Origin of the sequence: Vibrio misgurnus, from assembly GCF_029635775.1 — a bacterium.
Classification (GTDB): Bacteria; Pseudomonadota; Gammaproteobacteria; order Enterobacterales; family Vibrionaceae; genus Vibrio; species Vibrio chanodichtyis.
On the sequence record NZ_CP113242.1, the window covers coordinates 399,891 to 457,561 of the forward strand.

General features: G+C 46.4%; 50 protein-coding genes and 1 pseudogene (2 of these 51 cut by a window edge). 23 read left to right on the forward strand and 28 right to left on the reverse strand.

Going from position 1 to position 57,671, the window contains the following annotated elements; translation table 11 throughout:
* A protein-coding gene (locus OOK74_RS13590) for an ABC transporter ATP-binding protein (protein WP_274721616.1) crosses the window boundary here: on the forward strand, positions 1 to 1,135 show its 3' portion. The gene continues 755 nt to the left of window position 1, outside the view; 1,135 of the gene's 1,890 nt are visible here — the last part of the coding sequence; its start codon lies beyond the left edge, outside the window; its stop codon occupies positions 1,133 to 1,135.
* A gap of 152 nt (positions 1,136 to 1,287) precedes the next feature.
* Entirely contained in the window at positions 1,288 to 1,992 is a 705-nt protein-coding gene (locus OOK74_RS13595) for a DUF445 family protein (RefSeq protein WP_278183299.1), read from the forward strand.
* Between the two features lie 182 nt (positions 1,993 to 2,174).
* On the opposite strand, the gene OOK74_RS13600 is transcribed toward OOK74_RS13595, so the two are convergent.
* From OOK74_RS13600 to ohrR, 3 genes are all read right to left on the reverse strand, one after another.
* Positions 2,175 to 2,813, reverse strand: a complete 639-nt coding sequence (locus tag OOK74_RS13600; protein WP_274721618.1) for a LysE family translocator — start codon at positions 2,811 to 2,813, stop codon at positions 2,175 to 2,177.
* A 114-nt stretch (positions 2,814 to 2,927) separates the two neighbouring features.
* Complete coding sequence (locus tag OOK74_RS13605; protein ID WP_278183300.1) at positions 2,928 to 3,542, reverse strand: fumarylacetoacetate hydrolase family protein; 615 nt, start codon at positions 3,540 to 3,542, stop codon at positions 2,928 to 2,930.
* A gap of 102 nt (positions 3,543 to 3,644) precedes the next feature.
* On the reverse strand, positions 3,645 to 4,103 hold the full coding sequence (ohrR, locus tag OOK74_RS13610) for a transcriptional regulator OhrR (RefSeq protein WP_278183301.1): 459 nt from the start codon (positions 4,101 to 4,103) through the stop codon (positions 3,645 to 3,647).
* A gap of 156 nt (positions 4,104 to 4,259) precedes the next feature.
* On the opposite strand from ohrR, the gene ohr reads away from it, so the two are divergent.
* Both ohr and OOK74_RS13620 read left to right on the forward strand, forming a co-directional pair.
* Entirely contained in the window at positions 4,260 to 4,682 is a 423-nt protein-coding gene (gene ohr, locus OOK74_RS13615; protein ID WP_274721621.1) for an organic hydroperoxide reductase Ohr, read from the forward strand.
* Positions 4,683 to 4,943: 261 nt separating this feature from the next.
* Positions 4,944 to 5,918 (forward strand): porin, encoded by a 975-nt coding sequence (locus OOK74_RS13620; RefSeq protein ID WP_278183302.1) that lies wholly within the window; start codon positions 4,944 to 4,946, stop codon positions 5,916 to 5,918.
* Positions 5,919 to 6,248: 330 nt separating this feature from the next.
* Here OOK74_RS13620 and OOK74_RS13625 read toward each other — a convergent pair whose 3' ends face one another.
* From OOK74_RS13625 to OOK74_RS13640, 4 genes are all read right to left on the reverse strand, one after another.
* Positions 6,249 to 6,386, reverse strand: a complete 138-nt coding sequence (locus OOK74_RS13625; RefSeq protein ID WP_274721828.1) for a hypothetical protein — start codon at positions 6,384 to 6,386, stop codon at positions 6,249 to 6,251.
* A 105-nt stretch (positions 6,387 to 6,491) separates the two neighbouring features.
* Positions 6,492 to 6,848, reverse strand: a complete 357-nt coding sequence (locus OOK74_RS13630; protein WP_274721623.1) for a hypothetical protein — start codon at positions 6,846 to 6,848, stop codon at positions 6,492 to 6,494.
* Positions 6,849 to 7,101: 253 nt separating this feature from the next.
* The gene (shyA, locus tag OOK74_RS13635; RefSeq protein WP_274721624.1) at positions 7,102 to 8,352 is read right to left on the reverse strand and encodes a peptidoglycan DD-endopeptidase ShyA; all 1,251 of its coding nucleotides are present in this window, start codon (positions 8,350 to 8,352) and stop codon (positions 7,102 to 7,104) included.
* A gap of 269 nt (positions 8,353 to 8,621) precedes the next feature.
* A complete protein-coding gene (locus tag OOK74_RS13640) occupies positions 8,622 to 8,921 on the reverse strand; it encodes an isoamylase early set domain-containing protein (protein ID WP_166015169.1) in 300 nt (99 codons plus the stop codon).
* 339 nt (positions 8,922 to 9,260) lie between these two features.
* Between OOK74_RS13640 and OOK74_RS13645 the strand changes: the two genes are divergently transcribed.
* Both OOK74_RS13645 and OOK74_RS13650 read left to right on the forward strand, forming a co-directional pair.
* Entirely contained in the window at positions 9,261 to 10,940 is a 1,680-nt protein-coding gene (locus OOK74_RS13645; protein ID WP_278183303.1) for a SulP family inorganic anion transporter, read from the forward strand.
* 391 nt (positions 10,941 to 11,331) lie between these two features.
* Positions 11,332 to 12,708 carry a YjiH family protein gene (locus OOK74_RS13650; protein ID WP_278183304.1) on the forward strand — a complete coding sequence of 459 codons (1,377 nt, stop codon included), beginning with the start codon at positions 11,332 to 11,334 and terminating at the stop codon, positions 12,706 to 12,708.
* Positions 12,709 to 12,716: 8 nt separating this feature from the next.
* Here the strand turns inward: OOK74_RS13650 and OOK74_RS13655 are convergent, their stop codons facing one another.
* The 6 genes from OOK74_RS13655 to OOK74_RS13680 form a co-directional block, all read right to left on the reverse strand.
* The gene (locus OOK74_RS13655; protein ID WP_278183305.1) at positions 12,717 to 12,881 is read right to left on the reverse strand and encodes a hypothetical protein; all 165 of its coding nucleotides are present in this window, start codon (positions 12,879 to 12,881) and stop codon (positions 12,717 to 12,719) included.
* 64 nt (positions 12,882 to 12,945) lie between these two features.
* A complete protein-coding gene (gene pstB, locus OOK74_RS13660; RefSeq protein WP_240911952.1) occupies positions 12,946 to 13,701 on the reverse strand; it encodes a phosphate ABC transporter ATP-binding protein PstB in 756 nt (251 codons plus the stop codon).
* A 28-nt stretch (positions 13,702 to 13,729) separates the two neighbouring features.
* Positions 13,730 to 14,593 (reverse strand): phosphate ABC transporter permease PstA, encoded by an 864-nt coding sequence (gene pstA, locus OOK74_RS13665; RefSeq protein ID WP_166015174.1) that lies wholly within the window; start codon positions 14,591 to 14,593, stop codon positions 13,730 to 13,732.
* Between the two features lie 5 nt (positions 14,594 to 14,598).
* On the reverse strand, positions 14,599 to 15,519 hold the full coding sequence (gene pstC, locus OOK74_RS13670; protein WP_166015175.1) for a phosphate ABC transporter permease subunit PstC: 921 nt from the start codon (positions 15,517 to 15,519) through the stop codon (positions 14,599 to 14,601).
* Positions 15,520 to 15,596: 77 nt separating this feature from the next.
* A complete protein-coding gene (locus OOK74_RS13675; protein WP_274721627.1) occupies positions 15,597 to 16,418 on the reverse strand; it encodes a phosphate ABC transporter substrate-binding protein in 822 nt (273 codons plus the stop codon).
* 399 nt (positions 16,419 to 16,817) lie between these two features.
* On the reverse strand, positions 16,818 to 18,164 hold the full coding sequence (locus tag OOK74_RS13680; protein ID WP_274721628.1) for a DEAD/DEAH box helicase: 1,347 nt from the start codon (positions 18,162 to 18,164) through the stop codon (positions 16,818 to 16,820).
* Between the two features lie 341 nt (positions 18,165 to 18,505).
* Here OOK74_RS13680 and OOK74_RS13685 point away from each other — a divergent pair, with 341 nt between their 5' ends.
* On the forward strand, positions 18,506 to 18,754 hold the full coding sequence (locus OOK74_RS13685; RefSeq protein WP_166015178.1) for an Lpp/OprI family alanine-zipper lipoprotein: 249 nt from the start codon (positions 18,506 to 18,508) through the stop codon (positions 18,752 to 18,754).
* Positions 18,755 to 18,832: 78 nt separating this feature from the next.
* On the opposite strand, the gene OOK74_RS13690 is transcribed toward OOK74_RS13685, so the two are convergent.
* From OOK74_RS13690 to OOK74_RS13700, 3 genes are read right to left on the reverse strand one after another with little or no spacing between them, the layout of a single operon-like run.
* On the reverse strand, positions 18,833 to 19,753 hold the full coding sequence (locus OOK74_RS13690) for a L,D-transpeptidase family protein (RefSeq protein WP_274721629.1): 921 nt from the start codon (positions 19,751 to 19,753) through the stop codon (positions 18,833 to 18,835).
* Between the two features lie 8 nt (positions 19,754 to 19,761).
* Entirely contained in the window at positions 19,762 to 21,171 is a 1,410-nt protein-coding gene (gene phrB, locus OOK74_RS13695) for a deoxyribodipyrimidine photo-lyase (RefSeq protein ID WP_278183306.1), read from the reverse strand.
* Positions 21,172 to 21,211: 40 nt separating this feature from the next.
* Entirely contained in the window at positions 21,212 to 22,165 is a 954-nt protein-coding gene (locus tag OOK74_RS13700; protein ID WP_274721631.1) for a YbgA family protein, read from the reverse strand.
* 233 nt (positions 22,166 to 22,398) lie between these two features.
* Here OOK74_RS13700 and OOK74_RS13705 point away from each other — a divergent pair.
* A pseudogene (locus OOK74_RS13705) lies at positions 22,399 to 23,887 on the forward strand (tetratricopeptide repeat protein).
* Positions 23,868 to 25,448 carry a GGDEF domain-containing protein gene (locus tag OOK74_RS13710; protein ID WP_278183307.1) on the forward strand — a complete coding sequence of 527 codons (1,581 nt, stop codon included), beginning with the start codon at positions 23,868 to 23,870 and terminating at the stop codon, positions 25,446 to 25,448. The pseudogene OOK74_RS13705 and the gene OOK74_RS13710 overlap by 20 nt, the downstream one beginning before the upstream one ends.
* A 134-nt stretch (positions 25,449 to 25,582) precedes the next feature.
* Here OOK74_RS13710 and OOK74_RS13715 read toward each other — a convergent pair whose 3' ends face one another.
* Positions 25,583 to 25,885 (reverse strand): GNAT family N-acetyltransferase, encoded by a 303-nt coding sequence (locus tag OOK74_RS13715; RefSeq protein ID WP_274721633.1) that lies wholly within the window; start codon positions 25,883 to 25,885, stop codon positions 25,583 to 25,585.
* 48 nt (positions 25,886 to 25,933) lie between these two features.
* Positions 25,934 to 27,160: a sodium/glutamate symporter gene (gene gltS / locus OOK74_RS13720; RefSeq protein ID WP_274721634.1), complete on the reverse strand. Its 1,227-nt coding sequence runs from the start codon at positions 27,158 to 27,160 to the stop codon at positions 25,934 to 25,936.
* A 358-nt stretch (positions 27,161 to 27,518) separates the two neighbouring features.
* Here gltS and OOK74_RS13725 point away from each other — a divergent pair, with 358 nt between their 5' ends.
* From OOK74_RS13725 to sstT, 3 genes are all read left to right on the forward strand, one after another.
* Complete coding sequence (locus OOK74_RS13725) at positions 27,519 to 28,430, forward strand: polyprenyl-phosphate transporter (RefSeq protein WP_278183308.1); 912 nt, start codon at positions 27,519 to 27,521, stop codon at positions 28,428 to 28,430.
* A gap of 317 nt (positions 28,431 to 28,747) precedes the next feature.
* Positions 28,748 to 29,167 carry a hypothetical protein gene (locus OOK74_RS13730; RefSeq protein ID WP_278183610.1) on the forward strand — a complete coding sequence of 140 codons (420 nt, stop codon included), beginning with the start codon at positions 28,748 to 28,750 and terminating at the stop codon, positions 29,165 to 29,167.
* Between the two features lie 305 nt (positions 29,168 to 29,472).
* Positions 29,473 to 30,681, forward strand: coding sequence for a serine/threonine transporter SstT (gene sstT, locus OOK74_RS13735; RefSeq protein ID WP_278183309.1), 1,209 nt, complete (start codon positions 29,473 to 29,475; stop codon positions 30,679 to 30,681).
* Between the two features lie 62 nt (positions 30,682 to 30,743).
* Here the strand turns inward: sstT and OOK74_RS13740 are convergent, their stop codons facing one another.
* The 8 genes from OOK74_RS13740 to OOK74_RS13775 all read right to left on the reverse strand — a co-directional run bounded on the left by OOK74_RS13740 (position 30,744) and on the right by OOK74_RS13775 (position 39,994).
* Entirely contained in the window at positions 30,744 to 31,496 is a 753-nt protein-coding gene (locus tag OOK74_RS13740) for a phosphatase PAP2 family protein (protein ID WP_274721636.1), read from the reverse strand.
* Between the two features lie 90 nt (positions 31,497 to 31,586).
* Complete coding sequence (locus tag OOK74_RS13745) at positions 31,587 to 32,426, reverse strand: arginase family protein (protein ID WP_274721637.1); 840 nt, start codon at positions 32,424 to 32,426, stop codon at positions 31,587 to 31,589.
* A gap of 6 nt (positions 32,427 to 32,432) precedes the next feature.
* On the reverse strand, positions 32,433 to 33,167 hold the full coding sequence (locus OOK74_RS13750; RefSeq protein ID WP_166015191.1) for an IclR family transcriptional regulator: 735 nt from the start codon (positions 33,165 to 33,167) through the stop codon (positions 32,433 to 32,435).
* Positions 33,168 to 33,489: 322 nt separating this feature from the next.
* Positions 33,490 to 35,379, reverse strand: coding sequence for a methyl-accepting chemotaxis protein (locus OOK74_RS13755; RefSeq protein ID WP_274721638.1), 1,890 nt, complete (start codon positions 35,377 to 35,379; stop codon positions 33,490 to 33,492).
* Between the two features lie 289 nt (positions 35,380 to 35,668).
* Complete coding sequence (locus OOK74_RS13760) at positions 35,669 to 35,905, reverse strand: hypothetical protein (RefSeq protein WP_166015193.1); 237 nt, start codon at positions 35,903 to 35,905, stop codon at positions 35,669 to 35,671.
* Between the two features lie 182 nt (positions 35,906 to 36,087).
* Positions 36,088 to 37,578, reverse strand: coding sequence for a sodium/proline symporter PutP (gene putP, locus OOK74_RS13765; RefSeq protein WP_278183311.1), 1,491 nt, complete (start codon positions 37,576 to 37,578; stop codon positions 36,088 to 36,090).
* A gap of 561 nt (positions 37,579 to 38,139) precedes the next feature.
* Positions 38,140 to 39,003, reverse strand: a complete 864-nt coding sequence (locus OOK74_RS13770) for an AraC family transcriptional regulator (RefSeq protein ID WP_278183312.1) — start codon at positions 39,001 to 39,003, stop codon at positions 38,140 to 38,142.
* 106 nt (positions 39,004 to 39,109) lie between these two features.
* A complete protein-coding gene (locus OOK74_RS13775; RefSeq protein ID WP_274721641.1) occupies positions 39,110 to 39,994 on the reverse strand; it encodes a LysR family transcriptional regulator in 885 nt (294 codons plus the stop codon).
* 201 nt (positions 39,995 to 40,195) lie between these two features.
* On the opposite strand from OOK74_RS13775, the gene OOK74_RS13780 reads away from it, so the two are divergent.
* From OOK74_RS13780 to OOK74_RS13790, 3 genes are all read left to right on the forward strand, one after another.
* Positions 40,196 to 41,275, forward strand: a complete 1,080-nt coding sequence (locus tag OOK74_RS13780; protein WP_278183313.1) for an alpha/beta hydrolase — start codon at positions 40,196 to 40,198, stop codon at positions 41,273 to 41,275.
* 626 nt (positions 41,276 to 41,901) lie between these two features.
* Positions 41,902 to 43,008, forward strand: coding sequence for a PEGA domain-containing protein (locus OOK74_RS13785; protein WP_278183314.1), 1,107 nt, complete (start codon positions 41,902 to 41,904; stop codon positions 43,006 to 43,008).
* A 161-nt stretch (positions 43,009 to 43,169) separates the two neighbouring features.
* The gene (locus tag OOK74_RS13790) at positions 43,170 to 44,990 is read left to right on the forward strand and encodes an SUMF1/EgtB/PvdO family nonheme iron enzyme (protein WP_274721643.1); all 1,821 of its coding nucleotides are present in this window, start codon (positions 43,170 to 43,172) and stop codon (positions 44,988 to 44,990) included.
* Positions 44,991 to 45,100: 110 nt separating this feature from the next.
* Here the strand turns inward: OOK74_RS13790 and pdxH are convergent, their stop codons facing one another.
* Positions 45,101 to 45,736, reverse strand: coding sequence for a pyridoxamine 5'-phosphate oxidase (gene pdxH / locus OOK74_RS13795; protein WP_166015199.1), 636 nt, complete (start codon positions 45,734 to 45,736; stop codon positions 45,101 to 45,103).
* A 278-nt stretch (positions 45,737 to 46,014) separates the two neighbouring features.
* Here pdxH and OOK74_RS13800 point away from each other — a divergent pair, with 278 nt between their 5' ends.
* Genes OOK74_RS13800 through OOK74_RS13815 form a run of 4 tightly spaced genes read left to right on the forward strand, consistent with a single transcriptional unit; the run spans position 46,015 to position 52,121 of the window.
* Entirely contained in the window at positions 46,015 to 47,406 is a 1,392-nt protein-coding gene (locus OOK74_RS13800; RefSeq protein ID WP_278183315.1) for an HlyD family type I secretion periplasmic adaptor subunit, read from the forward strand.
* A 7-nt stretch (positions 47,407 to 47,413) separates the two neighbouring features.
* A complete protein-coding gene (locus OOK74_RS13805) occupies positions 47,414 to 48,076 on the forward strand; it encodes a transglutaminase-like cysteine peptidase (RefSeq protein WP_278183316.1) in 663 nt (220 codons plus the stop codon).
* A gap of 5 nt (positions 48,077 to 48,081) precedes the next feature.
* Positions 48,082 to 49,995: a bifunctional diguanylate cyclase/phosphodiesterase gene (locus OOK74_RS13810; RefSeq protein WP_278183317.1), complete on the forward strand. Its 1,914-nt coding sequence runs from the start codon at positions 48,082 to 48,084 to the stop codon at positions 49,993 to 49,995.
* Positions 49,996 to 50,009: 14 nt separating this feature from the next.
* Positions 50,010 to 52,121, forward strand: a complete 2,112-nt coding sequence (locus OOK74_RS13815; RefSeq protein WP_278183318.1) for a type I secretion system permease/ATPase — start codon at positions 50,010 to 50,012, stop codon at positions 52,119 to 52,121.
* Between the two features lie 108 nt (positions 52,122 to 52,229).
* Here OOK74_RS13815 and OOK74_RS13820 read toward each other — a convergent pair whose 3' ends face one another.
* Positions 52,230 to 53,900 (reverse strand): flagellar assembly protein A, encoded by a 1,671-nt coding sequence (locus OOK74_RS13820; protein WP_277206395.1) that lies wholly within the window; start codon positions 53,898 to 53,900, stop codon positions 52,230 to 52,232.
* A 343-nt stretch (positions 53,901 to 54,243) separates the two neighbouring features.
* Between OOK74_RS13820 and OOK74_RS13825 the strand changes: the two genes are divergently transcribed.
* The 4 genes in view from OOK74_RS13825 to OOK74_RS13840 are tightly spaced (each overlapping or abutting the next) and all read left to right on the forward strand, a layout consistent with a single transcriptional unit that may run on beyond the window.
* The gene (locus OOK74_RS13825) at positions 54,244 to 55,776 is read left to right on the forward strand and encodes an ABC transporter substrate-binding protein (protein ID WP_277206396.1); all 1,533 of its coding nucleotides are present in this window, start codon (positions 54,244 to 54,246) and stop codon (positions 55,774 to 55,776) included.
* Positions 55,769 to 56,728: an ABC transporter permease gene (locus OOK74_RS13830; protein WP_278183319.1), complete on the forward strand. Its 960-nt coding sequence runs from the start codon at positions 55,769 to 55,771 to the stop codon at positions 56,726 to 56,728. The genes OOK74_RS13825 and OOK74_RS13830 overlap by 8 nt, the downstream gene beginning before the upstream one ends.
* Entirely contained in the window at positions 56,725 to 57,516 is a 792-nt protein-coding gene (locus OOK74_RS13835; RefSeq protein WP_278183320.1) for an ABC transporter permease, read from the forward strand. Before OOK74_RS13830 ends, OOK74_RS13835 begins: the two co-directional genes overlap by 4 nt.
* Positions 57,513 to 57,671, forward strand: partial view of an ABC transporter ATP-binding protein gene (locus tag OOK74_RS13840; RefSeq protein ID WP_278183321.1) — the 5' portion only. The gene runs 1,224 nt beyond the window's last position; 159 of the gene's 1,383 nt are visible here — the first part of the coding sequence; it begins with the start codon at positions 57,513 to 57,515; its stop codon lies off the right edge, out of view. The genes OOK74_RS13835 and OOK74_RS13840 overlap by 4 nt, the downstream gene beginning before the upstream one ends.

Genomic DNA, 57,671 nt, shown 5'->3' on the forward strand with positions numbered 1-57,671 from the left:
AGATTTTCTCGGCACCGTTCATCGCCAAATGCGTTTGGTGACCAGCTTTAATATTTGGGTCGAAATGGCTAACTATCTGCTGGTGTTTAGTATTGCTGGGCTGTCGATTTACTTATGGACCACTAGCGCGATCAGCATCGGGGCGATTGCGGTTGCGGTGAGTTTATCACTGCGCATCAACGGTATGTCGAAGTGGATCATGTGGGAAGTGAGTGCGCTATTTGAAAATATCGGCACCGTGGTGGATGGCATGACCATGCTCAGCAAGCCGATCGCCGTGACCGACCAACCCGACGCCAAACCCTTGCAGGTTAAACAAGGCGCGATCACGTTCGATGACGTCAGTTTTCACTACGGCGAAAACAAAGGGGTGATCAACCATCTTAATCTCGCGATTAAACCGGGAGAAAAAGTCGGCTTAGTCGGCCGCTCCGGTGCGGGAAAATCAACCTTGGTTAATTTGTTGCTGCGTTTTCACGATGTCGAAAGTGGCACTATTTTGATTGATGGACAACCGATTGATCAGGTCACCCAAGAGTCGCTGCGCAGCAAAATTGGGCTGGTTACCCAAGATACTTCACTGCTGCACCGTTCGATCCGCGACAATATTTTGTATGGTAATCCCAACGCCACCGAGCAGCAGCTACTCAATGCCACTGCGCAAGCCCACGCGCATGAGTTTATTCTCGGTTTAACCGATCCACACGGCAACATCGGCTACGATGCGCAAGTTGGCGAACGCGGAGTCAAATTGTCGGGCGGACAACGGCAACGCGTGGCAATTTCGCGCGTGTTACTAAAAGATGCCCCCTTGCTCATCCTCGATGAAGCGACCTCGGCACTCGATTCAGAAGTCGAAGCGGCGATCCAAGAGAGTCTTAATGAGCTAATGCAAGGTAAAACCGTGATTGCCATTGCGCACCGTCTTTCCACCATCGCGGCAATGGATCGCCTGATCGTGCTTGATAAAGGCCAGATTGTAGAGCAAGGCTCACACCATGAATTGATTGCGCAAAACGGTATTTATGCTCATCTGTGGGCGCATCAAACGGGTGGCTTCATTGGTGATGATGAAATAGATGGCGACGAAATGGGTGACGATAAAGAAGCCGAGCCACTCATCGCGATCGACTGATCCCAATCTTGCCCAATCAATTGCGCCACAAGTCATGACTTGAGCTTTGCGATTGGGCCAGTTTTGCTTAAAATTCCGCTACTTTCGATAAATTAACCTCAACGCAATGCGCCTATAGCGATACGCGGCGGTTACCTGACCAAGAGAACACCATGAACAAAAGTTTGATCACCAATATTATTGCGCTGGCGGTAATGGGCGCAGGCCACTGGCTAGCTAACAGTTATCTATTTTATGCCGGCCTCTTTGCCTTCTCCGGCGCGATTACCAACTGGCTGGCCATCCATATGCTGTTTGAAAAAGTGCCTGGGCTGTACGGCTCTGGGGTGATCCCTGCCCGGTTTGAAGAGTTCAAACTGGCGATTAAGCAATTGATGATGGAGCAGTTTTTTACTGATACCAATATCGATCGCTTTTTGAATCAGGAGATGAATGGCGCAATCAGTCTCGATTTACAACCGGTGATCGCCAAAGTCGATTTCAACCCCACCTTTGATTCACTGATCGAAGTGATTGGCCAATCCTCATTTGGTGGCATGTTGGCGATGTTTGGTGGAGCGCAAGTGCTAGAACCACTCAAACAGCCGTTTGTTGAAAAAATGCAGCAAGCGATGCTTGAGATCAGCCAAAGTGAGGCGGTACGTGAGGCGTTAAAAGATCAGGTGCAGTCACCGAGTATGCTTGATGAAATCAAAACCAATATCGAAGCGATTATTGATCAGCGTTTAAATGAGCTGACTCCGCAACTGGTCAAACAAATCGTGCAAAATATGATTAAACAGCACCTTGGCTGGTTGGTGATTTGGGGTGGAGTATTTGGTGGCCTGATCGGCCTTATCTCGGCGGTTGTGGTGTAAACCGTAGCCGCTACCAGCCAACTTACAATCAGTCAATTCGCAATAGGCAGCTCTCATCATCGAGCTGCCGACAAGCCAAGTCTCACTGATATCCCCCCCTCATCGGGCGAGGGTTTATGGCAAAATGGCTAATTCACTCTTGTCACAGGCACTGGCTTTTCACTCATTCCGCCGCTTAGAATTTACCACGACGCCAGCAGGCCACTGAGCATCCACACTGCCAATAGCAAAAACACGCCGCCCATCACTTTGTGTTGATAAGTGCGAAAACGCTGATTATCGAGCAGTGAGCGCCCACATACCCCAACTAGACCAACCAACAGTAAGTTAAACAACAAGCCGCACAGATTGAGCATCAGCCCAAGCGCTAGCATTTGCTGTGCAGAGCTGGCAGCAATATTTGGCGACACAAACTGCGGCAAAAACAGCACAAAAAACAGTAATGCTTTCGGATTGAGTAAGTTGCTGACTAACGCACGCTGATAAAAGGTTTTCGCCACCCCATGCGCAGCGGCTAAATCAGGGGCTTGCTGCGCCTCAGCGCGCAAGCAATCCCACGCCATTTTAAGCAAATAGCCGCCACCCAATAAGTTTAATAACTTGAGCGCCCACGGATTCATGGCAATCAATGCTGCCACCCCTAAAGCGGCTAATCCGGTTAAAATCATCCCTGATGTGGCATTGCCTAAGCTGGCAAATAGCCCAACTCGGCGTCCGTAACTGATACTTGAGCTAGCAATCAGTAACATATCGGGGCCAGGGATCAGCAAAAGCGCCAGTACCGCAGTGAGATAGACAGGTAATACAGCAACATCAATCATGTTCAAAATCTTGTGGAAACAGCAAAGCGGCGGATTTTATCGAACAGATAGGCTGATTTCTAGTGATAAAATCATCCAATCCGTTTGCTTTGTAGCGAAAAATCGCCAACTCAGTTAGTCAGCGATCCACTCCACTTCCAACAATGTGCGTTCAGCACACTTAAGCCGCCCAACAAAACGATCGCCGGCCTGTACCACGCCCACCCCTTGCGGGGTACCGGTCATCACCACATCCCCATCATCTAAGGTCAAATAACTTTTCAGTTGCTGGAGTATCTCAAATGGAGAATAGAGCATCTGCTGTACATGGCCTTTTTGTACCCGTACGCAATTGATCAACAGCTCTAAATTCAGCTCGCTAATCTCCAATCCTGCCAGTGGTATAAATCGGCTCAACACCGCGGCACCATCAAACGCTTTAGCTCGCTCCCACGGCAGCCGTTGCTGTTTGAGGTAAGTTTGCAGCTCTCGCTTCGTTAAATCTAACCCGATCCCCACCCCAACATATTGCCCTTGCTCCACCACAAAACAGATCTCCGCTTCATAGTGCAAAGGCTCTTGATGAAAGGAGCGCAACTGAGTGGTCACCGCCGATGAGGGTTTATGAAACAGCACCATATGCTCAGGTAGGCGATTATCCAGTTCCTGAATATGCTCAACATAATTACGCCCGACACACAGTACTTTACCTACCGCTAAGCGTCGATCGGCAAATTGAATATGACTCATCTCTCTTCCTTGACCAGACACAAAGCGGCGATTCTAAACCAGTGCCAAAAAAAGTACCCCTAATTGCATCACACAATGATCGAAAATGCGCTATTCATTCGATTAATCAAGGCTATAGATAATTTTTTCACACAGCGATTTTAAGCTGAGCAATTCATCGCTGCTGAGATCAAATTTACACTGCATCTCGCTCGGAATCCTGCGTGCCTGTTGCTGTAAAGCCAAACCCTCTGGGGTGAGAAATAGCTCACGCACTCGCTCATCATGACGACCACGTCGCCGCTCAACTATGCCTTTTGCCGCCAGCCGTTTTAGCAATGGTGTCAACGTGCCGGAATCCAAATGCAGCTTGGCACCCAGATCTTTGACATTAATCCCATTTTGTTGCCACAGCACCAGCAAGACCAGATATTGTGAATAAGTAAGATCCAGCTCATCTAGCAGTGGCCGATAGGCACGGATCACCGCATTCGCCGCACTATAAAGCGCAAAACAGAGCTGATTCTCTAACAGTAATGGATCCACGGGGGCAGTTTGGCAGCCAGAAGTCGATGCTGACATACTCTCTCCTTAAAAATAAACGCCTTAAAAATAAATTGCGCACAATATACTTGCAAACCACAAAAGACTCGAGATAATATTGCCAGCAATTAGATTGCACACAACTAATATTAAGCAAACATCAACAACCCTATTGAACAATTGAGGAGATGGACTATGACAACCCTTTATCAAACTTCCGCGACCGCTTATGCAGGACGTAATGGTATGGTAAGCACCGATGATAAACTGCTCGAACTCAATCTCAGCTACCCAAAACAGATGGGCGGCAACGGCACAGCAACCAACCCTGAGCAATTATTTGCCGCCGGTTATGCGGCCTGTTTTTCTAACGCCGTGTTACACGTTGCACGGGAAAATAAAGTGAGCTTAAAACAAGCGCCAGTAACCGCAACCGTCGGTATCGGTCCCAATGGCCAAGGCGGCTTTGCCTTGAGTGTTGCACTCGCGGTACAGATCGCGGTTGAAGATCAACAAGCCAAACAGTTGGTGACACTCGCACATCAAGTATGCCCCTACTCAAATGCAGTGCGTGGCAATATTGATGTACAAATCAGCGTGAATGGAATGGCGTTATAACCGATTGCAACACGACTGGATAAACTGATCAGCACGGCGAAATAGCAACGGACTCCTCCCTCCAAGCTGTAGTAACGGAAGGAATCCGTCATATTTTGCCGTGCTAGCTTATCGTCACTCCTGATTTTCTGTCATCATTGTGTCATCAAAGCTCAACCAAAACGTCATGGAATAGCAACGCGTTTTTCATTTTTAGTCAGTACCTTAGCCACATCACAAGTCGAGCAGTAAAGCTCAATTAATATAAATAGGGTACAAAAAATGAAAAAAACAGCAATTGCAGTAGCGATTCTTTCAGCAGTGGTATCTGGTTCTAGTTTGGCAGCGACTGTCTACAGCAAAGATGGCACTGAACTTAAGGTTGGTGGCCGCGTTGAATTCCGTGGTGATTTTATCGGCGACGAGAAAGGCAAAGAAATTGATGGTACGATGGCTGATAAGACGCGTGCTCGACTCAATCTAGCAGGCACAACCGACATTGGTGAAAACCTTCAAGCATTTGCTTTCTATGAAGCAGAACAATCAACTGGCGCATCAACATTTACTAATCGCTATATGTATGGTGGTGTTAAATCAAACTTTGGCGCTTTCTCTGTTGGTAAACAAAACTCAGCGGCGGTAGTCATTTCAGACTTTACCGATATCACCAACTTCTCCGGTGTACAGCAAGTTATTAATGCAGCTAAAGATAAACGTGATAGTACTTTTGCTTACCGTGGCGATTTTGATGCACTAAAACTGCAAGCGACTTACACTGCATCATCAGATGAAAGCAAAGATCTTATGGGTATCAGTGCAGTATACGCACTACCAATGGGCTTGAATCTTGGTGTGGCTTACTCTACTGGTGAAAACGGTAAAGATGCAGGTGACCAATCTCAAATCCTCGCAGGTTTGGGTTACAAAGCTGACAATTTGTATCTTGCGGCAACTTATTCAACCGGTGATTACGACGACAAAGCAAAAAAAGAATTTACTGCTTATGAGTTAGTTGCTCAGTATAACATCACCAAACCATTATCTTTAGCGGTTCTGTATACCTTTAAGGAAGATGATACTAACGGTGCTACAACTGATGTAACTGATGGCATCGAACTGATGGCAAACTATCGTTTCAACAGCAACTTCCGTACCTATGTTTCGTATTATCTAAACCAACTAGATGAAGTAAAAACTGACGGTAAAACAACCGCAGGGGAAGATACTCTTCGTCTAGGTCTACGCTACGATTTCTAAGCCTAGAGCTAACCAACTAGTTATTGTCCAAATTTGGCCAAGCGAATGCTTGGCCTTTTTGCGTTATACCCTTCCTACTTGAAGCTGCAGCGGTGTTGGCAACGTTCGTTCACCCCAATCACATAGTTTGCCTATGCTCATGTGGACTCACTCACTTGCCGCCTACCTGCAACTCCAGGTTGTTTGGGTATATAAGCCACTTTGCACAATCCATCGCTTACTGCTGCCCATCGCTTGCGAATAGTCAGTGCCACCGTAAAAATACCGGCCGCATAAACAACAGCGCCCCGCGATTTATGCGGGGCGTTGAATGATTAGCTGAATACCGAATTAACGGCTGAGTTTGCGGCGGATACGTTGCAGCAAAGAGCGTTTTTTCGCTTTAGGTTTCACAAACTGATCCTGATCCATCGTTTGCTTGACCATCATTTGGCCTAGGTAAGCCAAACCGAATTCATTGTTCATCATTATGCCTCTTGTTGGTTGAGTGACATTTTTCGATCAATATAACAGCGAAAAATAGAAAAACAAGAGCCATATCACATTATTTTGTAGTTTTATTACGACTTTTTATTACAGGCTAGTCCGTTTGGGTTGCTGGTAGGTTTTACCAGCGGCTTGGTAAACTTGCTTAGCTTTGATATCAAATCCGCTCTCAAAGAACCAAGCGACAAATTTCACCACATCATCCCCTTCATTCATAATGTGCTCGACGTACTCTTGCTCAACACCTTGCTCATCAATTTCAGTGGTGACATGGTAAATGCGTTGTTCACCCTCCACTTCCGCGACAGCAAACTGGCCAGACAATGACTGCGCCACTTCGGCAATGGTCTGATCTTCACTATTTTTTAGCAGCTCTAGAGCCTGTGGCAAACTCGCTTGCTGACATAAAAGTTTGACTAAGGCTTCAAATTGACTGTGTTGCATGTGCTTCCCCGTAGAAATGTGCTGACTGATGATAATCGGCCGCGATTATACACCTAAACCACTGAGCGTTGCAGGTCAACGCTCTCGATTATCCCACGGCTAATTAATCTCAGCAGCGGATCGATATTTTGAAAATTCAGATAGGCATTTTAAAAATAAAGTGGCAGTAGATAACAAAAAAATAACCAAGCCCAGATAGGGGCTTGGTTATAGGGTAGGATTATACAACATAGCTATAGTGCAGGTCGTTTAGCTAACGCGCCGCAAGCAGGCTATCTTGATTGGCGAGCAGTTGATCCAGTTCTCTACGTTTGGCGATAAACTGCGCCATCTCTTTCTTCGGAACTGAACTGGCCATGGGGACATTGGCTTTCATCGCATTAACTGGGCGACCGCGTACAATTAACTCATAATGCAGATGCGGCCCAGTGACTCGCCCAGTATTGCCTGACAAACCGATCCGCTGACCACGTGAAACTTTCTGGCCTTTCTTGACCAAAATTTTGCTCAAGTGTAAATAGCGGGTCATATAAGTGCCGCCATGCTGCACCACCACATAGTTACCCGCATAAGGATGGTTGCGTGTCATCACGACCACACCGTCACCAGAAGAGTATACATTGGTGCCAATCGGCATCGCAAAATCGGTACCGTTGTGCGGAGCAACCCGCTTGGTTACCGGATGGCGGCGCTTAGGATCAAAGTTTGAAGAAATTCGCCATTTACTATCAACAGGGTAACGCTGAAAAGCGCGCTGTAAACTGTCACCATTTTTATCGTAATATTGACCATCTTGATGCAAATACGCCGTGATTTCGTTGCCTCGATTAAAAATCTTAATCGCTTGGATCTCAGAATTACCGGTCAGTTTGTCACCCACCATCTGGCGAGATAATACCACTTCAAAGCGATCGCCACGGCGCAGATCACGTCCGAGATTGATCTTGTCTTTCAGTAGGGTCACAATCTGCTCGACATCTGCGGCGCCTAATCCAGCACGATTAGCAGACAGCGAAAAACTACCATTCACTTCACCGATCAACGGCTCTACTTTCCAAGTACCTGGAATTTTACGATCTTCAAATTCGTAGCTACCGTCAGCTAAACGGGTGTACACCGCGCGATCAACTAGACTAAATTCCAACTCCATTTTCGATAAGGTATTGCCACTGCCTTTCCAAAAACGCAGCACGTTACCTGGTCTTATCGTATCCAGAGCAAGATAGTCGAGATCAGTCTCCATAATTTTCATCAACTCGGAATAAGCAAAGCCAAGCTGACTAAAAATCATACTTAAATTATCACCGGGTTTGACTGCGTATTCATAATCCGGATGAGCAACCTTGACCACTGCAGTAACAGGCTCGGTAACGGGAAACGCAACGCTGGGCGATTCAGGGAGTGACAAAGCAATCGTCTGCTGACGCGTGGGGCTATTGAGCGAAGAGGATAACGCAGCCACAGCCAAAAGCGGCAAACCTAGCAATGTCGCTTTCTTGCCCATGGAAAGCTCAGAAAGCCGCAAAACAATAGATTTATGTATCACTAATGTACCTGTGGAAAAAAACAAAATTCCGCTAAGGGTAAGGGTTTCAGGTCAATTTGTCACCTGTGCTTTGGTCAATTAGGCGCAAAAAAGGCACGCTTGTGCCTTTCAAAAAGACCATATTTTGTGTGGTGGCAATAAGTTAGTTATTGGTGAATTTTTTCGGTTTCAGCTAGAAATACTTTCATTCACCGTAACCACTAATAACCGATTTAATGCGCATTAGACTAAGCGTAAGTGGTAAACACGCCGTTTTCTTGCCCAAAACCATTAGCCACATAGTTTTCAACTTCAGGATCGTTGATCCACTGCTGATTATCGAGCAGATAGCGAAACTCAAATTGGCTATTTTTCGGTAAGCGCGCTTTAAATTTAAATGTGCTCGATTTGACGGCTTTTTTCATCGGCACTGGTTGCCAATCTAAAAAATCGGCTACGATTGCCACTTCACAGATCGCCTGTGGTGCAGCATATTCAAACGTGACTTCCACTTCGTCCTTAGTTTTTAAAAACTTCTTGTTAATCATCTCAAACTCCCTCTATGAACAAAAAACCACCAACTGAAGCATAATAGGTAATTTATTCTCCATACTCAACTGTCCTCTTATGCCAAGTGGTCAGCACAGCCTTACTCAGTCGCAGTTATTTTTCCACATGAAATTCTGATTATTGAGGATGCTACGGCTTAATCCAGTGATCATATGATGAGCAGCTCAATTTAATTGAATGAAATCCAACATTAAATTATCACTTGCTCCATCTATATTTGCGTTTTAACTCTGCAAAAATAGCCCCTTTACAGCCTATAGAATGAGCGTAAAATCCCCGCCGTTTTCATTTCCCTATTTTTATTAAGGTGATCAAATATGTTTGCCATCTATGAATCCTATCAAGCCGGCCAATTACAGCCCAAGCGGTGGCTCAACAATATTATTGCAGGATTAATAGTCGGGGTAGTGGCACTCCCATTAGCCATGGCATTTGCGATCGCTTCAGGGGTAAAACCAGAGCAAGGTATTTATACTGCGATTATCGCTGGGATTATTGTTTCGCTGTTCGGTGGCTCACGGGTACAAATCGCCGGCCCCACTGGTGCGTTTATTGTCATTCTGGCCGCAATTGTCGCTGAGCATGGCGTGAGCGGATTACAAATTGCCACCATTATGGCCGGAATTATTTTAGTCATTTTGGGATTAGCACGGTTAGGCAGCATCATTCGTTATATTCCAGCCCCAGTGATTGTCGGCTTCACTTCTGGTATTGGAGTGATTATTTGGGTTGGCCAATGGCGAGATTTCTTTGGACTTCCGCAAATTGAGGGTGAGCACTTTCATCAAAAGCTGCTGGCAATCTTTCACGCCTTACCCCAGTTTCATCTCACCACCACATTATTAGCGCTATTATCACTGGCACTGGTGATTTTTGGTCCTAAGATCCCCAAACTGGCTAAAGTACCAGGCCCACTGCTGGCTTTAATCGTAGTGACATTACTGCAATATATTATCGGGTTTGAAGGAGTGCGCACCATTGGCTCGGCTTTTGGTGGTATTCCACAAGGTTTACCACAATTTGCGCTCCCCGATCTCAGCCTGAGCCAAATGATCCCCTTGATTGGCCCCGCCTTTGCGATTGCGATGCTTGGAGCGATTGAATCGTTACTCTCTGCGGTGGTCGCCGATGGTATGGCTGGTACCAAACACAATTCAAACCAAGAGCTAGTTGGCCAAGGCATTGCCAATATTGTCGCGCCCTTATTCGGCGGTATTGCGGCTACCGGCGCGATTGCGCGGACCGCAACCAATATCCGTAACGGTGGAACCAGCCCAATCGCAGGGATAATGCATGCGCTGACCTTAGTCATTATCCTGTTGGTGTTAGCACCTTTAGCGGTCAATATTCCACTGGCCACCTTAAGTGCCATTTTATTTGTCGTGGCTTGGAATATGAGTGAAGCTCACCATTTTGTGCAACTGGCGAAACGAGCTCCGCGGGCCGATGTGGCGATTTTGCTGTTAACTTTCGGTTTAACCGTGTTTGCCGATTTGGTGGTGGCGGTCAATATCGGGGTGATCATCGCCATGCTGCATTTTGTCAAACGCATGGCAGCCAGCGTTGAAGTTAAAGCCAGCAGCTCGCAAGAGATGAGTTACGAACTGGCCGAGCAAGGTAAAACTACCCTGCCACGTGAATTAGCCGTTTACGCGTTAGAAGGACCATTTTTCTTTGCCGCTGCCGAAACCTTTGAGCGGGTGATGAGCAGTATTCAAGAGACGCCGCACATTCTGATCTTACGCTTGAAATGGGTACCCTTTATGGATATTACTGGTATTCAAATGCTCGAAGAGATCATCCAAAGCTTCCATAAGCGCGGAATTAAGGTACTGATTTCAGGCGCGAATCACCGCGTAGCGCATAAGTTAACCAAAGCGGGGATCATCACGTTAGTCGGTGAACACAATGTCTATCCCGAATTTGCCCGCGCACTGAGCGCGGCAATCAGCGAAATTGATACCCAAGCGGCGGCCACCCAGCAAACTGTCAATTAAGCCCGCTTGATGCAAGCTAAGTTGATCACTGCCCGTTGATAACCGATCGGCAGCGAACCAAAGATCACCAAGCCCTCTAAACTCGGAGGGCTTTTTAATTGTCAGGATTGGAAAAACCATCGTAATGCCAGTGGTGATCTTCACCAGTCAGTAACACCTTCACCATCAAGATTAACCATTAATAGACAAAACTCTGTTCAAGATAAAAACATCAGCCATTTAATTTGAATGCATACCCAAAATAAATGAATAGTATTGCGCATGTAGTCGAAAATAGATATTCTTGCCGCCACTGATTAAATACGGACATTCAGTGAATGTTTATGCCAGGGTGTGGCAACTTTCAACAGCACAGTGCGTCGTGATGACGCAGCATTGATAGAGACAACACATGCAAGATAATGCGCAAACCTTAAAGCCACCAGTTAATCCAAATTCTGCCCATCTGTGGGTATTCCTGATCCCTTCGCTGATCGGGCTTTTTTTGTTTATGGCCCCCATTCGTTATGATGGTTCGTTAACCATTCCGGTTGCGGTATTAGCGAAGTCGATGCAAGCGCTATTAGATGATTCTTTGGTGACCATCGTCACCACTATCATTGCCTTTATGGCGATCGCTTCTGTGCTCAGTAAGTTGTTTCAACCACGCTGGATTATGCAACGCCCATTCTTAAACAGTTTGTTTAACCCACCTTGGCTTTGGTTAGCGGTGCGGGTAATCGGTGGCGCAGCGGTGATCATGACCTTCTTCCAAATCGGTCCACAAGCGATTTGGGAAGAAAATACTGGCGGTTTAGTGCTAGAAGGTTTGCTGCCAACTCTATTTTCGGTGTTTATTTTTGCAGGGCTACTGCTGCCTTTGCTGCTCAACTTCGGCTTATTGGAACTACTCGGTAGCCTACTGAGCAAAGTGATGCGTCCTATCTTTAACCTCCCAGGTCGTAGCGCGATTGACTGTATGGCTTCTTGGCTGGGTGACGGTAGTGTCGGGATTCTACTCACCAGCAAGCAGTATGAGGGTAAGTTTTATACCCAGCGTGAAGCTGCCGTCGTCGGCACAACTTTTTCGGCGGTTTCCATCACATTCAGTTTAGTGGTGATTGCACAAGTTGAGCTGGAGCATCTGTTTTTACCCTTTTATGGTGCGGTGTGTTTAGCTGGTTTTGTCGCGGCAATCGTGATCCCTCGCCTCCCGCCTTTGGCATGGAAAAAAGATGTTTATATCGATGGCACTCAGCCACATCCTGATGCAGGCGCCATCCCTACTGGCCATAGTGCGTTTTCTTGGGGCTTAGAGCTGGCACTGGCCAAAGCAGCTAAAGTACGCTCAGTGAAAGTGGTGCTGGCGGAAGGCGTGCGTAATGCAGTAGATATGGTGTTTGGCGTACTACCTGTCGTGATGGGGCTTGGTACGATTGCACTGGTGATTGCAGAATACACTTCGCTATTTTCAATTCTTGGTCAACCGTTTATCCCATTTTTAGAGCTGCTCGGCATCCCAGAAGCCGCCGCCGCGTCAAAAACCATTGTGGTTGGTTTCGCCGATATGTTTATCCCTGCGATTTTAGCCGCCTCAATCGATAATGAGATAACCCGTTTTGTGATTGCGGCAATGTCGGTCACTCAGCTTATCTACATGTCGGAAGTGGGGGCATTGCTGCTTGGCAGCCGTATTCCAGTCAATATTTTCGAACTGTTTGTGATTTTCATTTTGCGTACCTTGATCACTTTACCTGTGATTGCCGCCGTCGCTCATCTGCTGTTCTAGTCGCTAGATCACTCTTTAATCCGCGCCATTACGATGGCGCTTTTTTTATGCCAAGATTGAGAGGGTCGCTCACTTAACCGGCCAATAAACTCAGCGAGTGAGGTTGTGTTGGTAGTGGTCAGCGCAAATGGCTCATCGTAAGCTTGGTTTATGGTTGGATGAAAAGCGGCCATAAAAAAGCCCCTCATTGAGGGGCAAAATTTACCATCGCTTATAGTTATAATTCACCAGTATTGATTAGCCAAAGTCACCGTTAACGTAACCACGCGTGCGATCATCACGTGGATTACTGAAGATAACTTGGGTTTCATCGTGTTCAACCAACTCACCCATTAAGAAGAAAGCGGTACGATCTGAGATACGGCGCGCTTGCTGCATTGAGTGGGTCACGATCACGATGGTGTAATTCTTTTTCAGATCTTCCATCAACTCTTCAATTTTATGGGTCGCGATTGGATCGAGTGCCGAAGTCGGCTCATCCATCAAAATCACATCCGGCTCCATCGCAATGGTACGCGCAATACATAAACGCTGTTGCTGACCACCAGAGAGGCCAAATGCGTGAGATTTCAGGCGATCTTTCACTTCATCCCACAACGCCGCGCTACGCAGTGAACGCTCAACCACTTGATCAAGATATTTTTTATCTTTGATGCCTTGCGCACGCAGGCCATACGCGACGTTTTCATAAATACTCATCGGGAATGGGTTCGGCTTTTGGAATACCATACCAACGCGAATGCGCAAATCAGAGACATCGATATTGCCATACACATCTTGGCCATCCATGGTCAGTTTGCCGGTAATTTTCACCCCTTCAATCAAGTCATTCATGCGGTTCAAGCAGCGCAGTAAGGTTGATTTACCACAACCCGAAGGGCCAATCAGCGCCGTCACTTGACGAGTTGGGATCGGCAGGTTGATCGACTTCAGCGCTTGGTTTTCACCGTAGAACAGATCAAGGTTTTCAATATTAAATTTGGTCGTTTTCATTGGATTATCTCTAAATTCTGTCAATGGCTTAGTAAGTCGCAGTATTGAATCGTTTGGCAATTAACTTGGTGATCATGTTGATCAGCAGTACCACCACAATCAGTACAGTGGCGGTGCCATAAGCTTGATTCCACTCTTCGATGGTAAACAGCTCGGTGGTCAACTTGTATAAGTGCACGGTTAAGGTACGTCCCGAATCAAGCAGAGAGTTCGGAATACGTGCCACCATACCTGCAGTCAAAAACACCGGAGCCGATTCACCAATCACACGGCCAATACTCAAAATAACAGAAGTTAAAATCCCCGGCATTGCACTGGGCAAAATCAGCCGACGGATAGTGTAAATTTTTGAAGCACCGACACCATAAGAACCTTCACGATAGGTCTGTGGCACCGACATCAACGCTTCTTCGGTGGTACGGATGATCACCGGTAAAATCAGGATACTCAGGGTTAACGCACCAGAGAGTATCGAGAAACCTAGCCCCAAAATCGCGACGAAGAAGGTCATACCAAACAGACCAAAAATGATCGATGGAATACCCGCTAGCGATTCGGTACAAAAACGAATGATTTTGACTAAACGACTGCCGACTTTGGCGTATTCAGTCAGATAAATCGCGGTCATGATACCGATAGGTGCTGCCACCGCAATTGAGGCAACCACCATGTACAGCGTCGCCACGATCATCGGGAAAATGCCGTGTTCATCACCAGTATGGGTATAGTTGTCAGTAATGAATTTCCAGTTAACGTGTTGCAAACCGTTAGACAAAATGTACCAGATGATCCAGAACAGGAAACCGACCGTCAATGCCGCAGAAATCCAGATAAACGCACGCAGCACATTATCTTTAAACTCACGCGCCTGTTTTAGTTTTACACGATCCATGCCCATTACCTCGCTTTCTCACGGTTCAAGTACAACAATGCCGCGTTCAACATCATGATGAACACCAGTAGCACTACGCCAGTCGCGTACAGCGCATTAGCATGAATACCGCTTGCGTAAGACATTTCAATCGCAATATTGGCGGTTAAGGTGCGTGCAGCATCCAGCAAACCTTCCGGCATGGCAGGGGCGTTACCCATCACCATGATGATCGCCATCGTTTCACCTAACGCACGGCCGATGCCTAAGATCACGCCAGTCATGATCCCGGAGCGAGCCGCAGGAACCAGGAGTTTAAAGATGGTGTAAATGCTCGATGCACCGAGTGCTAATGAGCCTTCTTTGTAGGCGCGAGGAACCGCACGAATCGAGGTTTCCGATACCGTGATCACCGTCGGTAGAATCATCACGCCAAGCACGATAATCCCCGCCAAAATGGTGTTACCGGCTGGAACCTGAAACACATTTTGGATCAGCGGTACAATAATTACTAAACCGAAGAAGCCGTAAACCACCGAAGGAATGCCCGCCAGCAGTTCAACTGCCGGGCGGATCACATCCGCCACCCGTTTCGGAGCAACTTCAGCAATAAAAATAGCGGTCAGCACCCCAACTGGCACCCCAACAATCACCGCACCAAAGGTTGATACGACAGAAGCGACAATCATAGTCGCGACACCGTACAGTGCAGGAGGGAGCCAATCTTGGCCAAGCACAATGCCTGACACGCCAGCTTCTTGGAACGCTGGGATACTTTCACGAACAATGAAGTACGCGATGATGGCAAGAGAAACAATGCCAATCACGGCACTGGTCAGAAACAAACCGTGAAAGATACGTTCTTTCCAGTCAACACGTCGCTGCTCACGCAGACCACGTATAGAGGTATTATCCATAAGCTTGTCACTATTGGTTGCGATGGTCATAAATCACCTATCGAACGGATGTCGTTCAAAACAAAGTACCCGACCCAAATCGGGTCGGGCAAAGAGGGTAAAACGTATTACTTAGCGGTGATGTAACCTTTTGCGGCTACAATCTGTTGTGCTTCATCTGACAGCATCCAATCTAGGAATTTCTGAGCTGCAGCAGATGGCTTACCTTGCATGTAAAGCACTAGGAATGGGCGAGAAACTTGGTAAGTGCCGTTTTTCACGTTATCAACGCTTGCTTCAACACCGTTTACCGCTAGCGCGTGCACTGAGCTATCAACGGTACCCAAAGAGATGTAACCGATAGCGTAAGGGTTTGAAGCGACCATAGTTTTCAGTGCGCCGTTACCGTTTGCTACTTGTGCACGTTGTGAAATCGCTGAAACTTCTTTATCTGCCACTTTCTTTTTCAGTGCCATGATGTCTTCGAATGCACCACGAGTACCAGAAGCGGTATCACGAGTGATTGCAACGATAGGCTTATCTTCGCCACCCACTTGTTTCCAGTTAGTCACTTCGCCTTTATAGATTTGAGAAACTTGCTCAGAGGTTAAACCTTTCACTGCATTGCTTGGGTGAACCACCACCGCGATACCATCCAGAGCAATCGCTTCTTCAATCAGCGCTGGCTCTTTTTCTGAATCTTTCAGATTACGTGATGACATACCAAAATGAGCACTGCCATTTTTAGCAGCTTTGATGCCCGCTGAAGAGCCTGGGCCTTGAACTTCAATGAATACTTCAGGATTGTTTTTTGCGTACGTTTCAGAAAATACTTCCATCAGCGGAGTAACACTGCTTGAGCCCACTGCTGAAATTGTCTCTTTCGCCATAACTGGATTTACTGCAAGTGCGCCCATAAGAGCGATAGCACCGATTACTGTCTTTTTCATCACAAATTTCCTATAAGTGGCTGGGTTGCCGTTGCGTTTCAGTTGAACGAGGCTCACTTTAGGCGGTAAATATGACAATTATGTTTCAGTTAATTGAACCCTGTATGACACCTCAGCTTCTGTCGTCAGCTTTTGTCGTCAATAACGTCATCCAACATCAGTCAGTTCGCGCCGTTAGGATCGCCGATCATCAAAATTATCGTATTACCACCCACGCTTGATACATGAGATGTTATCCATGCTAAGACCATAATAGACGATACCCCTTACATTCGTCATGTAAGGGGTATCATCAAATATCGATCCTTGGCGCTGCACTCGTCGCGCTAGAGTGCCGACAGCGATGCCGATAATCTTGGCCAATCAGCGCTAACCTCCGACTCGGCCAAACCTCTAACTTTATTCCACGGCATCTTCTTGATCAGTTTCTGGCTGGGCTGCCACTTTCTTTTTCGGAATAAACACCGCATCGCCCACCGCAACATTGCGGTAAAAACTTTTATCACGTGCGGCGGGTTTGCTGGCTTTAGTCGGCGCTTTGATTTTGGTGACACGCTGCTTAGGTGTTGCTTTTGGCGTAGTTTGGCGCGGTTTTAAACCTTTAAACTTACCGGCTAAACCTTCGAGTACTTCAAACTGCAGCTCTTGTTGTAAAAAAGCTTCGACTCGTTTGAAACTATCCCAATCTTTCGGCCCCACTAGTGACATCGCATCACCTTTATTACCCGCGCGGCCGGTACGACCAATCCGGTGCACATACTCTTCAGTATGCTTTGGCATATCAAAGTTGATCACATGGGTTACCGATGGAATATCAAGACCACGCGAAGCCACATCGGTCGTCACTAGGATCTTAAACACCGTACGTTCAAATTGGCTCATGATGGTATTACGCTGAGCCTGATTAAGGTTACCACTCAGTGCCACCGCTTTCAGGTTATGCTGGTTGAGCTTTTCGGTCAGGCGATCGGTATCAACACGAGTTGCCGTGAAGATGATCACTTGGCGATAGTCAGCATCCGCCAAAATACGATCTAATAGAGCCTCTTTGTGATCAAGATGATCGCATAGGTAAAAATGCTGGGTAATGTCTTTATGTTCGGCACTGCCAACTCCAATCGCAATCCGTTTCGGTTCATTAAGCAGCTCCATCGCCATATCATTCACATCAGCGTGATCTAAAGTGGCAGAGAACATCAAAGTTTGACGGCGGCGGTGCTTGGCTGCATGATGAATACGACGCAGCTCTTTAGCAAAGCCTAAATCAAGCATACGATCCGCTTCATCCAACACCAAGGTTTCCAACCCTTCGAGGAACAGCGAACGGTGATCAAGGTGATCGGCAAGACGCCCCGGTGTCGCGACAATAAAGCGCGGACCACGCGCTAACGCTTTGACTTGATCGTTAAAATTTTCACCACCAGTGATCAACGTCGCGGTATAGCTTAAACCACCGAGCATTGAACGTAGCTCACCATACACTTGTTTAGCCAACTCACGGGTCGGCACCAAAATGATCCCACGTGGATCTTTGGCAGAAAACGCTTTGGTCTTTAAAGATTTGTGTAACATCGGCAACACGAAGGCTAAGGTTTTGCCTGAACCGGTCTTAGATGAAGCCAACAAATCTCGTCCGGCAATGATTAACGGAATCGCCTGCTGTTGGATCTCTGTCGCTTGTTTGAAATTGTAATGCGCTAAATTTTTCAGTAAGCGATTATCTAAGCCTAAATCTTTGAATTGCAAAGTATTCTCCATCTTTGGTTATATTTTAAAGTGTCAACGAGATCACGAAAAAGTCCGCTATCATAGCGCAAATCGTCTATTTATAGATAGTCAAGCCAGCAAATAATCCGTCAACCCATCAGCTTGCTGAATAAAAAAAACACAATCATCCATTCAGGATTGAGCACCAGGCCAATTTGTTGATTCTTTGTCAAATTATTGGAAAAATTTTACTTTTCAAGACTAGTTTTATACCAAATAGCGACTACAATCTGATTGTCCTTATTGAAATTTCTCACAAGTATAGGACGTAACTGTAACTGATACCGAATTACTAAGTTTAAAAGTTTAAGGAGTTCTCTATGAACAAGATGTTAATCGCAGCAGCAGCGTCTTCTGTACTTCTATTAGCCGGTTGCGCCTCTGGTCCTGATGAAGCTAGCACTGCAAAAATGAATGAAATCAGCACTCAGGTCAGCGAACTGAACTCACAAGTTGCGGCACTGTCATCAAAAGTGGATCAAGCTACCAACGCAGCGAAATCAGCACAAGAAGAAGCCGCACGCGCTAATGAACGTATCGACAACATTGCTCAGTCATATACCAAGTAAATATTGAGTGATCACTCGAATGAACAAGAGCCAGCGATTGCTGGCTCTTTCTTTTTTGATCACATTTTGATCATCGGATTACTGCGCTAACAAATCCCACTGCGCTGGGGCGATTTCAACTGGCACGCCATTTTGAGCTAAAACCGCGGCGCGAGCTTTCGCATCAGAAATTTGGTGCTCAGCTAACCACCAGCTGAGCTCTTGCGGTATAACTAATTCAGTTTTTACGCCATTACTGCGGGTCAGAGGTTCATGTACTTCAATAAATACGCTGCGATCTGGCTCTAACGCCACTTTGATCGGTTCATTAATGATGCGTACTTTCTCGCCCCGTTCAACTTGCTGAAATAGCCATTCAATATCTTTCGGTTCCATACGAATACAGCCAGCACTCACCCGCATGCCGATACCAAAATCTTTGTTGGTACCATGGATCAAATAATCCCCGGGCCCATAAGCCAGACGCATCGCATATTCACCAAGCGGATTATCTGGCCCAGCCGGAACGACAGCCGGCAGATCAATACCTTTTGCGAGATATTCTTTACGAATGGAGGCAGGAGGAGTCCAAGTCGGGGCCTTGCGCTTACTACTAATTGAGGTTTGCATCACTGGAGTATCACGCCCAATCCGGCCAATCCCCACTGGGAAAATATACACTTTGCCCAGATCGGGGCGGAAATAGTAGAGACGTAATTCAGCCAGGTTGATCACTATGCCCTCATAAGCCACTTTTGGCAAAATAACCTGAGCTGGAATTGCTAATACAAACCCTTGTTGTGGCAAAAATGGGTCAACGCCACGATTGGCCGCCATCAAGGCTAAAAAACCGATCTCATATTGTTTCGCAATATCAGCTAAGATTTCACCTTTCTGGATCTCGTGGTACTGCGTATTGCCGACGATACTACTGCCTTCGACAGGCAGATCAAACACGGCAGCAGTGGCATGCCAACTGACCACCAATGTACAACTGATTGCCCAAAATTTGCGCCACATAATGCTGATCATCCCTTCGCTATTTTATAAAGATGTAAGGTTACTGCTCTTTCCTGTTGATGATCAACCAGTCGCGCTGGATATGACACGCTATTGACAGCCGAACACACCCACGGTTGATGAATATCTTTACCGGCTACGCTACGCAGCTCTGGTACCCAACGGCGAATAAAATCCCCATTGCGATCAAATTTTTCACTCTGACTCACCGGGTTAAAAATCCGAAAATACGGTTGTGCATCACAACCTGTAGAAGCGCTCCACTGCCAGCCACCATTGTTGGCTGCGTAATCACCATCAATTAAACGACTCATAAAATAACGCTCACCCCAACGCCAATCAATATGCAAATCTTTGGTTAAAAAACTGGCGACCAACATACGAAGTCGATTGTGCATCCACCCGGTTTGGTTGAGTTGACGCATCGCTGCATCAATGATTGGGTAGCCTGTGCAGCCTTCACACCAGCGGCGAAACTTCTCATCCTCATTCCACCACTCAAGGCGAGCTGCCCATGGCTGAAAATCATCACTTTTCGAAAGATTAGGATCGATAGCCACCCAATGCTGATAAAACTCCCGCCAAATCAGTTCATTCAACCAAACTTGCCCACCTTCGCTTAACACGCCAATAGATGACTCAGCAAATAAGCTCGCCACACACTGACGTACCGATAATGCACCGATCGCCAAATACGGCGAAAGCATACTGGTACCATCACGAGCTGGAAAATCACGCGATTGGTGATAATCCTGTACTCGCTCGCCGCAAAAAGTGTGTAACTGACGATGCAAACTCAGACTATCAACCGGCCACGCCGAGCTGTCCACCCTTGGATAACCAAACGCTTGCTGTGGATGCCAAAGCCAAGCACTCAATTCACTCGGCAGTGACCATGCAGGTGCGGGGAGAGTTTTGCTGATGTGTGGCGGTTGCAATAGTGCGAGCCAACGACGCTTAAAGGGAGTGAACACCTTAAATAATTGCCCTTGTTGAGTCAGCACGCTACCGGGCGCGAATAAACATTTATCGTCTGATTCAGACCACAATATCCCGACCTTAGCCAAAGCTTGTGCGGTACGCTGATCACGTTGTTGCTCATCAAACTCATAATCTCGATTGGCAAATACGTGTGTCACATTGAGCACGCTAGCTAACTGAGTGACCACATTGGCTGCCGCGTTAAAATCGTCCACTTGTTGATACAACAGTGGCACATTCAGCGCAGTAAGCTCCTGCTGCAATACCGCTAAACGCCGCCAGATAAAATCCGCTTGTATCGGTGCTAAATGGTGCTTCTGCCACTGCTCCGGAGTCGCTATATAGAGCGCCACGACTGGCTCACCAGTGGCGAGAGCGGCGTTAAGCGCGGTGTTATCCATACTGCGCAGATCACGACGGAACCAAACCAATTGCATACCAATACCTTAATGTTGTGCGATGAGATCGTGCAGTCTTTCATAAACCATAGCGCAGTTTTAATTCTGCAGGATAAGGATTGAGATAGCGTTGCTGGGCCAAATAGGCATCTGGATACAATACTAGGTAGTGTTTTAGCAACGTCAGTGGCGCGAGCAAAGGCAACTCACCGATGCGATAACTCTCAATCACTTGCGACAGTTCAGCTTTTTGCAGCGGGTTAAGCACACGCTTAAAGTAACCTTGCAGATGCATTAAAACGTTGGTGTTATTTTTGCGGCTGGCACGCTGAGTCAGCGCTTGCATTAAACCCAAACGATACTGTTGGATAAAAGTCTCAAGCGAATACTGTTTCACCTGCGCCACTAACTGTCCTAACATTTGGTACGATTGTGGATGATGGGCCATTAACATCAGTTTGTATCGAGAGTGAAAATCCACCACTTTTTTGGCACTTGCTGCCTCGCCTAAATGGGTATAAAAATCGTGCAAACAGTAGATGCGGGTAATAAAATTTTCGCACAATACCGGGTCATGTAAGCGGCCATCTTCCTCGACCGGTAGCCACGGCATTTTTTCAAGCAAAATTCGGGTATAAATTCCAACCCCTTCTTTTTCTGAGCCATTATTCTTATACACTTTCACCCGTTCCATACCACAACTGGGCGATTTAGCACACACGATATAGCCGCAAAGCTTGCTATCAGACAGTTCGGCAATTTTATGCTGCGCATAATTTTCCAGCGCCTCGGTGTGGTCGCGAACTCCATCTTTGGTTTCCACCAACCGGATGCGCTGGTTTTCTGAAATAAGCCGTAATGTTGGCCGCGGTACTGGCAACCCCATCCCCATTTCAGGGCACACAGATACAAATTCTGCATAACGTGCCAATTCATCGGTAATAAAACGGCTAATTTTATGCCCACCATCGAAACGGACTTTGGCACCAAGCAGACAAGCACTCACACCAATTTTGAGAGGGGGATTCGGCATTCTGATCTCCAGTACTGATTTATAGTGACAATATCTACAAATATAAGATCTATAGTAGGAAACAAACCGTTCACCTAAGTGACTCAAATAGCATAGTGTGAGGTAACACTAATTATTATCTAATCAGATGATAAATGTGTCCGATGTTTGGCCTAACTTCGTGTTTAATAGCGACTTGGCTCCTATAATGGCTTGCCATTATGAGCATCAAATCGCCTAAGGACGACGGTATTTTGGACAACCATCAATCTCTGCTTGAAATAGAAATTGAACAGCTCAGAGCAAACATTGAAGCTGAGCCAGAGAAGGTATTGGTTCAAGCTGAGCAGTGTTTGATTCGTGCTCGGCAGATCCATTTTACCACTGCCATCATCGAACTGTTGATCATCATCTCACGCTGCTTGTGGTGCAAGATGGACTACCGGGCAGGACTGAAATTCATCAAAGAAGCCTATCATAGCCAAGGTAACCTCGATATTGATCATTGTTTACCAGAAATTCTGCACATTCATGCGCTGCATTACTGGGGACAAGCTAAATACTATACTGCGCAGCAGTTCTGGATTAATGCCTTAGAACAATCAGCACTGATTGATGAGCCGGAAATTGAGATTGAGTGTCTGATTGGTCTAGGTAATATCTGGCGGATCACCAATGAGCATCAACTCGCCTGTACCACCCATCAACTGGCGATTAAAGTTGCTAATAATACCCGTATTGAGTGGCTTGAAGGCAAAGCGCGAATTTTATACGCATGGGATCTCTATCTCCTTAAACAATATGTCGAAATGTTGACTGTACTCGATGGTGCGGAAGAAGCGCTGCAAAATCACGGCAACGTAACTTGGCAAGCCGAAGTGTGGGATTTTAGAGGCTTGGCACTGCTTGGTTTAGAGCGCATTGACGATGCAGAGCAAGCCACACGCAAAGCACATGAACTCGCCGTTGCCAATAATCTGACTTGGATGCAAGCTCACTCGTTTATTAGCCGCGCACGTTTAGAACTGCTGCGTAAAAATTTTTCAGCCGCCACTGAATGGTTAAATAAGGCCGAAAAAGTTGCCAGCTCGTTTGATAACGGTGAACTGCTATCACAAATCTGTTATCAGCAATCGCGCGTGGCAGAAGAACATGGTGATGCTCAAGCCGCTTTGATTGCCTTTAAAAAATACCGCCGCTACACCGTAATGATGCTGCGTGAGCAAACAATCCGCGTCGGGATGGACAAAGCCCACTCATCAAAACGTCAGCTTGAACAACGCGCGCGTAAACTGATCAACCGCATACGTGGTCAACACGAATTCAACCCGGAAAAGCATCTCTCCAATGTAGTGTCCGAAACCTATTGGTGGGAGCAGTTGGTACTGTTCAAAACCGAGTTGAAAAAGTCCAATCATGCCGTGATAGTCATTCTGCATCCCAATCCAAACTATATCGATGTCTGTACCGAAGTCCTTCATTCGCTGTGTGCCCCACAAGATCTACTAGCTCGACTGAGCAGTGATCGCCTCGGCTTACTACTGGCAGAGAAAGGGGATGCCGCGATAGCGATATTTGAAGTGATAAGCAAGATGATTGAAATTTACCCATGGTACCGCAAAGGATTAGACGGCCCACTCCCGCAAATTACACTGCAAGATATTCTCTCCTTTCCATTTACATTGGAGCAGTTGATTGAGAGCCAAACACAGGAAAAAGGTGTATGGAACGCCTGCTGAATAAAATTAAACAAGCTGGACTGGATGCCACTACGGTAACAGGGGAAGAAGCGATTCATTTCTGGAACCATGTGCGCCAGCATGTCGCCACCTCATCCCAAGAGCGCGCACAGAGCTACATCATCAGTGCCGAATATCACCGTGAAATGAAACAGTGGCACACCAGTGTTGAAGAGCTACGCGCTGCACTTGCCTTACTGGAATTGCCCTCCGACCTTAAGTTGTTACTCTCGGTCAAACACAGTTTAAGTGAGCGACTGCTCGATCTCGGCGAATATGTGGCAGCACTGGCAGAATATGTGGCGATTTCAAATATTGCGGTTGAACACGGCATGATTGATGACTACGTACGTGCAGTGATCGGGATGGGTAATTTGTGTGACGCTTATGGTGATCACAATCGAGCCCTGCGCTATTACCAAAAAATTGACAGTATTGATCATGCGATCTCCAGTCGTGCGTTGCGTCTGCGCTACAAACTCTATTTACTGGCTTGCTATATCAACCTTGGCCGTTTTGCCATCGCCAATAATCTGATCAAAGAATGCGAAGAGTTGAGTATTTTAGTCAGCGATAAATTACTGACTGGGCAAATCATGCTTTATCAAGCCAAGCTGTATTTACAGCAAGGTAAAGTCAGCCAAGCCATGCTTACCCTAGCCAATGCACAATACTCGTCCTCATTAACGCCATCAGACTGGCTGATGTGTATGCTTCGTATCGAGTTAGCGCATTGCCTATCCAGAGTGGGCAAAGCACATCTTGCAATCTTACTGCTCAGCAATAGTGAAAAACGTTTAAAAAACATTCACTCACCTTTTCTTGAAATGCGCTTATACCAAGCATTCAGTGAAGTGCTTGAATTGGAAGGAACATACCAAACCGCGCTAGTTTATGAGAAAAAAGCCTTTCAGATTGAAAACCATCTGATGAAACAGATCCCGATCGGCGAGTTAGGTGCGATCCAATTGCGTCGTCTGTCACGCTTTGCGCTACAACTCAAACTGATCCTGTCTGAATTGGAAAACCGCGAGCTAAAAGAAACCACCGAGAACCAGAAAAATACTGTATTACAGTTGCAACAGGATGTGTTCAGTGACCCTCTCACTAAGCTGCATAACCGCCGTTGGCTAGATATGAAGCTCAAAGATCTGCTGCTGCATGAAACGCCGTTTGCTTTTTTAGTGGTGGATATTGACCATTTTAAATCGATCAACGATGAGCTCAGTCACTTGGTAGGCGACAAAGCGATCGTCAATGTATCCAGTGAACTGAGCCGCTATTTTAAGTTCCGCGGAGCCTCTTGTGTGCGGTTTGGTGGTGAAGAGTTTCTGGTGATTTTGGAAAACGTTACCCCTGAGGTCGCGCATAAACATGCCGAAATCTACCGCCAGCGTATTTTTAATTTTGCATGGCAAGACATTCTTGGCGAACGTGGCTTAACCGTCAGTATTGGTATTACTCTGCATCGTGAAGGGGAAAATACTCAGCGTACCTTCTATCGTGCAGACAAAGCCCTGTATCGCGCCAAAGCCAACGGCCGCAATCAAGTTTGTGTTGAGTAAGTGGCGGTATTGTCCAAGCTAGTGATTATCACACTGGCAGTTATCACTCTATGTCATCGCCGCGCCGATGCGCGGCGATTTTCCTTTGGCTGATTATCTTACGTTAGCGATATAGACACTGGGTCACCGATCGATCATTCCGTTGTGGCACGGTGGCGTAAATGCTGCCATTGCGGGTGACGCTCAAGATAATGCGCCACATAGCTGCACACCGGCACAATCGTTAAACCAGCACGCTCAATTTCGGGCAATACACTCTCCATCATCACCGAACCATAGCCTTTACCTTGCATTTCATCCGGCACTCGGGTTGAGGTAATGTACAACACGTTGGCTTGCTGATCTTGGTACTGATAGCTCACCACGGCCTGATAATCACCCTCTAATACCACTCGATAACAGTGATGATCCACATCATGGTACACAGTGTTTTTCATGCTGACTCCTTGGCCGTCAATAACATAATTTAAAGCGTTACCTCTGGCTTAAGCCAAAAATGAGATAAACCCTTGTAAAATAATTAAATTAACAATATCGATAAAAAAAGCCCCTACGATCGGCACCACCATAAAGGCTTGAGGTGAAGGGCCAAAACGTTTCACCACCGACCCCATATTCATCACCGCGGTTGGAGTTGCACCGAGGCCAAAACCACAATGGCCTGCTGAAATTACAGCGGCATCGTAGTTCGCACCCATCACTTTAAAGGTCACAAAATAGCAAAAAATCCCTAACACCACCGATTGAATGCTCAATATCACCAAAAATGGCAGCGCTAAATCAAAAATATTCCACAATTTAAGGCTCATTAGCGCCATAGCCAAAAACAGCGATAGAGAAACCGTACCTAAAATATCAACGGTTTCAGCATCCACTTTACGCAGCTTAGTCACTTGCAACAGATTGGTGATGAATACACCGATAAACAAAGCGTAGACAAAATCTGGGATCATCAACCAACGGATCTCAAAGGTTTTCACCCACGCCTCTAGATATTTCGCCCCTGTAACACATATCAACAAGATAAACAGAATTTCAATCACCTTTTTGGCGGTGACTTTATCTTCTTCATCATCGTTATAGGTCACCAACTCTGGGAAACGCGCGTGGGTTTGTGTCCCACGCCCATACTCAGATTCAATACCGTGTTTATCGACCAATTTTTGTGCCACAGGGCTACCGATAATGCCACCGATAATCAACCCAAAGGTTGCCGAGGCCATCGCGATTTCTAAGGTGTTGGTTAAACCATAATTTTCTGAAAACGTATTTGCCCAAGCCGCACCCGTACCGTGTCCACCGGATAAGGTTATCGAACCGGCAATCAAGCCCAACAAGGGATCTAATCCTAACCCAACCGCCAACGAAACCCCGATGCCGTTTTGGATCAAAATAAACAGTGATGCCACCGCCAGAAATAGGAACACTTTTGCCCCACCTTTGATCAATTGGGTGTAGTTGGCCGCCAGTCCCACAGTGCTAAAAAACATCAACATAAAGACATTTTGTAGTGGTAATGAGAACTCCATATCGATTCCATGGAAGTGCAAGGCAGTGATCACACAGGCAACCACTAAACCACCAACAATCGGCTCAGGAATATTAAACTTGGTTAAAATCGGCAATTTGCGATTAATAAAGTGACCTAAAAACAGGACGCTGATAGCAATCAGAAAAGACTCTAATGCTCCAATGGAAATGATTTGATTCATAGTACCTCTTTTATTTTCAAGCTCATCTCTCCTTGATAAGCGAGCGTCTTAACCAACTTGGCGACGCAAAAACACAACATCAATCCCGTACGATAGTTATCCTCTAATAAACCGCCAAATGGCGATATAAAGCAATGATATTGAACCGACAAATTTCCATTGAATGCTAATTATCTATAAATTAATCAATGAAAATAGTGTGAGATAGTACTCAAAATAGCCAACAATAGCTAATCACAACTCTCAAGCAGATTTTTGATAAGCCCGTTTATTAAAAACAAGACAGCAGAAAAAGTACAGCTGCAAGTAGCGCAAGAGCAGGTATAATGGCGCTCTTATCCAATCGGCAGGAAACACAATGAACTACTTGATCACCTATTTAAAGGGACTCGCCATGGGCGCAGCCGATGTTGTGCCGGGGGTTTCCGGTGGTACCATCGCCTTTATTACCGGAATTTACGATACGCTACTGGAAAGCATTCGACGCATTAACCCTTCTTTATTCTCGGTATGGAAACAACAAGGCTTGGCAGGTGTCATTCGTCACATCAATTTGTGGTTTCTGATTTCGCTATTTGCCGGCATTTTGACCAGTATAGCAACGTTAGCGAAGCTGATTTCTTGGTTATTAGCCACTCATCCGATCCCGATTTGGTCATTTTTCTTTGGGCTGATTGTGATCTCCGTATGGCATATACTACGGCAAATCGAGCGTAAGACACTATCACGTGCCGTTTGGTTAATAGCGGGCGTTATTTTCGCCTATGGCATTACGGTACTGAAACCGCTAAACCTTGAACCCACTTATTTTAATGTGCTGATTTGTGGCGCAATTGCGATTTGTGCCATGATTTTGCCTGGTATTTCTGGCAGTTTTATTTTGCTGTTGATCGGTATGTATACTCCGATTCTCAATGCGGTTAAAACGTTCCAACTGGATATTCTGGCACTGTTTTTAACTGGATGTGTGAGCGGCCTACTCTGCTTTTCTCATCTGCTCACTTGGCTACTGCGCTATTACCGCGATATTACCTTAACCTTCCTCACTGGGCTGATGCTCGGCACCTTACCAATGATCTGGCCTTGGAAACAAACCCTCTCTTGGCAGATCAATTCACAAGGCCAACCAGTGCCGTTATTGCAACGTAATCTCTCTCCATTTGAGTTTGAAGCACTCACTGCTCAACCATCACAGTGGATGTTAGCCGTGATCCTGATGCTGGCCGCGATTGGATTAGTGTTAAGTTTAGAGAAATACGCCGAAAAATAGCCTTACTGATTCAGTCCTGAAAGCGGCAGCCGCTGGTTGCCGCAACCATTTGAGTTGACCACAAATGTCCCCCAAGCAATATTTGCTACGATTGAGTAAGTTTTGCCCATATTGGTGTAGTATTGACACAGCAAATATCGCCAGATAATGCTATACCCAAACAACTTGGAGTTGCAGGTAGGCGGCAAGTGAGTGAGTCCCCATGAGCATAGGCAAACTATGTGATTGGGGTGAACCAACGTCACCAACACCGCTGCAGCTTCAAGTAGGAAGGGGATAACCTCACCATTATTTACTCAAGCTTAGGATCATCTATGATGAAACTTCTCACCGGGATAGTACTGTTACTTGCACTCAGTGCTGGTTTTTTCTCCGACGATTTACGTGCTTGGTTATTTCCCGCTCAGCGCGATCTTAATCATTACTGTCTGCTCTCGCAGCAAAGCTGTGAACAAGCCGGAGTCAGTATGAGACTAGAACCAGCGCTCAACGCCCCTGCCACCACTTATCGGCTGACGGTCAACTGGCCAAATGCCGGCGCGCAAAATTTAATCCTGACCTTACAAGGGTTGGAAATGGATATGGGTAGCGCCAAATTTTCATTATCCCCAATAGGTTCAGATAGTTACAGCGGTGAGATCATTTTGCCGGCCTGCTCTTCAGGTGCAATGACCTGGCTTGGTGAACTGAGTAATGGCCAGCAAACGGTGTACCCGGCCATAAAAGTGGCACACTAATTACCACCCTACATGCCTGAAGCAGCTCAGTTGTGGGTGATAATAATGATCATTGAGGACAAGCCAAGCGAGCATTGCCCTTATGCATTTGTGTGTTTGAGCTCGACTGGCCAGAGATGTTTTACCTGCATTTTTATCGCGGTTGAGCAATAAATTCATCACTCCCTCTCAAAATAGGCCTCTTATCACGCTAATCATCAATTATCGGTAGACACATTATATTGTGTGGTTAATATTGGGATCCTTCAGAATGAATAACTGAAGTTACAATAATTCAAATTTTTTGATAATTCACAGGGATAACTATGCAAAACAACTCATTTATCGCCCGTTTTGCGCGTGGAAATCTGGTATTGCAAATCTTAGCTGGCATCCTATTAGGTGCTGTTTTAGCTACTTTTTCACCGGAATACGCTCAAAAAGTAGGATTACTTGGCAATTTATTCGTGGGAGCGCTAAAAGCCGTTGCTCCAATATTGGTATTTATTTTGGTTGCATCCTCTATCGCGAACCAAAAGAAAAACCAACACACTTATATGCGTCCGATCGTTGTGCTCTACCTTTTTGGCACCTTTTCCGCAGCACTGACCGCCGTGATCTTAAGCTTCCTATTCCCAACCACTTTAGTGTTAACCACTGGGGTAGAAGGGGTAACCCCACCACAAGGCATTGCGGAAGTTCTTAATACCTTGCTATTTAAATTGGTGGATAACCCAATTAGCGCGCTGATGAATGCCAATTACATCGGCATTTTGGCTTGGGGTGTCGGATTAGGTTTGGCGCTGCACCGTGCATCTTCCACCACTAAAGCGGTCTTTGAAGATCTTAGCCACGGAATTTCACAAATTGTGCGCTTTATTATTCGACTGGCACCATTCGGTATTTTTGGCTTAGTCGCCTCCACATTTGCCACCACAGGTTTTGGCGCTTTAGCTGGCTATGTACAATTACTGGCGGTGTTACTGGGTGCGATGGCGTTTATTGCACTGGTCGTCAACCCAGTGATTGTGTACTACAAAATTCGCCGCAACCCTTTCCCATTGGTTTTACAATGTCTGCGTGAAAGTGGTATGACTGCATTTTTCACACGCTCCAGTGCAGCCAACATTCCAGTCAACATGGCACTGTGTGAAAAACTCAATTTGGATGAAGATACCTATTCAGTATCGATCCCTCTCGGTGCCACCATCAACATGGCAGGGGCCGCGATCACCATTACCGTTCTCACGCTTGCCGCAGTGCACACTTTAGGTATTGAAGTCGATCTGCTGACCGCTTTACTGCTTAGTGTGGTCGCCGCTGTTTCTGCTTGTGGCGCTTCCGGAGTGGCGGGTGGTTCACTACTGCTGATCCCACTGGCCTGTGGTTTGTTTGGTATTTCCAACGATATCGCGATGCAAGTGGTTGCGGTCGGCTTTATTATTGGTGTGCTGCAAGATTCTGCAGAAACGGCGCTTAACAGCTCTACTGATGTGATCTTTACTGCATCAGTGTGTCAAGCTGAGCAAAGTTAATCTTAAGCGTAAATAAGATAACCATGACAAAAATGGGCAGACATGCCCATTTTTTCTGGGTGTTATACCCGAGGTCTGTGCGGCAACCATGATGGCCAATCCAAGTGAGGCAATGCATAGTTGAGTGGCACCAGCAAATATAGCGCCCCCGCCAATAACCCTGCCCCAAATAAATCCAGCGGATAGTGCATGCCAAGCCATAGCCGACTATAGCCGATGCTGATGGTCCAACTCAGTAATACAGCTACATCGAGATAGCGTTTTTTCTCAGCTAACAGCTGACCAAAAAACAGTAAACACACCACCGCAAACAAGGTATGCCCAGAGGGAAAAGAGTAATCCAGTTCTTGCTGCCAATGTTTAACTCGCCATGGACTCACGTTTGATTCCATCGCCAGCAAAATGGCTTGTTGTTTAGGCTCAGACAGCAGATAGAAATGTTGCGGATTGGGTAATAACAGCGATTGTGTCATCACTTCAGTGTAAGGTCTTGGCTGTTCAGTCAGCGCTTTAATGCCGACTTTCAGCACCATAGCCAGTCCAAGTAACAGTATCAATTGTAGAGCTTTTTGTGACCATTGGTGGCGTGGTATCTGGCAACGCCATGTCACCCAAATCATCAGCAAAAGCAGAGAAATCAAAAAGCCTTGCTTACCCGCGGAATAAGTCAGATAGGTAATGGCTTGGCCAGTAGAGTCCTGCACTGGTTGGTAAAAATCAAATGGTTGTGACCATATACTCAGTGGAATTAATAGCACAATAAACATCAACATTAATGCTAAAGCATATCTGCGCTGCATAAAAAACACCGTCATCACTCTACTCCATCCCAGACTGGATGAGTATTCTAGTCACAGCTACATCCAACAATGCCAATATGATGTCAATTTATTAGGAAAATCCCTTTATGCCACGTGCACTAAATGCGGAGCTAAGTTGATCAACTCATCGACAATTTCTTTAGTCTGCTTGGAATAGATCAGTTTATCTTTTGCTCCGACTAACTGGATATAACGCACCTTGCCTGACAGGATAATTTGGCGCAGTAAGCGCAAAATTACCTGATTATCCAATACGTGATGCATATCAATCCCGTGCCCAGCAACCAATGAGGCTAAATCAATATTTACCATCAGTTGTTCACTGCGCTCAATGTAACTACTCAACTGGTCTTTTAACTGGGTACGGTTTAAAAAACCACACTCTTGATGGCTGATCCAATCACAGCCAAGATCTTCGGCATACTCTAGTGTTTGCGCACTGATTTGCTCACTATCGATGCCAATACAAAGCAGTTTACTGTGCGTAAACCGCGATAAAGCAAAGTGAAAGGCGCTACCTAATTGCAAATCCAAACTGGGTTTCAACTCAAATTGATGCCCGATATGCACGATGCCAATATTGCTATTATCTTGACTAAGTACCGCTAAACCCTGCAATACAATCTCATGGCAATTAGCTAATACCACAGGCACGGTACCAATAGCGATTGATTGGCTAAGCGCGGATTGAAAAGTATTGGCCTGCCCATCCACCAGCACATAATGGCTTGTCTCTGGGTATGTCGTGGTTGCCGATTGTTGCTGATACAACCAATCTGCGGCAACATCGAGGCTCTGCTGTGCTAATTCAAACGCGACCAATGACATTGGTTTGATCCGCTGGCTAACTGTCATAAAGCCAAACTTCGCCATCGAATGACTCACCGTACGATTTAAGTGGTGGCGTTTGAATAAGTTAAGCATGATCGATTACCTTTCTGGTGGCAACGCACGGGCGGCTTGCAATACATGTAAAATAATTCGTTGCTTGTTGCTTTCGACTCGATGGGCGGGCGCCATCACCGAAATTGCCCCAATCAACTTACTCCCTTTCATCACCGGAGCACTGATCCCCGAAACGCCGGGATCAATTTCCGAGGTGCTCACGGCATAACCATGATGACGTATCTTGGCAAACTCGTTTTGCCACTTGTCCAAACTTGGATCCTCGCCAAAATAGCGTAAGATCTTTTCACAACGTGCTGCAGGCATGTAGGCCAACATCACTTTAGAGGAGGCACCGCGAAGCAGGGGTTGACTTTGACCCTGGACGAAGCTGCATCGCAGTGCCTGCATACTCTCTTTTTGACTGACACACAATGCTCGATAACCGACCGGCACCATATAGGCAGCCATTTCCCCAGTCTGTTTTTGTAAACGACTTAACACCGCATCAACCGAATCAAGGTTATGTTGACTGGTTTGATAACTTCTCATCAGCAGCAATGCTGCCGGACCGATGATCAAGGTTTTGTCGTGTGGACTCTCTTCAATCAAGTTCCACTCTTTGAGCAGTTTCAAATGTCGATAAAGGCTACTGAGGGGAACTTGCAGTTGTTCACTCAATCCTTTTGCTGATACTGGCTCTGGATTTACCGCAACTTGCATCAGCAATTGCAGTGATTTTTCATTAACTTGGTTAGCTGATGGTTTCATCTCTTTCATGGGTGTTTTTTAGCCTTTAATCGAGGGCATCTCAAATGCTTATTCTTATATATCGAGAAATAGATAAGAACTAAAGCATTACATTCCTACATGGTGAGAATTTAACTCAAATTGGATAAATTAATCGTCACCGGCTATCTCGCAACAACTTGAAATGGCAGTTAAATGATCAGTCAGTGTGAGCCAAAACTTGCCCGCCGTTTGAGATACTGCACAGTGAAATGAGGGAGTAAAATAGCAGAAAGCCGAGTGAATACTCGGCTGAGTGACCACCAGCAGTCTAAAAGCGGCGGGTGGTCATCAAATGCGGCTCAAACGAGAATTAAAGTGTAAAGCGGGAAATTTCCTTATTCAGCTCTTGTGCCATCGCATGCAACGATTGCGCCTGCTGTACAGATAACTGAGCTTCTTCGGCCAACTGATCACTCACTTCACGCACAGATTCAGTATTGATATTGATATCAGCCGTCACCAAAGATTGCTCTTCAGCCGCCGAGGCAATTTGCGTCGCCATATCACTGATGTGCTGAATTGCTTCACTGATCGCTTGTAAGCTAGTTCCCGTTTGGTTGACATCCGCAACACTGGTTTCCACCAAGTTATGGCTTTCCGTCATCGCCGAGACGGCGGTCGTCGTCACTTTTTGCAGACCTGAAATCTTGATTTGGATCTCTTCAGTGGAAGCATGCGTCCGCTGCGACAGCACTCGCACTTCATCGGCGACTACTGCAAAACCACGCCCCTGCTCACCGGCACGCGCCGCTTCAATCGCAGCATTAAGCGCCAGTAAATTGGTTTGCTCGGCAATCCCACGAATCGTCGACAAAATCGTCGATATTTCATTGGCATGTTCTTCTAGCTCACTAATGATCTGTACTGCAGCGGTAAGCTCTTGGGCTAACTGATCAATCGATTGTTTGCTTTGCTGCATCTGCATAAAGCCATCTTCACCTAAATGGACTGATTGAGTAGCGTTGCGCGCAGTATTTTCAGCATTATTGGCAATTTCGGCCGTCGCCGATGCCATCTCAGTGACGGCGGTCGCCACCATAGTGATTTGATCTTGTTGGGTACGGATCCGTTGACTGGTTTGCGTCGCCGATGCAGCTAAATGATCGGCACCTTGATTCAGGGTGATGGAAACTTCGCGCACATTTTTTACCATCTGGTGCAAGCTACCGATAAATTTATTAAATTTATCAGCCAGTAAGCCCACCTCATCTTGGCTGTTTACCTCTAAGCGTCGAGTTAAATCACCATTTCCTTCAGCAATATCCGCTAATGCATTGGCGATATGGCCCAGATCATTCAGTTGACGCGCGACAAACCACGAGGTGAACAGTGCCATGATCAGCAAAACAGCAATCCCAATCCCAATTTGCACCATTAACACATCATTCAGTGGTTGCTCTAAAACTGACCGATCCATCACCATCACCAGTAACCAATCGGTATTCGCCACTGTCTGTGCCATCAAAAGATTATCACTGTCGTCAATGCTCAATGGCAGTAGCGTCCGTAACTGCGCAGCACGATTTAATTGCGCAAGAGTAAGCTCGGCAGAAATATCTTCGGTAGGTTTTAAAATCAACTCTGCGTTTGGATGTGCGACAATTTTGCCTTTCTGGTTGACCAAAATGGCATAACCGTCACCTGGCACCGCAATCGCTAATACATCTTGGATAAGTTTATCCAGTGCCAAATTGGAGGCAGCCACTCCGATCAACTGGCCATTGTGGCGCACAGGCTCAGCAAGAGTCACCACTAAAGTCTGCATGGTGACGCTGACATAAGGCTCGGTAGTAATTGGTTTACCCGCGGCTTTCGCCTCTTTATACCAGTCACGGATGCGAGGATCATAGCCTGCGGTATTCAGCGTAGGATCTTGGCGAAACATCTCGCCTTGTTCGTTACCGTAGTAACTCAGGCCAAACGATCCCGCTTGTAGGGTTTGTCTTAGATGTGGCACCAGATCTAACTGTGGATTACTTTCAATCTCTTCACGAAGCCCCTTTAAGGCTAGTTGCTTCCCAGTAAACCAATCACCAATACCTTTAGCATGAGCGTGCAAGGTATTACGGCTTTCACTTTCAATCGCTCGCCAACTCTCTTGCTTAAATAACTGGTAACCGGCCACCACTAAAGCGACTGCCGTCACCGCTATCGCGACAACCACAGAGCAAACCATTTTTCTCTTTAGACTTAATCGCATCAGCAATACTCCACTCACATTCAATTACACCAATATGTGATCAAAGTATCTAAGCGTCAGGAAATTACTTTGCGAAAGTTCGCACAATCACAAGTATTGAGGAAGCAAATAACTAATCTGTGAGATATCGTCCATAATTCTAAATAGTTATGCTCAGTGTCGACAAATAATCGGAAGATGTATAAAACAAAAAACCAGCAACGTATTGGATTAGCTTGCAATTAGGCAGCAAACATCAGATCACTCTGTGGTGATCATCAATTGAGAGAGGAAAATCACTAAGTGTGATTTAAGAAATGCGGACACTAGTACTCGTTAATAAATCATGCGACTGAATACGCTCATTTTGCTGATTACACACTCGGCAAAAATACTGTTTTTCCATCTGGTAATAGTGCTGGCCATGGATCAGCATAGTGAGGAATTGTTGGAATCCTTGCCAACCGTCAGGCTGTTCTTGCACCCGCTTCATCAGTGCTTTATGCGCAGTTTGTTTGCCACAGCAACGACAATAAGCTTTTGGCATGACGGATCCCTCTTATTTACTGGTCACTATTGATAATTGACGCATTCTGCAGCGATAGGTTCCGCAAACATAATTTGTTATACAAATTTCGTGATCTGTATTAGAAAATTGTTCAATAAACACTAAATTATATTGAATAAGCCTCGTATTCACGAGGCTTATTCAACGATTTGATGAGAAAGTTATGCCAGTTCGCGTAACTGCTTTTTAAACTCAAGATGTTGTGCTTTGACTTGTGCTTCGGGCTGCTCGGTCAGCAAGCTCACCACCACAATCGCCAACATCGCGAAGATGATCCCCGGCACAATTTCATACACATCAAACCAACCGCCAGTCAGTTGTTTCCATACTACTATGGTCACCCCTCCTACCACGATCCCCGCTAAAGCACCATGGCGATTCATCCGCTCCCAATACAAACTTAGGACTAAAGTCGGGCCAAATGCCGCACCAAATCCAGCCCAAGCGTATGACACCAAACTCAACACTGAACTGTCTGGGGTCATCGCCAGCAGTAATGCCAGCACAGAAATGATCACCACACCCACACGGCCCACCCGTACAATCTGCTCGGAACTGGCATCGGTTTTCACTAATTGTTTGTAGAAATCTTCCGCCAACGCAGAGGATGACACCAACAGTTGTGAATCAGCGGTACTCATGATCGCAGCCAAAATCGCCGCCAACAAAATGCCCGCAATCACTGGATGAAACAGTGAATTGACCAACAACATGAAGACCTTTTCACCATCGTCCAACTGAATCGAACCTGATTGAGTGACAAAAATTAACCCAGTCAAACCAACCAAAATCGCACCGACCATTGAAACCCCAGTCCATACCACAGCAATGCGCCGCGCCGTCGTCAAATCTTGATTTGAGCGTGAAGCTTTAAAACGTGCCAATATGTGCGGCTGACCAAAATAGCCTAAGCCCCAAGCCACCAGCGATAGAATGGCAATCACAGACAACGGTTCACCTTGTGCATCATTCCACAGCGTCAACAGCTCGGGGTTAATTGCAGTTAAATCCTGATCAAGCTGCGTCAAGCTACCATTCATCGCGACCACGGGCACCACCATTAACGCGGCTGCCATCAGTAAACCTTGCACTAAATCAGTCCAAGATACCGCTAAGAAACCGCCAAATAAGGTGTATGAAACCACACAAATGGTACCAATGATGACCGCGGTGGAATAATCGATACCGAATACGGTTTCAAACAGTTTTCCGCCGGCAACCAAACCTGAGCTGGTATAAAAAAGGAAGAATAACAGGATAAAAAATGCCGAAATGGTTTGGATCAGTTTCGATTTATCGTTGAAACGACGCGACAAAAACTCAGGCAATGTCAACGCATCGGTCGTAATACTGTAAGTTCTTAAGCGTTTGGCATTAATTAACCAGTTAGCCCATGTGCCAACCAGTAGACCACCCGCCAACCAGAATGCTTCAATCCCCGCAGCATAAGCGTAACCAGGTAAACCGAGCAGTAACCAACCACTCATATCGGATGCACCGGCAGAAAGTGCCGCAGGCCACGGGCCTAATGAACGACCACCGAGAAAGTAGTCGGTTGAGTTTTTCGTTCGCTGATAAGCGTAAACCCCAATCGTCAACATCAAAATGAGATAGACGATAAAGGTGGTTGTAATAGCAAAGCTATTTTCCATGGTGTGTTGTCCTCGTTAAAAGCTGGCGGCAAATGCGATTTGCTACGGAAACATGATCAAGCTTGGTATCCAAAACCGGCCGGATTAAAATTTAATGCTCATTCAACCCGATGCCTGACTTTACGCTCGGTTTGAGCTTGATCATGCTTTCGACATCACCGCGCCAATACTCGGGGCGGTTCAGTAAGGTTTGCTGCAATTATTAGCGGTGTATTTTGAGTGTCAGAAGAGGATTTGTCAAAAAGTCCTGACAATTTGTCAAAAAAGCCGAATTGAAACCAAAAATAAACAAATTATCAGCAATCGGATTACAGCTTTTATTCGTGAATACGCAGCAAAACCGCAGGGTAAATATGTAAAAATGACACTCTCAACAAGCTATACCCAAACAACTTGGAGTTGCAGGTAGGCGGCAAGTGGGTGAGTCCCCATGAACATAAGCAAACTATATGATTGGGGTGAACGAACGTAGCCAACACCGCTGCAGCTTCAAGTAGGAAGAGGATAAATCAGCATAGGTCATACGAGACAGGATTGAGGCGAGTTTTGCTAACACCCCACTTAAGAGACCGCGGACCAACGCCGTTTATATTGTGAAGGGGAAATACCATGCAATTTTGCAAAAGTGTGGGTAAATGCGCTCTGATTCGAAAAACCAGTCAGTTCAGCAATCTGGCCTAAATTCAGTCGCCCTTGTTCAATCAGCTGTTTGGCCATATCGACACGTTTATTGAGCACATATTGATGTGGCGTGACCCCCATCTGCTCTTTAAACAGTACATGAAAGTGACTCTCACTTAAAAAAACGCTGCCAGCTAATTGCGCGACCGAAATACGCTGCGCCAAATGCTGTTCGATGTAACGATCCACCACTTCAATATCAAAACGAGACTCTTTATGAGCACTGGCTAGCGCACTGATATGGCGTTGCAATAGTGCCACTACCGTATCATTACAAGCTCGGCCAAGCAGTAGATCGTCAGGACTCGCCTGCATTTCTTGCACCAACATCTGGATCAAACGCTGGATCTGACCATCTAACTGAAAGTAGATCTCACTCGTGGTCAGCTCATTGAGTTTACGTAACAACAAAGGATCATCATCGCTCGGCGTTGGCATGTTTAATACCAGAATATCCGATTGCCCAACGATGCCACCAAAAGCATGATCCGAGCCTGAGGTCACCACGCAGCCTTGACCTGGACCAACAATATTACCCATACCGCGCACTTCAAATTCCGCTTGGCCCTTCAGACCAATCACGATTTGGGTGTAGCTATGATCATGGCACGCCATATGCGAAGGCAAGGTGATCAGCTCGGCTGGTTTAGGTAACAGAACTTTGGCCATCAGAGAACGATTGGCGACATCAGGAGCATGCGATTGAGCCATTTCAACCTCATAAGGTGTTGTTTGCGCGGCCATGGTATACCAAATTGTCCGAAAACGAAATGATTCCCATCTGCTCACCAAACATAATAAACTACGCACCGATTGATTTGGTAAATATTAGAAGCGCGCGACACCGTATTCAGAGCTTTAGTGCATCGATTACCACTCTTAATGCGGGTGAGACATTACGATGAGGGTAATAAAGATACTGTCCTGCCAAACGGTGGCTATAAGATTTCAATACTTGGATTAAAGTACCGCGCTCTAATTCATCAGCCACTAACTCCTTCGGAACATACGCCAGCCCAAGCCCCATTTTTGCCGCTTCAGCTTCCATGTAACTATCAGAGAATACCCAGCTCTTCTGTGGCTGATGCTTGATGAGATTGCCCTGCTGCCACAATTCCCAGTGGTAAAGAGAGCCATCAGCAAACTGGTAAGCAATACAGGGATGGGCAGCCAGATCGGCCGGTGTATGCGGAAATCCGTAGTGTAAAAAATGCGCCGGAGTGGCGACTATTGCCATCTCCAAATCAGCGCTGATCCGTACGGCCACCATTCCCTCATCAACTTCATCTCCCAAACGAACCCCAGCATCAAAACGTTCATCGATGATGTTCACAAAACGGTTTTCACTGATCAGCTCTAGCTGAATATCTGGGTAACGTTGTCGAAAAATAGCCAGTTTAGGCAGTAACACCTTATCGATAGCGTGTTGACTGGCATTGATACGTACTGTACCAGAAGGGATGTCACGATAATGAGCCAGCGTAGCCAGACCGGTATCTAATGACTGGAAACCACTCTGAACCGAACGATATAACTGTTCACCCGCTTGGGTCAGTGACTGACTACGGGTAGTGCGCATCAACAATTGCACCCCTAACCGCGCTTCTAACTCACGAATCGTGCGACTGATCCCTGATTGAGCTAGCCCCAATCGAGCGGCCGCTTTGGTAAAACTGCCTTCGCGAGCAACCAGCATAAAAATGTGCAGATCATTATAGTTCTCACGGATTGTCATTTTTTACTCCACCATTGACTCACCAGCCTCTTAGTACCACGGGTTAAACGCCCAATTCAGAACAAATACGCATGAATGTTATCATGAAATGGCCTCTAATCATGACGAATTGTTCTAGCTAGAATAAATTGGATGGGTGAATGGATTAACTAACCCACCTTATCACTACCGTTCAAAACTCCGAATGCAAGGAACTTTTCCATGACTATTCTTCCACATAAGCTGACAGCTATCGCATCTCACCTACTGCTAGGAGCTGCATTAACCGGAATTTCAACCATGAGCAATGCCCAAACGGCCCCAGCCCCGACCGATCCCGTCTCTATGGTGAGCGAATGGGATAAAATCTTTGCCCAAAGCCCTCACGTTGAGCATCGTAAGGTCACCTTCAAAAATCGTTATGGCATCACGCTAGTTGCTGATCTTTACCTGCCCAAAAACCGTGGAGAAGGTAAATTGGCAGCGATTGCCCTTGGCGGTCCGTTTGGCGCAGTGAAAGAGCAATCCAGTGGTCTCTACGCACAAACTCTGGCAGAACGCGGTTTTATCACGCTGGCATTTGATGCCTCCTATACCGGAGAAAGTGGCGGTCAACCACGCAATGTCGCCTCACCAGATATTAATACGGAAGATTTTAGCGCTGCGGTTGATTTTCTTGGCCTGCAACCCGAAGTTGACCGTAATCGTATCGGTATTATAGGGATCTGTGGTTGGGGTGGCATGGCGCTCAATGCGGCAGCCGTAGACACACGAATCAAAGCTGTAGTAACCAGTACTATGTACGATATGACCCGTGTTATGTCTAAAGGCTATAACGACAGTATGCCCCTAGAACAACGCACCAAAATCCTGCAACAAATGAGTGAACAACGCTGGCAAGACGCGGAAAATGGTACGCCTGCCTATCAACCAGCCTACAACGCAAATCTTAAGGGTGATGAACCTCAATTTATGGTCGATTATCACAACTATTATATGACCAAACGCGGCTACCATCCGCGCTCAGTCAACTCAGGTAATGCTTGGACGCAAACCACGCCAATCTCATTTATGAATATGCCGATCATGAGCTATATCCAAGAGATTTCACCACGTCCGATCCTGCTGGTGCATGGTGAAAATGCTCACTCACGTTATTTCAGTGAGACCGCTTATGCCGCGGCAAGTCAACCCAAAGAACTCTACATCGTCAATGGTGCTAACCACGTCGATCTATATGACCAAGTAGATAAAATCCCATTTGGCAAGATTGAACAATTCTTTAAAACCAATCTTAAGTAACCATTAGTAACGCAGCGCACTCCGCGCTGCGTTGTTTGATGGCGAAAACACCACTAATTAGGACCGTTCTCATTCTGTCATCGACCTCAATAGTTTGACTATTTCAGCCAACTGATCCCGACTCTTAATGTTGTCCATTTAAGCGACAAAAGTTTGGCAATCAGAGCATGATTTGCGACATCATCAGCATGCAATCGGGTGATATCCCTCTCACTGATCAACGCGATTTCATGATCAGATTGCAAATTCTCTGCACACGAAATAATAACCGCCGATCATCAAGCATAATCAATCAGACACATAAAACCTGAGTTTAGAGACGGTAACTGACTTAACTTCTTATCTCGGAACAATGATCAAGCGCACATAAATTACGGTCAATGTGTACTCAATTTAAAAAACGTTAAAGTGGATCGGAAAACTCAGCTTGCATATTTTTCTAATCTGCTCAAAATGAAAATACTTAGTTCTAAAGTTTAAAAAATCAGTCACCTAATGTATGACTAGAGATGACTTTGAACTAAGAGGAATAATATTTGCATTGAATAATTCAGCTATCAACAAAGCTGTCAAAATTTTGTCTTTCCCACTTTTTGTGGCTAAACGTAAATGTGTTGCAGGGACCTATGATTAAACGCCGTATCCCAGCGCTATTGCTTGCGCTATTCCCTCTATGGGTATCTGCATCGGTGTACGCCGAGGAGGTCACTCAAGTTGACCCCGTTGTGGCTATCGATGAAAAATTGAGTAATAAACAGAACGAAATCAACGCAATTATCACCGACTACGAAGTAGAAAGTGCTAAGTTGCAACAGTTGAAAAATGAGCAAAGCCGATTGAAACGTGAAGGCGAAGAGTTAAACGCCAAGCGTAATCGGGCCAAGTCCGAGTTGGATAAGCAGTATACCCGTCTTCTCGAAGATCCCGACACCGACTTAGTCACCTTCCAAAAACGCTATCAAGAAGCTTGGAATACGCTAAAAGGTAACCAATCACAAAAGTTAGACAACGACCAAGCTGTCACTGAAATTGAGATGCGTCTATCGCAAATTAAGCAAAGACAAGCTCGTTTGAACACGGAGCTAACCAATTTGGAAGAGTCCAAAATTGAAGCACGTGTCAAGCGGTTAGCCACTGAATTACGTGAAAGTAATGTGTTGGAAACCAGCTTCAAAACCAGTTGCTCAACCAACATGACCTTAGGTGAATGTGCCAGTCAAGGACAGCATCTGACCAAACAGAAAGCGGTCAAGACCTTTCGTGATAAGCTGATCAGCAATTTAACCGAATCCGTGATCGCCAACCGCAATCTCAAAGGTGTTGAACTCAATATTCACATTCAAGAAAGTCAGATGATCCGCTCTGGTTTCGAAGGTAACAACGAATATTTCACGCTGATGCAAGCTCAACTGCAGGCCAAACCCGAAGCGATAGCCGCTTGTAAGCTGCTCAACGTTGAAACACGTTACTGCTTACAAGGAAAATCAGGGTCAACCGCACAGAAAAAGCAAGATAAACAGTGGGCAAATGTGACCATTCGTTCTGATCAATACAATGATTCAGTAACCATTAACGGCATCAACTATGGCAGTACACCGGTTGAATTAGTATTACCGGCTGGCCGCCATCAGGTGACGTTATCTAAAGAAGGTTATGAAACCTACAATCGTATGGTTACGGTCAGCGGTAATGATACGGTATGGGTCAAACTGAGACCGAATAAAGACAGTTAATGGTATAAAATATCCATAATTTTTTGCCGAGATTCACAAACTTGTCGATAAAACGCCATTTTGTCATTAAGTTATTGAAAGATGACTTCAGACAAAATGGCGTTTTCGTTTAGAATGCTCATAACTTAGACTTAATTTCCTAATTTGAAGTAGACACCACCATGCGACAAGGGATTCCCGCTCTATTATTAGCACTGTCACCTTACTTAGTGGCAGCCCCCGTGCTGGGAGAGGAAATCGCCTCTTCTGTGCTTGCGATTGATGATGCGCTGTTTAGCAAACATACCGAGCTGCAAAAGGCTAGCGATACGACCCAACTTCAGAAAACCGTTATCAATAACCAACAGTCTGAGTTGAATCGGTTGGATCAACAAGCTAAAGCCTTGCAAACCTTGCTTAACACAGCTAAAACCAATCTTGAGCGTGATTATCAAAAAATGATTGATGAACCTGATCTGGATATCAGTCCATCACAAAATGCGTATCAAGCCGCCTGGACGGAGGTCAAACAAAATCAAATTGTTCGCCTCGATGCCGAACAGAAACTGCAAGAAATGCAGAGTGTATTCGCTCAATACCAAGCTCAGCAGCAAACCATCGAACAGAGTATCGCTCAACTCCAGCAACAGAGAATGCGCGCACGGGTGGCGAGATTGCGTGAAGAGCTACAGCGTTCAGGTGAGCAAAAAATCGCGATTACCAATCTGTGTAGTGCAGAGATGACCCTTGCACAATGCAACAAACAAACCACCGACCTCGCTTTGCAAAAAGCGGTCAACCAATTCCAACTTTGGCTGATTGATCAAAGCAGTGAAACCAGCATCATCAAACCACAACTGCATAATGTATCGCTCAACATTCACCTACTCAAACACGCTGTGGTGGAGTCTGGTTTTTATGACGGTATGCAATTTAGAAGCCTCATCACTGCCCAGCTTGAAGCGCGCCCAGCCAAAAATGTCCCTTGCAAGCTGCTCAATATTGAATCGCAATACTGTTTTGACCCCGGTCAAGGCGAGGCGGAACAACAGCAAAAAGAAGTGGCTTGGATTAACTTATCGCTGCGTTCCAATCAACATGGCGATCGCGTGACTATTGATGGGGTTAATTACGGCAACACCCCTGTAGAAGTGATGCTACCGGCCGGTAACCATCGGATTAAAATTGAAAAAGAGGGATTTCGCACCTTCGAACAAGAAGTCACTATCACCTCAGATCATACTTTGCGGGTCAATTTGCATGAAAGATCCAACCCACTGCGTGCTGGGCATAAATTTGCCGATTCAGTAAAAGGCAAAGTTACGCCACCAGAAGTGATCACACTGCTGCCAGGACAATACCTGTTAGGAGAAAACGCCGCGCAACAATACCACCTTGATCATGCTTTCGCACTCAGCGCGACGCCAGTCACCGTGGCTCAGTTTGAAAACTTCATCAATCAGACCCAATACCAGACTGATGCCGAGCTGAAAAATCTCTGTATTGCAGTTAATCAATCCGAAGTGACTCCGATCGCAGACAGCAACTGGCGTACCCCTGGATTTCAACAAAACCCAAATGCTCCCGTCGTATGCGTTAGTCAAAATGATGCTAAAGCTTATGCCAACTGGCTCTCCAAGCAAACCGGATTCACCTATCGATTGCCGAGTGAAGAAGAGTGGGAAATTGCCGCACGGGCTGGCAGCAAAACCGATTATTGGTGGGGCAATCAATTTGGGGCAGGTAAAGCCAACACCGGCTGGGCTGGCACCACTTGGTCAAATCGCAGTACATCTCCGGTAAAAACCTTCTCGCCAAACTCATTAGGGTTTTACGATATGGTCGGCAATGTATGGGAATGGACCAATGATTCACGTGGCTTAGTCAAAGGTGGCGCGTGGAGCTTTTCACCGGAAATGGCGAAAGCTCATAGTCAACTTTTTGTTGGCCCCACCACCGCAGCTAACTATGTCGGTTTTCGTCTACTCCGTGAGTTGAAATAAGCGCTAACTGACCAACATACAAAGGGGGAATCATCCCCCTTTGTTGATTTTAGTTGATCATGCTTTGGTTATCTGGTCTTCGCCGACCTCAGCCATGGCACACCGCGGTACTATGGCGCCAGTCGATCCACCTGCCAGGTTTGATCTTGACGCGAATATAAGAAGCGATCGTGTAGTCGGTGTTCGCCTCCTTGCCAAAATTCAATGCTGTGCGGTTTGATCCGATACCCGCCCCAAAAACTAGGCACCGGAATTTCCCCATTGGCAAATTTCTGCTTAAGTTCAAGATATTTGCCTTCCAAAATACCACGGGCGGAAATTCGGCGACTTTGATGACTGGCAATCGCGGCAATCTGGCTCTCTTTCGGACGCGAAGTAAAATATTTGATGTTTTCTAATGTGGTTAGCTTTTCTGCTACCCCAGTAATATGCACTTGTCGTTCTAAAGGGTGCCAAGGAAAGTGAAGACTCACTTTACTATTTTGGGCAATATGCTCCGCTTTACGGCTGGCCAAATTGGTGTAAAACACAAACCCTGCATCATCGACATTTTTAAGTAGCACAATACGTTGAAATGGCTGGCCATTCTCATCCACCGTTGCCACCGTCATCGCCGTCGGATCGGATAAATTAGCCGCGATCGCCTGCTGTAGCCAATGATTAAACTGATCAATCGGGTTGGTCTGTAAATCTTTTCTTCTTAGCCCACCATGAATGTATTCACGACGAATATCTGAAAGATCCATTGCTGCTCCTCACTCATTTTTGCCCGATTGTGCGCTGATCCTACTGATAACTCAAGTGACCATCGATTGCATCAACCTGCTAGGTGACAACAAAAAAGTTCAAATTCACCAAAATTATTAACCTGTTAAATAGGCCTTTTGCTGTAGATAGCATATTCTTAACAATTATAAACACCAATAATAAAATCAACCGACTAAGCATACCGCATCCGGTTGCGGTCACGGCCCAATCCTGCATCCATTGTGAGTAGGCACGGCTGGTGAAACAGGAACCCATTATGAGCCATCACAGTTATCACAAGCTCAGCGACGAAGAACTCGATTATGTGGACGACAAGACGGCCGCATTACTACTGAATACTCCACGTAGTGCACAGATCATGCTATGGGTAATGGTGGCATTTTTCGTGTTGGCCCTGCTTTGGTCGGCGTGGGCAGAAATTGATCAAGTCACGGTCGGTCAAGGTAAAGTGGTCCCCTCTTCGCAAATTCAGGTCATTCAAAATTTAGAAGGTGGGCTCGTTAAACAAATTCTGGTGCATGAAGGTCAGCAAGTACAAAAAGGTCAGCAGTTAATCCTGATCGACGATACCCGTTTTCGTTCAGATTTTCGTGAACGTGAGCAGCAGGTCGCCAACTTAACGGCCACGGTATTACAGCTGTCCGCCTCACTCGCTAGTGTGATCCTTGATGAGGAAGTTGAAGAAAAAAATTGGGCCAATAGCGTGCGTTTGGATTATACCAAACTCACCTTCCCTAATGAGTTGAGTAGCTCAGAGCCAGAGCTGGTCGAGCGTCAACGTAACCAGTATCGACAAGATTTGGATAATTTACGCAACCAATTATCAGTCATTTCACAGCAAATTACCCAAAAACAACAAGATTTGATTGAAGCGCAAGCTCGTGTGACAAATTTGCGCCAAGGTTATGATTTTGCGAAAAAAGAACTGGAGATCACCGAGCCTCTCGCCAATGAAGGCGTAGTACCAAAAATCGAATTGCTCAAACTACAACGACAACTCAACGATACCCGGCGCGAATTAACCTCAACTGAACTCAAAATTCCAGTGCTTAAAGCCGCCGTTCGCGAAGCGATGCTCAGCCGCATCAATGCCGCACAAAAATTCCGCACCGAACAACAAGATAAACTCAATCAAGAACAAGATAAACTCTCAGCGCTTACCGAATCAACTGTCGGGCTGGAAGATAAAGTGAACCGTACCGTGGTCATATCACCAGTCACCGGCACGGTAAAAACCCTGTATGTGAATACGGTAGGCGGCGTCATTCAACCAGGCATGAATATTATTGAAATTGTGCCAACCGAAGATACCTTGTTGGTTGAAGCACAAATTGCACCGCAAGACATCGCTTTCCTGCGCCCACAATTGCCAGCGATTGTAAAATTTAGTGCTTACGATTTTACTCGCTACGGCGGTTTAGAAGGCACGTTAGAGCACATCAGTGCCGATACCACCCAAGATGAGAAAGGCAATAGTTTCTACCTTGTCCGTGTGCGTACGAAAGAAACCACTTTTGGTCACGATAAGAATTTGCCGATCATCCCTGGGATGACCGCCTCGGTCGATATTATTACTGGCAAAAGAACGGTACTAGCTTATCTGCTCAAGCCGATTTTAAGTGCGCAAAATAATGCACTAAGAGAATAATCGGCGCATGAAACATTGGATTGTTCTGTGGTTAGCGATTGGCGTCTCCTCATTCGCGGCGGAGCTTAATCCCCAAGAGCAGCAGTGGATCAATGCCGTGCAAGCCACTTACGGCCCTAGGGCGGGCTTGCGGGTAAAGACTTGGCGGCACGCCATCGCACAATGGGCAACGCTGTCAGAACAAGAACAATTACCCGCGGTCAACGCATTTTTTAACCAACTCAATTTCATTAATGATATTGAGCTGTGGGGAGTAAAAGATTACTGGGCAACTCCGCTAGAGTTTCTCGGCAGTAATGCCGGAGACTGTGAAGATTTCACAATTGCGAAGTATTTCTCACTGCTGGAACTCGGTGTATCGGATAAAAAACTGCGTCTCGTGTATGTTAAAGCGATAGAATTAAACCAATTTCATATGGTGTTGGCATATTATGCCACCCCAAGTTCGGAGCCGGTTATTTTGGATAACATCAATCCACAACTCAAACCGGCTTCAACTCGCCAAGACTTACTGCCAATTTACAGCTTTAATGGTAAGAGTTTGTGGCTAATGAAATCCCATCGCGGCCAATGGGCGGGCGATGCTTCCAGACTCAGTTTATGGAATGACTTAAGAGCCAGAGAACGCTCACTTAAATTGAATAAACCTCTAGTTAGCTATGATGAGTAGGCACTATGACGCTATACAAACAACTTGTCGCCGGGATGATCGCGGTGTTTATTTTGTTGTTGATTGCGGTTTTCAGCATCCAATTCAACACCACCCGTAACAGCCTTGAGCAACAACAACGCTCTGACGTCAATAATACCATCAATACCGTAGGCTTAGCTTTGGCTCCTTATTTACAACAAAAGGACACCGTTGCCGTCGAGTCGGTGATCAATGCACTGTTTGATGGCAGTAGCTATTCCGTGGTGAGATTGATCTTCCTTGATGATGGCCATGAGATCCTGCGCAGCTATCCGATTCAGCCAAATACCGTTCCGAGCTGGTTTACTCAACTGCCTTTATTTGCACCGATTCATGATCGGCGCGTGGTCACAAGCGGTTGGATGCAATTGGCGGAAGTCGAAATCGTTAGCCACCCGGGGCCAGCCTATGCCCAACTATGGGATGCTTTGCTCGACCTATGCACTGCTTTTGTTGCAATGTTAATGCTGGGGATGTTAGCGGTCGCTTGGCTATTAAAACGCGCTTTGCGACCACTACAACTGATCGTCAACAAGATGGAACTGGTCGCTAACAATCAATTTGGTGCACCGCTGCCGCGCCCTAACACACAAGATTTGATTTCAGTGGTTGACGGTATCAATAAGATGTCTGAACAGGTCGAAAGCGCCTTTAAATCTCAAGCCAAAGAGGCGCAGCAACTGCGTGAACGGGCTTATCTTGATCCGATTTCCCAATTAGGTAACCGCGCTTATTATATGAGTCAATTAAGCAATTGGCTGACCGAAAGTGGCGTGGGTGGCGTGGCTATTTTGCAAGCCGAGTTTATCCAAGAGTTGCATGAGACAAAAGGCTACCAAGCGAGTGATGACATGATACGAGAACTGGCCGATCGCCTGAAAAACTCGATCACCACCAAAGATATCTTACTGGCCCGCATCTCAACCTATGAGTTTGGGATCATCATGCCCAATATGGATCACAGTGAACTCAAAATTGTCGCCGATAGCATGATCAGCTGTATCGAAAACATTAATCCCGATCCCACTGGATTGGGTAAAACCCATCTTGCGCTGGGTGTCGTGGTCAGTAACAAGCGTCAATCGTCTAACACGCTATTACTCTCTTTATTGGATAATGCACTGGCGAAAGCGAAAGCGAACCCTGAATTGAAATATGGCTTCATTAATAGTGATACCGATAAAGTCATCTGGGGTAAACAGCAGTGGAAAACGCTGGTCGAAGAAGCGATGCATAACGATGGCTTCACGCTACGCTTGCAAGCCGCCAACAACAGTTGGGGACAAACCTTTCATCGCGAAGTGTTCTCTGCGTTTGAGAAAGATGGGGTGCGCTACCCAGCCAACCAATTCCTATTTGCGCTTGAACAGCTGCATATCAGTCACTTATTTGATCAATACATCATTGAAAAAGTGATCGCGGTACTAGAACAAGGCGAGCAGACTGAACCGTTAGCCATCAACATCGCTCAGGGCAGTCTCTCTCAAGCGAGTTTTATTCGCTGGATAAGCCAAATCCTCGCCAAACACCCAGCCATTGCCAGTTGGCTGCATTTCGAGATCCCTGAGAACTGTTTTATTCATCAGCCACATTACACGGCTCTATTTTGTCACGCAGTACGCAGCGCAGGGGCCGATTTTGGCGTCGATAACTACGGGCGTCACTTCCAGTCTCTGGACTATATCAATGAATTTCGCCCCAAATACGTCAAACTTGATTACCTTTTCACCCACCATTTGGATGATGAACGGCAAACCTTCACCCTAACCTCCATCTCCCGTACTGCACATAACTTAGGCATCACGACCATTGCATCACGGGTTGAAACCCAGACTCAGCTCGATTTTCTCTCAGAACATTTTATTGAAGTCTTTCAAGGCTTTATTGTTAATAAATAACCAAGGTCAAAGGCATGCAAGATACGTTACTCAATTCGCTGCTGTACGTAAGCCGTTATTATGGGCTAGCCAATTCGCCTGAAGCGCTGATCAATGGCCTACCGTTGACAGAAGGTCGACTCACGCCTTTTCTTTTTCCTCGTTCCGCAGAAAGAGCTGGGCTGATCGCGAAAGAAAACCGCGCCGCGTTAGAGGCCATCCCCCAATTAGTTTTTCCGGTAATCTTGCTGCTCAAAGGCGGTGAAGCTTGCGTACTCAACAGCATTAATCAAGCCACCCAAGAAGCGGAAATCGTCACCGCAGAATCGGGCATGGTGCCCGTCGCTTATTCAATAAGTGATCTCCAACAACGCTATATTGGCCGCTACTTTATGGTCAAAAAGCAGTTTCGTTTTGATGAACGTTCACCCGAAATACTCAAGTCGAATGAGGGTCATTGGTTCTGGAGTACCATTTATCAATCCAAACACATCTATCGAGATGTGTTGATTGCCTCGATCCTAATCAATCTATTTGCGATTGCCGCGCCGATGTTTTCACGCATTGTGTATGACAAAGTGATCCCCAACTTAGCCTTTGAAACTCTTTGGGTACTTTCCAGCGGAATTTTAGTGATCTTTCTGTTCGACTTTATCTTCAAAATGCTGCGCAATTACTTCATTGATGTAGCAGGCAAAAAATCTGACATCCTGATTTCTTCCAAGCTGTTTAGCAAAGTGATGGGCATTCGCATGGAGGCTCGTCCCCCTTCGGTGGGTGCTTTTGCTCGTCATTTGCAAGAATTTGAATCGATTCGCGAATTTTTTACCTCTGCCACCATCTCAGCGCTGATTGATTTGCCCTTTGCACTGCTGTTTTTGCTGTTGATCGGCTTAATGGCCGGACATCTGGTCTGGGTGCCAATTCTTGGTGTGCTGATGTTGGTGGTTTACTCACTACTGATGCAAGCCCGATTAAGACGCGCGATAGAAGAAGGTTCCAAGCTTGCCTCACAAAAATACGCCAATCTGATTGAAAGCTTAACTGGCTTAGAAACAGTGAAGCTGTTTGGCGCACAAGGACAGTTCCAATACCGCTGGGAAGAAGCGGTGGCACATATGGCCAACTGGAATATTAAAAGTCGTCGCATTACCGATAGCATTCAAAACACCGCAGGATTTATTCAGCAAGCGGCGAATATTGGTATGATCATTGTTGGGGTCTACCTGATTTCCAATGGTGACTTAACCATGGGCGGATTGATTGCCGCCACCATGCTCAGTGGTCGAGCCACCGGCCCACTGGTACAACTTTCGCTGCTTTCGACGCGCTACAACCAAGCCAAATCATCGATGACCATCATTGAGCAGATAATGGCAATGCCGGATGAGCAAGAGCAAGGTAAACGTTATATTCATCGCCCAATCATTCAAGGCAAAATTGAACTCGATCGCGTCACATTTCATTACCCCAATTCCCCTATCGCTTCCGTACGTGACCTCAGCCTAACCATCAATCCGGGAGAAAAAGTCGCGATTATTGGTCGAATTGGCTCCGGCAAAACCACTCTTGAGCGGCTGATCATGGGACTTTATAAACCAACGGAAGGCCATGTGCGCATCGATGATACCAATATTGCCCAACTGCACCATATCGATATTCGGCGCAATATTGGTTGTGTACCACAAGACAGCGTCCTGTTTTACGGCTCGATCCGCGACAATATTACCCTCGGTCGCCCACTCGCTGATGATCGTGAGGTGATGGATGCCGCCAACCGAGCTGGGGTCACAGTATTTACTCAACAAGATCCCGCCGGTCTAGAGCGCCAAGTTGGCGAAGGCGGTATGCTGCTCTCGGGTGGCCAACGGCAAACCGTTTCGATTGCACGAGCCCTACTCGGCCGACCACCGGTGCTACTGATGGATGAACCAACCAGCGCGATGGACAACCGCTCAGAAATGCACATTAAACAGCAACTCAGCCAATTAAAGCCGAGCGAAACGCTGATCCTGATCACCCATAAAACCTCGATGCTGGATGTGGTCGATCGCGTAATTGTGATGGAAAAAGGGGGAATTATTGCTGATGGTCCAAAGCATGAAGTGCTTAACGAGCTACGCCAAGGAAATGTGCGGGTGGTGTAATAATGGAAGCGGAGTAAGCAACGGTTCGCTGCGATAGTGTCAGATCATCACGCGGGAAACGACGCCCAGCGAAAATTAGCGTTCAACCGCACACCTCGCGAGGCGAGATTAAATACCGATATCTTCCGCCTCTAAGCGTGACGATAATTTAATCTCGCGCTGATTAAAGCTAAAAATCGAGGCGCCATGCTCACGTTTGGTCAATACTTTCTCATCACCAAATTGAATGGTGACATGGGTAAAGGTTTTATTTTTCGCTTCTACCGTGTTTTCCTGTAACTGCCGATCAAACTCTTCATTTAGCGTATCTAATGCGAGTTTAATTTTTTCCATCTGACTGGCCGCTTGCGCTTTACTCTGTTCGAGCTGTTGTGTTTCTTCATCGCTACGCTCATTTTTAGGGCGTTTTTTCAGCTCGATTTCACGCCGAACCAACGCCATCGTGGTATCTTGCGCTTGTTTGTACAGCTCTTTATGTTGGTTGAGCCGATCTTTATAGTTTTGGTAGCGAGCAAACGCCTCAACATGTGTCGCGGTATCACCCTCAACCCCAAGATTAAAACACAAGATTTTACCACCCACTTTCGCGCTACCGGCACTTAATGTGCCTTGAGTCATTTTGCGGTCGAGCACGGTTAAATCATTACCACAGCGGATAATATTACCAATACTATGCACGCTGATATGAATTGAATCTGCCGCTTGCAGCTCGACATATTGTGCGTAATTGGCGCGAATGTTGGCCCCCGCTTTGACAATACAACTGCGCTCACTATCATCGGTGACCATACGCCCAATAATACCTTTACCAACCTCAATATCACCTTGTGCCTGAACATTGGCCGACTCAATAAAACCGCCCACTTTGATCGAGCCCGTTGCACGCACAATCATGCCTGGCTCAATATCACCGGCAATCATGATATTCCCTTTAAAACGGATATGCCCGGTCGCCACACTGACGTGGTTTAAGCAAAGCGCACTATCAACTTCAATGGTATTTTTTTTGATCAGCGGCATTCCCGCTTGACTGGCAAGTAACAGATTAGGATCGGTCGGCGAGATATGTGTCCCTTTGCCAGCCACCAGCGGGAACTCTTTGCCTGGCTGAGGTTGAATCAATTTACCTTGAACTGTGTAGCCTATTTCGCCTTGAGTCGCGGGTAAACGGCGCATCACCGGATCGTTTTCACTCACCGTGATGGTGGCACCAAGATTGCGCATATCCAGTTTGTTTTCACCCGCTTTTTGCTGGGGGCGCAAAATACGCTTAGCCACATCTTCCACTAAAGGCACAAATTGACTATCACGACCTTGGATTGGCGCTTTGCCTCGCGCCACAGGTTGAATAAATTCATCACCCGGCGCTAATTGGTTGCTGACCAATAACACTTTTTTTAGCGCCAGTTTGTTAATGCCTTTCAGCACTTTAGCTTGCGCTAGAGCATGTACTAACTCATTACCACGCAAACCGCGACCGCCGTATGCTCCTGTCACCTGCATGCTGGCCAACATATCATTTTCGCCCAGCACCACACGCACCGTTGCATTACGTACTTCTGCAATCACTACCCCTTCAAAAGCGGTACCTTGGGCTTGTTTAGCGGCATTGATAAACCGAGTGACCGCCTCCTCACATACAAACAGTTTTCCGGCCGCGATTTGGGCTAAAGCCACTGGCAATTCACTACGGTCAAACTCTTTTGCCATTGATTGCGCCGCCAATTTGGCGACGATTTGTTTGCGATCGGGCGTGAATTCCAGAATATCTTTCCACATAACACTTATCTTTTACAGCAGCGGACCTTCATGCTTTAAGTGTATAAGAAGAAAGCCGATCTCCAAACTGTCCAGCCTGCAAAGTCAGGCTTAGGTCACTATGTCACTCCCTCTCGGTGACTTAAATCGAAAGAAAAACACCGTCCGATCTGGCACCTAGCGAAGATCAAAGATTACCCGATCACGGATTGCCAAGCCGGCTAGGTTTGCTGTCATCCCCATCCGCCATGCCATCGATTGCCCGCAAATAATTTCCGATGACCAACAGGTTTATATAGACATGATTTTTATTCTCATGTTTAATTGTTATGTTATAACATTTTATTTGATTGAGGATATTTGCATGAAGATACTGAGGTTGCTCAGTCTAATGTTACTGCTAGGCGGAGTAGGATTATGGTTTACCCACCATGATTCAGGCTCAACAACGCTGGAACTCTCCGGCCCTTTTGAGTTCAACAGTCAAGATTTGGTTAAAGATGGCTACCTATTTTCACGCCTACAAGTGGTGGAAGCTTTAGTCGGTATCAATCAAAACTCGCAACCTTATCCTTTGCTAGCCACCCGTTGGAGCGTCAGTGAGGATGGCTTAGTCTGGCGTTTTGATGTGCGCCCAGCGGTACGATTTCATGATGGCAGCTTACTTTCTGCCTCTGCGGTCGCCACCTCCCTGAACCATGCACTGAATAAACCCGGCATCATTCAGCAAGCGCCGATCAAAACTATCCGCGCGCAAGATGATCAGCTGATTATTGAGTTAAATAACGTATATCGCCCGCTGCCTGCGATGCTGGCTCACTACTCATTAGCGATCGCGGCAGCGAGCTCTTATGATGCCAGCGGCAACATCATTCAACTTGCCGGTACTGGGCCTTATCAAATTGCCCAGTTACAAGTACCGCATAAAGCCAGCGTGACTCGCTTTACCGATTATTGGGGCCAGCCTGCCAGTATCGAGCACGTCAACTACTTAACTGGGCACCGCTCAGAAAGCCGAGCGTTATTAGCCCAAACAGGGCAAGCGGATCTGGTCTACAGCCTCGATCCGATCAGCATCCCAGCGCTGCAACAGAGCAAAAATCTCGATCTTCATATTGAATCGATGCCGCGTACGGTGCTGATCAAGCTCAATAATCAACATCCCCTGATCAATCACGCGGAGGTACGGCAAGCGATCAGTTTAGCCATTGATCGTCAAGGTATTGCGCAATCGGTACTGAAATTGCCCGGTTCAGAGGCATACCAATTATTCTCGCCCGCTCTGCAAGCGTGGCATTTAACGCAGCACGCCCCACCGCAGCGTGATCTGGTCCGTGCACAAGCGCTGCTGGCCAAGCAAGGTTGGACGCTAAATCCGCAAGGTTTACTCGAACGAGGGGGGCAATTATTTGAAATTCAGCTGCTGACTTACGCCGATCGACCAGAGCTGCCTCTGATTGCCACGGCACTGCAAGCACAGCTCAAAGAGGTGGGCATTCAAGTCAATATTTCGGTGGATAATTCAAGCGCGATCCCGGCTAAACACCATGATGGCAGCTTACAAATGGCGCTGATTGCACGCAATTTCGGCATCATCGCCGATCCCTTGCCTTTACTGCTGAACGATTTTGCGACCCACCAAGGTTCAGATTGGGGGCCAACCAATTGGTCATCTGCACAATTTAGCCAATTGCTGACTGAACTGACCATCGAGCCAGATAACACACGCTACCAACAGTTGGTGACACAAGCGGCCCAATTGCTGGCTGACGAGATGCCACTTATCCCCGTCACTGATTATCGTGAGATTGTTGCGGTGAATAAACGTGTGCGTGGTTTCTCTTTCGATCCCTTTGAAATTAACTACCGCGTCGCACAGATGAGTTTCCATGACTAAAATACTTTTACACCGTTTTTACCAAGCCCTGTTGGTGGCTTGGTCCGTAGGTACTCTCACATTTATCTTAATGCGCTTGATCCCTGGCGATGTGGCTTATCGAATCGCCGCCGGACGTTATGGCTACGATTATGTCAATGCCCAAGCGGCATTAGCGGTACACAGTGAGCTAGGCTTAGATCGCTCGGCATGGCAACTTTATTTACAGTGGTTATGGGATTTACTGCATCTCAATTTGGGGAATTCGTTGATCAGTAATCAGCCGGTCATCGATGCGCTGACTCATAACATCGGCCATAGTTTGCTACTGGCTGGAGCGGCAACACTGATTTCGCTGCTGATCGCGATCCCGATTGGCGTGTATTGTGGTAAACGCACTCAGCAATGGGCGGATCATTTCGCCCTGCTGATCTCGATTATTATTAAAGCGCAGCCGATTTTCTTGATCGGCTTAGGGCTAGTGATCTTATTCGCTTTACAGCTCAATTGGTTACCTGTGGCAGGTTTTGGTCAGCCCAAGTTTCTGGTTTTGCCAGCGCTCGCTTTAGCTTTGGGGATGGCGGCGATGTCGAGTCGCATCATCCGCAACTCAACCGCCCAAGTACTGCGCTCCCCTTACTATGCTTTTGCGCGTTTAAAAGGCTTAGATCCGCAGCAAGCTTTTCAGCGCCATGCACAGCGTAATATCGCACTGCCGGTGATCGCCTTTGTCGGCATTCAAGCGGTGAGTTTAGTCGAAGGCATTGTGATGATTGAATCGCTGTTCTCTTGGCCGGGGGTCGGCCATGCCTTATCTCATGCAATTTTTCAGCGTGATATTCCTATGATCCAAGGCTGTGCTCTGTTGATGGGATTACTGTTTGTCGCACTCAATACCTTGGTCGATTTAACCCAATATGCGTTAGATCCGCGCTTACATTTCCACCATTCACTCGCAGAGGCCAAAAAATGAAGCTTCACCTATCAAAATCACAATGGCTTGGCCTTGGACTACTGCTACTTCTGCTCAGTTTGGTGTGTATTGAACAGCTCGTTTACCAGGGCGACCCGGCCAAACAAGATTTGCAGCAAGCTTTGGCTACGCCCACTTGGCAAGAGCCATTGGGCACCGATCATTATGGGCGCAGTAATTTTGCCCGTTTAAGCTCGGCGATCACCACCTCACTCAGCATGGCGATCGCCTGTGTGGTGAGCTCTGCTTCACTCGGCTTAATCGCTGGCATCATCGCGGCATGGAAAGGCGGCTGGTGGGACAGAAGCTTTGCTTGGTTGCTCAATGTGCTGCTGGCCATGCCCGGCTTAATTTTGGTATTGCTGTTTGGGGCCATTTTGCCCGGCTCTTTTTTCATGCTCTATCTCGCCATCGCGTTAATGCTGTGGGTCGAATATTTCCGGGTGGTACGCAGTAAAACCTTAACTTTATTACAGCAGCCACAAATCCAAGCCTCACGCTTGTATGGTTTCAACGCTTGGTATTTATTTCGCCGTCATCTGTGGCCAGAACTGCGTGAAGATCTCTTTACTCTGGGCTGCTTTGGCGCTGGTAATGCCATTTTAGCGCTCGCTTCGATCGGCTTTCTTTACGTTGGGCTTAAGCCGCCACAAGCCGAATTAGGCATGATGATGGTCGAACTGTTTCGCTATTATCACCAAGCACCTTGGGTGCTGGCACAACCGATTGTGGTGGTGTTTATTTTGGTTTTAAGTTTTCAACTGCTGGCAAAAGGAAAAATCTCGTGACGGCGCTTCTCTCTGTACAACAGCTTTCCATCACTCATCGGCAAGCGACGTTAGTCGAAAGCTTATCGTTTGATTTATACCACCATCAAGCGCTAACGATTTTAGGTGAAACGGGATCGGGTAAAAGTTTGCTCGCCAATGCCATCATCGGCAAT

Excerpts from the sequence above, each read along its gene's own strand:
- OOK74_RS13630 (WP_274721623.1), bottom strand. The coding sequence starts at position 6,848 with ATGCAACACAGTCAATTTGAAGCCTTAGTCAAACTTTTATGTCAGCAA.
- OOK74_RS13600 (WP_274721618.1), bottom strand. The coding sequence starts at position 2,813 with ATGATTGATGTTGCTGTATTACCTGTCTATCTCACTGCGGTACTGGCG.
- pdxH (WP_166015199.1), bottom strand. The coding sequence starts at position 45,736 with ATGGATCTTTCAGATATTCGTCGTGAATACATTCATGGTGGGCTAAGA.
- OOK74_RS13835 (WP_278183320.1), top strand. The coding sequence starts at position 56,725 with ATGAAGCTTCACCTATCAAAATCACAATGGCTTGGCCTTGGACTACTG.
- OOK74_RS13770 (WP_278183312.1), bottom strand. The coding sequence starts at position 39,003 with ATGGCCGCGCAAACAACACCTTATGAGGTTGAAATGGCTCAATCGCAT.
- OOK74_RS13780 (WP_278183313.1), top strand. The coding sequence starts at position 40,196 with ATGACTATTCTTCCACATAAGCTGACAGCTATCGCATCTCACCTACTG.
- pstB (WP_240911952.1), bottom strand. The coding sequence starts at position 13,701 with ATGAAAACGACCAAATTTAATATTGAAAACCTTGATCTGTTCTACGGT.
- OOK74_RS13700 (WP_274721631.1), bottom strand. The coding sequence starts at position 22,165 with ATGCCGAATCCCCCTCTCAAAATTGGTGTGAGTGCTTGTCTGCTTGGT.
- OOK74_RS13790 (WP_274721643.1), top strand. The coding sequence starts at position 43,170 with ATGCGACAAGGGATTCCCGCTCTATTATTAGCACTGTCACCTTACTTA.
- ohr (WP_274721621.1), top strand. The coding sequence starts at position 4,260 with ATGACAACCCTTTATCAAACTTCCGCGACCGCTTATGCAGGACGTAAT.
- OOK74_RS13730 (WP_278183610.1), top strand. The coding sequence starts at position 28,748 with ATGAAACTTCTCACCGGGATAGTACTGTTACTTGCACTCAGTGCTGGT.
- OOK74_RS13745 (WP_274721637.1), bottom strand. The coding sequence starts at position 32,426 with ATGCTTAACTTATTCAAACGCCACCACTTAAATCGTACGGTGAGTCAT.
- OOK74_RS13605 (WP_278183300.1), bottom strand. The coding sequence starts at position 3,542 with ATGAGTCATATTCAATTTGCCGATCGACGCTTAGCGGTAGGTAAAGTA.
- OOK74_RS13820 (WP_277206395.1), bottom strand. The coding sequence starts at position 53,900 with ATGTGGAAAGATATTCTGGAATTCACGCCCGATCGCAAACAAATCGTC.
- OOK74_RS13685 (WP_166015178.1), top strand. The coding sequence starts at position 18,506 with ATGAACAAGATGTTAATCGCAGCAGCAGCGTCTTCTGTACTTCTATTA.
- OOK74_RS13825 (WP_277206396.1), top strand. The coding sequence starts at position 54,244 with ATGAAGATACTGAGGTTGCTCAGTCTAATGTTACTGCTAGGCGGAGTA.
- OOK74_RS13775 (WP_274721641.1), bottom strand. The coding sequence starts at position 39,994 with ATGACAATCCGTGAGAACTATAATGATCTGCACATTTTTATGCTGGTT.
- OOK74_RS13740 (WP_274721636.1), bottom strand. The coding sequence starts at position 31,496 with ATGACGGTGTTTTTTATGCAGCGCAGATATGCTTTAGCATTAATGTTG.
- OOK74_RS13595 (WP_278183299.1), top strand. The coding sequence starts at position 1,288 with ATGAACAAAAGTTTGATCACCAATATTATTGCGCTGGCGGTAATGGGC.
- OOK74_RS13800 (WP_278183315.1), top strand. The coding sequence starts at position 46,015 with ATGAGCCATCACAGTTATCACAAGCTCAGCGACGAAGAACTCGATTAT.
- OOK74_RS13655 (WP_278183305.1), bottom strand. The coding sequence starts at position 12,881 with ATGGCCGCTTTTCATCCAACCATAAACCAAGCTTACGATGAGCCATTT.
- putP (WP_278183311.1), bottom strand. The coding sequence starts at position 37,578 with ATGGAAAATAGCTTTGCTATTACAACCACCTTTATCGTCTATCTCATT.
- OOK74_RS13810 (WP_278183317.1), top strand. The coding sequence starts at position 48,082 with ATGACGCTATACAAACAACTTGTCGCCGGGATGATCGCGGTGTTTATT.
- OOK74_RS13710 (WP_278183307.1), top strand. The coding sequence starts at position 23,868 with ATGGAACGCCTGCTGAATAAAATTAAACAAGCTGGACTGGATGCCACT.
- OOK74_RS13760 (WP_166015193.1), bottom strand. The coding sequence starts at position 35,905 with ATGCCAAAAGCTTATTGTCGTTGCTGTGGCAAACAAACTGCGCATAAA.
- OOK74_RS13805 (WP_278183316.1), top strand. The coding sequence starts at position 47,414 with ATGAAACATTGGATTGTTCTGTGGTTAGCGATTGGCGTCTCCTCATTC.
- OOK74_RS13645 (WP_278183303.1), top strand. The coding sequence starts at position 9,261 with ATGTTTGCCATCTATGAATCCTATCAAGCCGGCCAATTACAGCCCAAG.
- OOK74_RS13715 (WP_274721633.1), bottom strand. The coding sequence starts at position 25,885 with ATGAAAAACACTGTGTACCATGATGTGGATCATCACTGTTATCGAGTG.
- OOK74_RS13650 (WP_278183304.1), top strand. The coding sequence starts at position 11,332 with ATGCAAGATAATGCGCAAACCTTAAAGCCACCAGTTAATCCAAATTCT.
- OOK74_RS13620 (WP_278183302.1), top strand. The coding sequence starts at position 4,944 with ATGAAAAAAACAGCAATTGCAGTAGCGATTCTTTCAGCAGTGGTATCT.
- ohrR (WP_278183301.1), bottom strand. The coding sequence starts at position 4,103 with ATGTCAGCATCGACTTCTGGCTGCCAAACTGCCCCCGTGGATCCATTA.
- OOK74_RS13750 (WP_166015191.1), bottom strand. The coding sequence starts at position 33,167 with ATGAAAGAGATGAAACCATCAGCTAACCAAGTTAATGAAAAATCACTG.
- OOK74_RS13755 (WP_274721638.1), bottom strand. The coding sequence starts at position 35,379 with ATGCGATTAAGTCTAAAGAGAAAAATGGTTTGCTCTGTGGTTGTCGCG.
- shyA (WP_274721624.1), bottom strand. The coding sequence starts at position 8,352 with ATGGGCAAGAAAGCGACATTGCTAGGTTTGCCGCTTTTGGCTGTGGCT.
- OOK74_RS13675 (WP_274721627.1), bottom strand. The coding sequence starts at position 16,418 with ATGAAAAAGACAGTAATCGGTGCTATCGCTCTTATGGGCGCACTTGCA.
- OOK74_RS13690 (WP_274721629.1), bottom strand. The coding sequence starts at position 19,753 with ATGTGGCGCAAATTTTGGGCAATCAGTTGTACATTGGTGGTCAGTTGG.
- gltS (WP_274721634.1), bottom strand. The coding sequence starts at position 27,160 with ATGAATCAAATCATTTCCATTGGAGCATTAGAGTCTTTTCTGATTGCT.
- OOK74_RS13815 (WP_278183318.1), top strand. The coding sequence starts at position 50,010 with ATGCAAGATACGTTACTCAATTCGCTGCTGTACGTAAGCCGTTATTAT.
- OOK74_RS13725 (WP_278183308.1), top strand. The coding sequence starts at position 27,519 with ATGAACTACTTGATCACCTATTTAAAGGGACTCGCCATGGGCGCAGCC.
- OOK74_RS13640 (WP_166015169.1), bottom strand. The coding sequence starts at position 8,921 with ATGATTAACAAGAAGTTTTTAAAAACTAAGGACGAAGTGGAAGTCACG.
- phrB (WP_278183306.1), bottom strand. The coding sequence starts at position 21,171 with ATGCAATTGGTTTGGTTCCGTCGTGATCTGCGCAGTATGGATAACACC.
- OOK74_RS13830 (WP_278183319.1), top strand. The coding sequence starts at position 55,769 with ATGACTAAAATACTTTTACACCGTTTTTACCAAGCCCTGTTGGTGGCT.
- pstC (WP_166015175.1), bottom strand. The coding sequence starts at position 15,519 with ATGACCATCGCAACCAATAGTGACAAGCTTATGGATAATACCTCTATA.
- OOK74_RS13625 (WP_274721828.1), bottom strand. The coding sequence starts at position 6,386 with ATGATGAACAATGAATTCGGTTTGGCTTACCTAGGCCAAATGATGGTC.
- OOK74_RS13785 (WP_278183314.1), top strand. The coding sequence starts at position 41,902 with ATGATTAAACGCCGTATCCCAGCGCTATTGCTTGCGCTATTCCCTCTA.
- sstT (WP_278183309.1), top strand. The coding sequence starts at position 29,473 with ATGCAAAACAACTCATTTATCGCCCGTTTTGCGCGTGGAAATCTGGTA.
- pstA (WP_166015174.1), bottom strand. The coding sequence starts at position 14,593 with ATGGATCGTGTAAAACTAAAACAGGCGCGTGAGTTTAAAGATAATGTG.